The organism is Pseudomonas sp. TH04 (assembly GCF_016651355.1).
GTDB classification, from domain to species: domain Bacteria; phylum Pseudomonadota; class Gammaproteobacteria; order Pseudomonadales; family Pseudomonadaceae; genus Aquipseudomonas; species Aquipseudomonas fluorescens.
Window position 1 is genome coordinate 5,831,420 of record NZ_JAEKEA010000001.1, and the last position, 56,744, is coordinate 5,888,163.

General features: G+C 61.9%; 51 protein-coding genes (2 of these 51 running past the window's edge). 24 read left to right on the top strand and 27 right to left on the bottom strand.

Going from position 1 to position 56,744, the window contains the following annotated elements; genetic code table 11:
* The 4 genes from JFT85_RS26330 to JFT85_RS26345 form a co-directional block, all read left to right on the top strand.
* Nucleotides 1-665 carry the 3' portion of an ABC transporter ATP-binding protein gene (locus JFT85_RS26330; RefSeq protein WP_053257014.1) on the top strand. It extends 4 nt beyond the left edge of the window, so the window shows 665 of its 669 coding nt (coding positions 5-669); the start codon falls outside the window, past its left edge; it ends in the stop codon at nt 663-665.
* A gap of 1 nt (nt 666) precedes the next feature.
* Nucleotides 667-3,129 carry an FtsX-like permease family protein gene (locus tag JFT85_RS26335; protein WP_201230698.1) on the top strand — a complete coding sequence of 821 codons (2,463 nt, stop codon included), beginning with the start codon at nt 667-669 and terminating at the stop codon, nt 3,127-3,129.
* Nucleotides 3,119-4,183, top strand: a complete 1,065-nt coding sequence (locus JFT85_RS26340) for a lipocalin-like domain-containing protein (protein WP_201230699.1) — start codon at nt 3,119-3,121, stop codon at nt 4,181-4,183. Before JFT85_RS26335 ends, JFT85_RS26340 begins: the two co-directional genes overlap by 11 nt.
* Before the next feature lie 149 nt (nt 4,184-4,332).
* Nucleotides 4,333-5,775 (top strand): hypothetical protein, encoded by a 1,443-nt coding sequence (locus tag JFT85_RS26345; RefSeq protein WP_201230700.1) that lies wholly within the window; start codon nt 4,333-4,335, stop codon nt 5,773-5,775.
* 51 nt (nt 5,776-5,826) lie between these two features.
* Here the strand turns inward: JFT85_RS26345 and JFT85_RS26350 are convergent, their stop codons facing one another.
* Nucleotides 5,827-6,927 carry an SMP-30/gluconolactonase/LRE family protein gene (locus JFT85_RS26350; RefSeq protein WP_078826909.1) on the bottom strand — a complete coding sequence of 367 codons (1,101 nt, stop codon included), beginning with the start codon at nt 6,925-6,927 and terminating at the stop codon, nt 5,827-5,829.
* Nucleotides 6,924-7,601: a sterol desaturase family protein gene (locus JFT85_RS26355; RefSeq protein WP_053258005.1), complete on the bottom strand. Its 678-nt coding sequence runs from the start codon at nt 7,599-7,601 to the stop codon at nt 6,924-6,926. The genes JFT85_RS26350 and JFT85_RS26355 overlap by 4 nt, the downstream gene beginning before the upstream one ends.
* 317 nt (nt 7,602-7,918) lie before the next feature.
* Here JFT85_RS26355 and JFT85_RS26360 point away from each other — a divergent pair, with 317 nt between their 5' ends.
* From JFT85_RS26360 to JFT85_RS26385, 6 genes are all read left to right on the top strand, one after another.
* Complete coding sequence (locus JFT85_RS26360; protein WP_078826908.1) at nt 7,919-8,842, top strand: substrate-binding domain-containing protein; 924 nt, start codon at nt 7,919-7,921, stop codon at nt 8,840-8,842.
* A 64-nt stretch (nt 8,843-8,906) separates the two neighbouring features.
* Entirely contained in the window at nt 8,907-10,415 is a 1,509-nt protein-coding gene (locus JFT85_RS26365) for a sugar ABC transporter ATP-binding protein (protein ID WP_187601337.1), read from the top strand.
* A complete protein-coding gene (locus JFT85_RS26370; protein WP_053257008.1) occupies nt 10,381-11,373 on the top strand; it encodes an ABC transporter permease in 993 nt (330 codons plus the stop codon). The genes JFT85_RS26365 and JFT85_RS26370 overlap by 35 nt, the downstream gene beginning before the upstream one ends.
* 27 nt (nt 11,374-11,400) lie before the next feature.
* Nucleotides 11,401-12,480, top strand: a complete 1,080-nt coding sequence (locus JFT85_RS26375) for an alcohol dehydrogenase catalytic domain-containing protein (protein ID WP_069551271.1) — start codon at nt 11,401-11,403, stop codon at nt 12,478-12,480.
* Nucleotide 12,481: 1 nt separating this feature from the next.
* The gene (locus JFT85_RS26380; RefSeq protein WP_069551270.1) at nt 12,482-14,014 is read left to right on the top strand and encodes an FGGY-family carbohydrate kinase; all 1,533 of its coding nucleotides are present in this window, start codon (nt 12,482-12,484) and stop codon (nt 14,012-14,014) included.
* A gap of 136 nt (nt 14,015-14,150) precedes the next feature.
* On the top strand, nt 14,151-14,876 hold the full coding sequence (locus tag JFT85_RS26385) for an SDR family oxidoreductase (protein WP_053257005.1): 726 nt from the start codon (nt 14,151-14,153) through the stop codon (nt 14,874-14,876).
* On the opposite strand, the gene JFT85_RS26390 is transcribed toward JFT85_RS26385, so the two are convergent.
* The 15 genes from JFT85_RS26390 to JFT85_RS26460 all read right to left on the bottom strand — a co-directional run bounded on the left by JFT85_RS26390 (nt 14,873) and on the right by JFT85_RS26460 (nt 30,997).
* The gene (locus JFT85_RS26390; RefSeq protein WP_053257004.1) at nt 14,873-15,877 is read right to left on the bottom strand and encodes a LacI family DNA-binding transcriptional regulator; all 1,005 of its coding nucleotides are present in this window, start codon (nt 15,875-15,877) and stop codon (nt 14,873-14,875) included. The genes JFT85_RS26385 and JFT85_RS26390 overlap by 4 nt on opposite strands.
* A 58-nt stretch (nt 15,878-15,935) precedes the next feature.
* Nucleotides 15,936-16,799, bottom strand: coding sequence for a LysR family transcriptional regulator (locus JFT85_RS26395; protein WP_053257003.1), 864 nt, complete (start codon nt 16,797-16,799; stop codon nt 15,936-15,938).
* 112 nt (nt 16,800-16,911) lie between these two features.
* Entirely contained in the window at nt 16,912-17,187 is a 276-nt protein-coding gene (locus JFT85_RS26400) for a hypothetical protein (protein WP_069551269.1), read from the bottom strand.
* A 91-nt stretch (nt 17,188-17,278) separates the two neighbouring features.
* The gene (locus JFT85_RS26405) at nt 17,279-18,679 is read right to left on the bottom strand and encodes an amidase (protein ID WP_201230701.1); all 1,401 of its coding nucleotides are present in this window, start codon (nt 18,677-18,679) and stop codon (nt 17,279-17,281) included.
* Complete coding sequence (locus tag JFT85_RS26410; protein ID WP_069551268.1) at nt 18,676-19,944, bottom strand: Zn-dependent hydrolase; 1,269 nt, start codon at nt 19,942-19,944, stop codon at nt 18,676-18,678. Before JFT85_RS26410 ends, JFT85_RS26405 begins: the two co-directional genes overlap by 4 nt.
* Nucleotides 19,945-19,957: 13 nt before the next feature.
* On the bottom strand, nt 19,958-20,653 hold the full coding sequence (locus JFT85_RS26415; RefSeq protein ID WP_053257000.1) for an ABC transporter ATP-binding protein: 696 nt from the start codon (nt 20,651-20,653) through the stop codon (nt 19,958-19,960).
* Entirely contained in the window at nt 20,653-21,402 is a 750-nt protein-coding gene (locus JFT85_RS26420) for an ABC transporter ATP-binding protein (RefSeq protein ID WP_073637841.1), read from the bottom strand. Before JFT85_RS26420 ends, JFT85_RS26415 begins: the two co-directional genes overlap by 1 nt.
* A complete protein-coding gene (locus tag JFT85_RS26425) occupies nt 21,399-22,409 on the bottom strand; it encodes a branched-chain amino acid ABC transporter permease (RefSeq protein WP_053256998.1) in 1,011 nt (336 codons plus the stop codon). Before JFT85_RS26425 ends, JFT85_RS26420 begins: the two co-directional genes overlap by 4 nt.
* Nucleotide 22,410: 1 nt before the next feature.
* Nucleotides 22,411-23,271, bottom strand: a complete 861-nt coding sequence (locus JFT85_RS26430) for a branched-chain amino acid ABC transporter permease (protein ID WP_078826904.1) — start codon at nt 23,269-23,271, stop codon at nt 22,411-22,413.
* 68 nt (nt 23,272-23,339) lie between these two features.
* Nucleotides 23,340-24,542: an ABC transporter substrate-binding protein gene (locus JFT85_RS26435; RefSeq protein WP_053256997.1), complete on the bottom strand. Its 1,203-nt coding sequence runs from the start codon at nt 24,540-24,542 to the stop codon at nt 23,340-23,342.
* A 160-nt stretch (nt 24,543-24,702) separates the two neighbouring features.
* Nucleotides 24,703-25,473 (bottom strand): FadR/GntR family transcriptional regulator, encoded by a 771-nt coding sequence (locus JFT85_RS26440; RefSeq protein WP_053256996.1) that lies wholly within the window; start codon nt 25,471-25,473, stop codon nt 24,703-24,705.
* A 109-nt stretch (nt 25,474-25,582) separates the two neighbouring features.
* On the bottom strand, nt 25,583-26,338 hold the full coding sequence (locus JFT85_RS26445) for an alpha/beta fold hydrolase (RefSeq protein ID WP_078826903.1): 756 nt from the start codon (nt 26,336-26,338) through the stop codon (nt 25,583-25,585).
* Between the two features lie 103 nt (nt 26,339-26,441).
* A complete protein-coding gene (locus JFT85_RS26450) occupies nt 26,442-27,857 on the bottom strand; it encodes an efflux transporter outer membrane subunit (RefSeq protein ID WP_201230702.1) in 1,416 nt (471 codons plus the stop codon).
* Nucleotides 27,850-29,823: a MacB family efflux pump subunit gene (locus tag JFT85_RS26455; RefSeq protein WP_201230938.1), complete on the bottom strand. Its 1,974-nt coding sequence runs from the start codon at nt 29,821-29,823 to the stop codon at nt 27,850-27,852. Before JFT85_RS26455 ends, JFT85_RS26450 begins: the two co-directional genes overlap by 8 nt.
* 1 nt (nt 29,824) lies before the next feature.
* Nucleotides 29,825-30,997: an efflux RND transporter periplasmic adaptor subunit gene (locus tag JFT85_RS26460; RefSeq protein WP_201230704.1), complete on the bottom strand. Its 1,173-nt coding sequence runs from the start codon at nt 30,995-30,997 to the stop codon at nt 29,825-29,827.
* 256 nt (nt 30,998-31,253) lie between these two features.
* Here JFT85_RS26460 and JFT85_RS26465 point away from each other — a divergent pair, with 256 nt between their 5' ends.
* The 5 genes from JFT85_RS26465 (at nt 31,254) to JFT85_RS26485 (ending at nt 36,246) form a co-directional block, all read left to right on the top strand.
* The gene (locus JFT85_RS26465; protein ID WP_053256992.1) at nt 31,254-31,736 is read left to right on the top strand and encodes a sigma-70 family RNA polymerase sigma factor; all 483 of its coding nucleotides are present in this window, start codon (nt 31,254-31,256) and stop codon (nt 31,734-31,736) included.
* 119 nt (nt 31,737-31,855) lie between these two features.
* Nucleotides 31,856-33,193, top strand: coding sequence for a lysine N(6)-hydroxylase/L-ornithine N(5)-oxygenase family protein (locus tag JFT85_RS26470; RefSeq protein ID WP_053256991.1), 1,338 nt, complete (start codon nt 31,856-31,858; stop codon nt 33,191-33,193).
* Between the two features lie 66 nt (nt 33,194-33,259).
* Nucleotides 33,260-34,480 (top strand): putative DNA modification/repair radical SAM protein, encoded by a 1,221-nt coding sequence (locus tag JFT85_RS26475; protein WP_053256990.1) that lies wholly within the window; start codon nt 33,260-33,262, stop codon nt 34,478-34,480.
* On the top strand, nt 34,477-35,310 hold the full coding sequence (locus JFT85_RS26480) for a TIGR03915 family putative DNA repair protein (protein ID WP_053256989.1): 834 nt from the start codon (nt 34,477-34,479) through the stop codon (nt 35,308-35,310). Before JFT85_RS26475 ends, JFT85_RS26480 begins: the two co-directional genes overlap by 4 nt.
* Before the next feature lie 42 nt (nt 35,311-35,352).
* A complete protein-coding gene (locus JFT85_RS26485) occupies nt 35,353-36,246 on the top strand; it encodes a GNAT family acetyltransferase (protein ID WP_083272159.1) in 894 nt (297 codons plus the stop codon).
* A gap of 127 nt (nt 36,247-36,373) precedes the next feature.
* Here the strand turns inward: JFT85_RS26485 and JFT85_RS26490 are convergent, their stop codons facing one another.
* The 5 genes from JFT85_RS26490 to JFT85_RS26510 all read right to left on the bottom strand — a co-directional run bounded on the left by JFT85_RS26490 (nt 36,374) and on the right by JFT85_RS26510 (nt 42,556).
* Nucleotides 36,374-37,393, bottom strand: coding sequence for a branched-chain amino acid aminotransferase (locus JFT85_RS26490; protein ID WP_201230706.1), 1,020 nt, complete (start codon nt 37,391-37,393; stop codon nt 36,374-36,376).
* Nucleotides 37,394-37,617: 224 nt separating this feature from the next.
* Entirely contained in the window at nt 37,618-38,997 is a 1,380-nt protein-coding gene (lpdA, locus tag JFT85_RS26495) for a dihydrolipoyl dehydrogenase (protein ID WP_053256987.1), read from the bottom strand.
* A gap of 3 nt (nt 38,998-39,000) precedes the next feature.
* Nucleotides 39,001-40,260 (bottom strand): dihydrolipoamide acetyltransferase family protein, encoded by a 1,260-nt coding sequence (locus JFT85_RS26500; protein ID WP_069551260.1) that lies wholly within the window; start codon nt 40,258-40,260, stop codon nt 39,001-39,003.
* On the bottom strand, nt 40,261-41,319 hold the full coding sequence (locus JFT85_RS26505; RefSeq protein ID WP_053256985.1) for an alpha-ketoacid dehydrogenase subunit beta: 1,059 nt from the start codon (nt 41,317-41,319) through the stop codon (nt 40,261-40,263).
* Between the two features lies 1 nt (nt 41,320).
* Nucleotides 41,321-42,556: a 3-methyl-2-oxobutanoate dehydrogenase (2-methylpropanoyl-transferring) subunit alpha gene (locus JFT85_RS26510; RefSeq protein WP_053256984.1), complete on the bottom strand. Its 1,236-nt coding sequence runs from the start codon at nt 42,554-42,556 to the stop codon at nt 41,321-41,323.
* A gap of 194 nt (nt 42,557-42,750) precedes the next feature.
* Between JFT85_RS26510 and JFT85_RS26515 the strand changes: the two genes are divergently transcribed.
* The 4 genes from JFT85_RS26515 (at nt 42,751) to JFT85_RS26530 (ending at nt 46,673) form a co-directional block, all read left to right on the top strand.
* Nucleotides 42,751-43,233 carry an Lrp/AsnC family transcriptional regulator gene (locus tag JFT85_RS26515; RefSeq protein WP_053256983.1) on the top strand — a complete coding sequence of 161 codons (483 nt, stop codon included), beginning with the start codon at nt 42,751-42,753 and terminating at the stop codon, nt 43,231-43,233.
* Between the two features lie 162 nt (nt 43,234-43,395).
* A complete protein-coding gene (locus JFT85_RS26520) occupies nt 43,396-43,623 on the top strand; it encodes a hypothetical protein (RefSeq protein WP_084375795.1) in 228 nt (75 codons plus the stop codon).
* Between the two features lie 184 nt (nt 43,624-43,807).
* Nucleotides 43,808-45,433 carry a methyl-accepting chemotaxis protein gene (locus tag JFT85_RS26525; RefSeq protein WP_201230708.1) on the top strand — a complete coding sequence of 542 codons (1,626 nt, stop codon included), beginning with the start codon at nt 43,808-43,810 and terminating at the stop codon, nt 45,431-45,433.
* Nucleotides 45,434-45,458: 25 nt separating this feature from the next.
* Nucleotides 45,459-46,673, top strand: coding sequence for an HD-GYP domain-containing protein (locus JFT85_RS26530; RefSeq protein WP_053256980.1), 1,215 nt, complete (start codon nt 45,459-45,461; stop codon nt 46,671-46,673).
* Nucleotides 46,674-46,677: 4 nt separating this feature from the next.
* Here JFT85_RS26530 and JFT85_RS26535 read toward each other — a convergent pair whose 3' ends face one another.
* The gene (locus JFT85_RS26535) at nt 46,678-47,541 is read right to left on the bottom strand and encodes an MBL fold metallo-hydrolase (protein WP_053256979.1); all 864 of its coding nucleotides are present in this window, start codon (nt 47,539-47,541) and stop codon (nt 46,678-46,680) included.
* Nucleotides 47,542-47,648: 107 nt separating this feature from the next.
* On the opposite strand from JFT85_RS26535, the gene JFT85_RS26540 reads away from it, so the two are divergent.
* From JFT85_RS26540 to JFT85_RS26560, 5 genes are all read left to right on the top strand, one after another.
* Nucleotides 47,649-47,984, top strand: a complete 336-nt coding sequence (locus JFT85_RS26540; RefSeq protein WP_053256978.1) for an ArsR/SmtB family transcription factor — start codon at nt 47,649-47,651, stop codon at nt 47,982-47,984.
* A gap of 51 nt (nt 47,985-48,035) precedes the next feature.
* Entirely contained in the window at nt 48,036-49,280 is a 1,245-nt protein-coding gene (locus JFT85_RS26545; RefSeq protein ID WP_053256977.1) for an NAD(P)/FAD-dependent oxidoreductase, read from the top strand.
* Nucleotides 49,281-50,093 carry a sulfite exporter TauE/SafE family protein gene (locus tag JFT85_RS26550; protein WP_053256976.1) on the top strand — a complete coding sequence of 271 codons (813 nt, stop codon included), beginning with the start codon at nt 49,281-49,283 and terminating at the stop codon, nt 50,091-50,093. It begins immediately after the preceding gene.
* Nucleotides 50,094-50,219: 126 nt separating this feature from the next.
* Complete coding sequence (locus tag JFT85_RS26555) at nt 50,220-51,866, top strand: MFS transporter (protein ID WP_053256975.1); 1,647 nt, start codon at nt 50,220-50,222, stop codon at nt 51,864-51,866.
* Nucleotides 51,863-53,017, top strand: a complete 1,155-nt coding sequence (locus JFT85_RS26560; RefSeq protein WP_053256974.1) for an HlyD family secretion protein — start codon at nt 51,863-51,865, stop codon at nt 53,015-53,017. Before JFT85_RS26555 ends, JFT85_RS26560 begins: the two co-directional genes overlap by 4 nt.
* A 57-nt stretch (nt 53,018-53,074) precedes the next feature.
* On the opposite strand, the gene JFT85_RS26565 is transcribed toward JFT85_RS26560, so the two are convergent.
* The 4 genes from JFT85_RS26565 to JFT85_RS26580 form a co-directional block, all read right to left on the bottom strand.
* A complete protein-coding gene (locus tag JFT85_RS26565) occupies nt 53,075-53,971 on the bottom strand; it encodes an aldose 1-epimerase (protein WP_201230710.1) in 897 nt (298 codons plus the stop codon).
* A 14-nt stretch (nt 53,972-53,985) separates the two neighbouring features.
* On the bottom strand, nt 53,986-54,861 hold the full coding sequence (locus JFT85_RS26570) for an SMP-30/gluconolactonase/LRE family protein (protein ID WP_201230711.1): 876 nt from the start codon (nt 54,859-54,861) through the stop codon (nt 53,986-53,988).
* A 30-nt stretch (nt 54,862-54,891) separates the two neighbouring features.
* Entirely contained in the window at nt 54,892-55,716 is an 825-nt protein-coding gene (locus JFT85_RS26575) for an NAD-dependent epimerase/dehydratase family protein (RefSeq protein ID WP_201230713.1), read from the bottom strand.
* 194 nt (nt 55,717-55,910) lie between these two features.
* Nucleotides 55,911-56,744, bottom strand: the 3' portion of a protein-coding gene (locus tag JFT85_RS26580; protein WP_201230715.1) for an OprD family porin. It continues 429 nt past the right edge of the window; 834 of the gene's 1,263 nt are visible here — the last part of the coding sequence; the start codon falls outside the window, past its right edge; the stop codon is at nt 55,911-55,913.

Genomic DNA, 56,744 nt, shown 5'->3' on the forward strand with positions numbered 1-56,744 from the left:
TGCAGGTGCAAGGTGTGCTGAAAAGCTACGTCACCCCGCAAGGCCCATTGCCAGTGCTGGCGGGCGTCGACTTGTACCTGAGCGAGCGTAGCAGCCTGGCGCTGATGGGCGAGTCGGGCAGCGGAAAAAGTACCTTGCTGCACTTGGTGGCCGGGCTTGATCGGGTCGACGGCGGCCGTATTCAGGTGGGCGAGCAACGTCTGGATCAACTGAGCGAGGCGCAACTGGCGCGCTGGCGTCGTACCGAAATCGGCCTGGTATTCCAGCAGTTCAACCTGATCGGCAGTTTGCGCGTCGAGGACAACCTGGCGTTCCAGGCACGCTTGGCAGGGCGCTTTGATCCGCGGTGGCAGGCGCAGTTGGTTGAGCGCCTGGGCCTGGGGGACTTGCTCAAGCGTTATCCCGAACAGCTGTCCGGCGGCCAGCAGCAGCGGGTCGCGGTAGGGCGCGCGTTGGCGTCGCGCCCGGGTTTACTGCTGGCCGATGAACCCACCGGCAATCTCGACGAAGCCACCAGTGATGATGTGCTGCAACTGTTGCTTGACCTGCTGCGCGACAGCCCCACCAGCCTGTTGATGGTCACCCACAGCCCGCGCATCGCTGCGCGCCTGGACCGGCAGGTGGTGTTGCACCGTGGGCGTGTCGTGCCTGCGGACGCGTGTTGAGATGGCGGTGTTTTATTGGGCGTTGCGCGCGCTGCTGAGCCATTGGCGGCGGCACCCGGTGCAGTTTTTCAGCGTGCTGACCGGGCTGTGGCTGGCCACTGCGCTATTGACCGGGGTGCAGGCGCTCAACAGTCAGGCGCGAGACAGCTACGCGCGTGCCAGCCAACTGATTGGCGGTGAGCCCCAGGCCAGTCTCACTGCGCCGGACGGTGCGAGCTTCCCCCAAGCACTGTTTGCCGAGCTGCGCCGCGCCGGGTGGCCGGTGTCGCCGGTGGTGCAGGGGCGTTTGCTGCTCAAGGGGCATGAGGCGCAACGCCTGCAATTGATGGGTATCGACCCGTTGTCGTTGCCTGGCGGTGGGGCGGTGGCGGGACAGCGCTTGAGCCAGGCCCAGAGGGTTGCGTTTTTCACGCCGCCGGGGCGCACGTGGATCGCCCCGCAAACCCTGTTGGCCCTGGGCTTGCGCGAAGGTGAGCAAGCGCTGACCAGCAGCGGGCAAGCCTTGCCGCCGTTTCAGGTGCAGCAGGACATGGCCCCCGGCGTGTTGTTGACCGATATCGGCTATGCCCAGCCCTTGCTGGAGATGCCTGGGCGACTGTCACGCTTACTGCTGGACAAGGCGTTTGCCGCCCGCCTTCCCACACCGCCGGCCGCGCTGCAACTTAAGCAGGCTGAGGAAAATAACCTGGCGCGCCTCACCGAAAGTTTTCACCTGAACCTCGACGCCCTGGGCTTTTTGTCCTTTGTGGTGGGGTTGTTTATCGTCCACGCGGCGATCGGCCTGGCGTTGGAGCAACGCCGTGGGCTGTTGCGCACCTTACGCGCTTGTGGGGTCAGTGCCCGGATACTGATCCTCAGCCTGGGTGTCGAACTCGGCGTATTGTCGCTGCTGGGCGGCGTGCTCGGTGTCGCGAGCGGTTACCTGTTGGCCAGCCTGTTGCTGCCGGATGTGGCCGCCAGCCTGCGCGGTCTGTACGGCGCCGAGGTACCCGGCCAATTAAGCCTGAGCCCAGGGTGGTGGCTCGCAGGATTGGGTTTGAGCCTGTTCGGCGCGTTGCTCGCGGGCGGCAGTAGCCTGTGGCGCGCGACGCGTTTGCCGTTGCTGGCGCTGGCCAATGCCCAGGCCTGGCATGAGGCTCATGGGCGCTGGTTGCGGCGTCAGGGGTGGGTGGCGGGGACCGCGCTGGTGATCGCCCTGCTGGCGCTGTGGTTGGGTGACAGCCTGGCCGCCGGGTTCGTGCTGATGGCCACGCTGTTGCTGGGGGCGGCGCTCGGCCTGCCGGTGCTGCTCAATGGGGTGTTGACGGTGGGGCTCGGGCGCAGTCGTGCGGTGCTCGGCCAGTGGTTTCTCGCCGACTGCCGCCAGCAACTGCCTGCCTTGAGCCTGGCACTGATGGCATTGCTGTTGGCGCTGGCGGCGAATATTGGTGCGGGGTCGATGACCTCGGGCTTCCGCCAGACGTTCAACCATTGGCTGGAACAACGCCTGACCGCCGAGTTGTACCTCAACCCACAAAACCCGGCCCAGGCCGACCAGCTGACGACCTGGTTGGCGCAGCAACCGTTGGTACAGGCGGTGCTGCCTACGTGGCAAGTCGCGGTGCAATTGCAGGGCTGGCCGGCGGATGTATTTGGCGTGGTCGACGACCCGACCTATCGCCAGCACTGGCCATTGCTGGAGGCTACGAGCACGCCGTGGGACCGCTTACTGCAAGGCGACACCGTGATGCTCAGTGAGCAATTGGCGCGCCGCTTGAACGTGCGTCTGGGGGACGCGATTGCTATCCCCACGCCTGCGGGGCGGTGGTCACCCAACGTGGTAGGGATATACGCTGACTACGGCAACCCCAAGGGCCATCTGCTGGTCAATTCGCAGCACCTGTTGGCGCATTGGCCGACGCTGACACCGGCACGTTTCAACCTGCGGGTGCTGCCGCAAAACGTGCCGCCGCTGGTGCGTGAAATACAGCGCGTATTTGCCCTGGAGGACAGCCGCATCATCGATCAACAGCAACTCAAAGGGTGGTCGAGCCAAGTGTTCGAGCGCACCTTCGCCGCCACCGCCGCCTTGAACAGCCTCACCCTCGGCGTGGCCGGTGTGGCGTTGTTTATCAGCTTGCTGACCCAGAGCCAGAGCCGTCTGGGCCAACTCGCGCCGCTGTGGGCGCTGGGCGTGACGCGGCGGCAGTTGATGCTGCTCAACCTTGGCCAGACCTGGCTGCTGGCCGTGTTGACCCTGGTGCTGGCTTTGCCGTTGGGCCTGCTGCTGGCATGGTGCCTGGACGCAGTGATCAATGTGCAGGCGTTCGGCTGGCGTCTGCCGTTGCAGGTATTCCCGTGGCAGCTTGCCCAACTGTTGGGGTTGGCGATGCTTGCCACCTTGTTGGCGTCGGCCTGGCCGCTGTGGCAGTTGTACCGCAGCCGCCCGGCGGATTTGCTGAGGACCTTTGCCAATGAAGATTAAAGCGCTGTTGTGGGCAACGCTCGTGCTGTTGAGCGCGTGCGACAAAGTGCCGGCGCCGGAAGAAAGCTTCGCGGGCCTTGGCAGCGATGCGGCGGACTTCGCCCAAGTGGTGCCCGGTAAGGTCTTCAGCTTTCCCGAAGACCATGGCCCACATGATGGCTTTCGCATCGAATGGTGGTACGTCACTGCCAATCTCAAGGATGCGCAAGGCAACCTGTTTGGCGTGCAATGGACATTGTTTCGCAATGCCTTGAAGGCCGGGCCTACACAGCCGGGCTGGCACGACTCGACGGTTTGGCTGGGCCATGCCGCCGTCACCTCTGCGACCCGCCACTATGCCGCCGAGCGCTACGCCCGTGGCGGCATTGGCCAAGCGGGCGCTCAGGCGGTGCCGTTCAACGCCTGGATCGACGACTGGAATTTCGTCACCCGCCCAGACGCCGCAAGCCCGTTGGCGGATATGCAACTCACGGCCCGCGGACCGCAGTTCGCCTACGACTTGCACCTGACGTCGAACCGACCACTGGTGCTGCAGGGCGACAAGGGCTACAGCCGCAAATCTGATCAAGGGCAGGCGTCTTACTACTACAGCCAGCCGTTTTTTGCGGCGGCCGGCAGCATCACCCTCGACGGTAAAACGTACCCGGTCAGCGGCCCCGCCTGGCTCGACCGCGAATGGAGCAGCCAACCCCTGGCAGCCAGCCAGACCGGTTGGGACTGGTTCTCGCTGCACCTGGACCGTGGCGAGCAGTTGATGCTGTTTCGCGTGCGGCAAAAGGACGGCGCGGGTTACCTGACTGGCACCTGGATCGACCAGCAGGGCCACACCCAGACCCTGCACAATGCCGATATCCAGCTCACACCACTGGCCACCACCGACATAGACGGGCGCAGTATTCCCACGCGCTGGTCGCTGAAAATTCCCGCCAAACAACTGGATATCACCCCCCTGGCCGTTAACCCGAACGCGTGGATGAACCTGAGTATTCCGTATTGGGAAGGGCCGGTGCAGTTTGACGGTGGCGTCGGGTATTTAGAGATGACGGGGTACTGACTGCGCGTGGTCTTTTTCCTGTAGGCGCGAGTTCACATCCGCCTAAAAAATACTGTACATGCATACAGTCATGTTCTACAGTCCATCCCAGGTGACCGGATGTCACCGGTCACCCGAGCTTCAATTTTTTAACTATGGATGGATAAAAAATGAAACCCACAAAAGCCCTGATGCTGGGCGCGGCCATGATGGCCTCCTGCTTGATTTCGGCCTCTGCCTTGGCCGAGCAAACCCTTCCCCAACTCACCCCCGGAACGGTCAATCAAGGTGTGATTGACGCGCTGAAACCTGGCGGCACTCTGACTGCGGTGCCGATCTCGGACGAGCTGCGGCAAAAGTTTTTGGACGCCAAAAATGGCAAGGCCAAAGCCCCTTCCAAAGCGGCCAAGTCGGCGCCGTTCAACACGGCTGTCAGCGCGTTGAAAAAACCGAGCCAGGCCTCCCTTAAAAGTGCGGCTGTCGCCGCCTTTGAACCGCTGTTTCCCACCCTGGAGATCAACACGCTGTACACCATCACCGAGGTGCAAACCGGCCAGGAATTTCCTTACCACTTCAACCTGCCGCAAAACGCCCGGGTGCTGGTGCAGTTGATCGATCAGAGTGCTGGCGCCGATATGTCGCTGACCCTGTTCCGTGATGACGGCCAGGGTAATCCGCAGCTGATCGACACCTCCGACAACCCGGGCAATGCCGATGAATACCTGGGCGGCGTGCTGCCTGCGGGGGACTACTACTGGTACATGGTGGCCAAGACCGCGAACAACGCGCAGTTCAGTTTCGGCGTGGCGGTGGATACCAACATCGATGCCTTTGAGCCGAATGACAGCGCGCAAACTGCCTTTGTACTGCCGGACTCGATGAACAAGGTGACCGGTAATCTCGACAACGCTAACGACGTCGATTACTTCGACTTCAAGGCCGTACGGGGTCAAAGTGTGAGCATGTACCTGGCAGGCGATGAGAGTGGTAGCCGCAACCAGTGGATCTTCGACCGCTTCGATGGCACCAATTGGGTCACGGTGCCGGCCGGTTCCACCTCGACGTACCCGAGCGTAACGCCGGGCACGACCGTCAAGGTGCGTGTGCGTGCCAATCCTGCGGTGACGCAGGACCCGACCAAGCAGTACGCATTGAGCCTGGGCTCTACGCCACGGCTGAACACGTCGGATGTGAAGGGCGACAACATCGTGCGGGTGCCGGCATCGATCTTCTGGATGGCGACCCAGGCCGGACGCACGTTGAACTGGAGCACCAACTGGTCCGACTCCACTGGCGCACCTCTGTTGGGCGTCACGCCGATCCTGCGCGTCGACAAGCGCTTTGAGGGGACCGAGTTCCACTGGACCGACTTCAAGGCCAGCACCAACAGTGCGGGCACATCCCAGGCGAGTGCCGCGCTCGGTGAATGCTTCGGCGAATACCGCGTGCAATACCCGGACAGCAGCACCGGTGTGAAGTACAACTGGGACACCACCTTCAACTTCGGCGGCTGGCGTATCGAGTTGGACGAGTTCCCAGGCGTGGGTGTCGGCGGTGACAATGTGTCTTATGTGACCTTTGGGCACATCTGCACTCAGAACATCATCCATTGATCCGCTGATGCAGTGGAAAAGGGGCAGCCTGATCAGGCTGCCCCTTTTTTGTCAGTCACGCGCCAGCGCCAGCTTCAGCGGCAAGCGCGCCATGCTCTTACTGTTCAACGAGCCCAGGTACAACCAGTCGCCGTATTCCCGCGCGCTGGTGATCGGCGAGTAATTGCCTGTGCTGCCATCCTGCAAGTTGGCGATGACCTTGCCGTCGGTGTCCAACCCGAGCACGAAAGCTTTGTGCTCGATGGGGTTGGGCAGCACCATCAATGCCCGCACCATCACCTTGCGCAACAAGGGGTAGCCGGCGAAACCATCGAGCAATGGATTGCGTGGCGTGTACAGGGCGACCCAGAAACGCTCGTGCCCGTTGAAGCTGAGGTTGTCCGGCAAGCCTGGTAAGTTCTCGGCAAACAGATCGTGGCTGCCGGCTCGCTCGCCTTTGAGCCAATAGCGGCTGATGCGATAGGCGCCGGTTTCATTGACCAGCACATAGTTTTCATCCGGTCCCAAGGCTACGCCGTTGGCGAATTGCAGATGATCGAGCAACACCTGCGTGGTGCCGTTACTGAAGTCATACCGCAACAGGCGGCCATCGCCGCCATGCTCGATCACCGCTTCAGCGTCCTGGCCATAGCCCCAGCGGCGTGATGCATCGCTGAAATACCCATAGCGCCCACTGGCGTCGATGCTCACGTCATTGGTAAAGCCAAACGGTACGCCATTCGCGGCGCTGCTTAACGGCGTGAGTTGGCGGTTGGCATCGAGTGCAAGCAAGCCCTTGACCCCGTCAGCCACGATCAAACGCCCATCCGGGTGAAAGGCCAGACCGAGGGGGCGGCCGCCGGTGTTGGCCAGCACCTCCAGGGTATGGCTGTCGGGCGCGGTGCGGATGATGCGACCGTCATGCAAGCCACTGATCAGAAAACCCTGCGCATCCAGCACCAGAGCCTCAGGGCCTTGAATGTCTTGTGCGCCAATCTTTTGTACGGCCTTAAGCCGCTGGTTCTCGGCGTAGGTGCCTTCCTTCATCGACGGCGCCGTGGGCGGGGACCAATTCACCGGTTGCACTTGGGTCGGCATCAGCAGCAGAAAGGTAATCACCGCAAGCGCAAGCACGAACAGTAAATGACGCGGGTTTTTGCGGCGGTGGCTCATGGCTTTTCCTGGTTGTCGTGGGCGCTCGGTTCCCAGTGCAAGGTGCCGAACAGGTAATCCATCAACGGTAGAACGATATTGAAGTTGCGCCCTTGCATAAGCTCGCGACGGTGATGCAACGCGTGCAGTTGATGCATCTGGCGAATCCACGGCAGGCGTGCCACCGGGTGGTGAGCGGGCAGGTGTTCGCAGGCATGGAACACTTCATAGAGCAGGTAGCCGAGGATCATGCAGCCGGCAAACAGCCCGGCCACATTCGGGCTCAACTGCTTGAGCAGCCACCACGCGGGGAGGCTGATGATCAGGCTGTGCAGCACGATCAACCAGGCGGGAAACAGAATTACGCGCCAGTCCTTGGGGCTGTCGTAGGTCATGTGGCCGGGGGTGAAGAAGCTGTGATGATCACCGGTGTGGCGTGCGTAGAACAGCCGGGCGAAGGTATGTTTGCGGTGGCCGAGGTGGCGGTGGACGAGGTAAATGCACAGGTTGAAAAACACCAGGGTCAGCGGCACTGCCAGCCACTGGAGGGGAGTGATGTGCTCGGTAGAGGACCAGGCCAGGGTGATGCAGACGATGCCGTAGCCGAGCACAAAACCTGCATGCAGCCATGGGTTGTAATGGCGGTTCACTTCGCTGCGGTAGCGGCTGCGAAACGTTTCGGTGGGGTGTGCCATGGCGGGAAGCTCAGGATGTTTTTGTTGGAGGCTGAGCTTAGTTGGCGCGCGCGATTGTGCGAGTTTTTGCGCAGTGCACACCGCCTCTGTGGGCGCTGGCTTGCTGGCGATGGCCTCCACTTGGAATGCCTGATGCACCGAGGTGTCTGCCTCGCCGGCCAGCCAGTTGCCCCATTTGACCGGGTTCAATCTGCAGTGCCATTGAACCCCGAGTGACCAATGGCCTCTTGCACAGCACCCATTTACTTGCTAGCTTCTCGAAAAATGTTAACGATAACATTTGCTCTAAAAATAAAAACAAAACAGAGATCCACGCCATGAAAATGCTCCCGAAAACCCTGTGTTTACTGGCTGTCAGCATCACCCTCGGCAACGCGGCCCCCGCTTTTGCCGACGCCGCCAAGCCCATTCGCATCGGCGCCTCCTTCCAGGAGATCAACAACCCCTATTTCGTCACCATGAAAAACGCCCTTGAAGAGGCGGGCGCAACCATCGGCGCGAAACTGATCATCACCGACGCCCGCCACGACGTGTCCAAGCAAGTCAGCGACGTCGAAGACATGCTGCAAAAAGGCATCGATATCCTGCTGATCAACCCGACCGATTCGGTCGGCGTGCAGTCTGCAGTCAAATCCGCCCACGCTGCCGGTGTCGTGGTGGTGGCCGTGGATGCCCAGGCCGACGGCCCGCTGGACTCTTTTGTTGGCTCGAAGAACTTCGACGCCGGCTTCCAGGCGTGTGAGTACCTGGCTAAAAACATTGGCGACAAAGGCAATATCGCGATCCTCGACGGCATCGCCGTGGTGCCGATCCTCGAACGTGTACGCGGTTGCAAAGAGGCCGTGGCCAAGCACCCCGACATCAAGATCGTCAGCGTCCAGAACGGCAAGCAGGAACGTGACCAGGCGCTGACCGTCACCGAAAACATGCTGCAGGCCCAGCCCACGCTCAAGGGTATTTTCAGTGTGAATGACAACGGCTCCCTCGGTGCACTCTCGGCCATCGAAGCCAGTGGGCTGGACGTGAAGCTGGTCAGCGTCGACGGCGCACCCGAAGCGATCAAGGCGATCCAGAAACCCGGCAGCAAATTCATCGCCACCTCGGCGCAATACCCCCGCGACCAGATCCGCCTTGCCCTGGGCATCGCCCTGGCCAAGAAGTGGGGCTCGCAAGTGCCCGCCACGCTCCCGGTGGACATCACCTTGATCGACCAGGCCAAGGCCAAGGACTTCAGCTGGTAATTCGCCCAGGCCCCACGCCAACCCGTGGGGCTTAAGGTCACCTACTGAATACGAGGTCGGCGGTATGAGCAGTCTTCTGAAGCTGGAAAATATCTGTAAGCGTTACCCGGGCGTACAGGCCCTCAAGGCCATCAACCTGCAAGTGGAGCGCGGCGAAATCCATGCCCTGCTCGGCGAAAATGGCGCGGGCAAATCGACCCTGATGAAGATCCTCGGCGGCGTCGAGCATCAGGACGAGGGGCAAATCCTGATCAACGGCCAGGTGCAGCAGTTCGCGACCTACCGTGATGCGATTGCCGCCGGTATCGGCATCGTATTCCAGGAATTCAGCCTGATTCCCTACCTCACGGCGGTGGAAAACATCTTCCTCGGCCACGAGCTGAGCAACCGCTTTGGCCTGTTGCGCAAGCGCGAGATGGTCGAAGCATCGGAGGCGTTGTTCAAGCGTCTGGGCGTGACGATCGACCTGCAATGTGCGGTCGAGCACCTGAGTGTGGCCGAGCAGCAGTTTGTCGAAATCGCCAAGGCGCTGGCCCTGGATGCGCGTTTGCTGGTGCTTGATGAGCCGACGGCAACCCTCACGCCCAGTGAAGCCGAGCTGCTGTTCGAGATCATGCGCGAACTCAAGCGCCAGGGCGTGGCGGTGATTTTTATCTCGCACCACCTGGAGGAGATTTTCCAGGTCTGCGACCGCATCAGCGTGCTGCGTGACGGCGGCAATGTGGGCGTGACCGATGTGGCCGACAGCGATATCGACCGCCTGGTCGAGATGATGGTCGGCCGCCGCCTGGAATGCAGCTTTCCAGCCAAGCCGACTGCCGAGCGCGGCCCGCTGTTGCTGGAGGTCAAGGACATCCAGCTGGTGCGCAACGGCCCCCACAACAGCTTCCAGCTGCACAAAGGCGAGATCCTCGGCTTCGCCGGGCTGGTGGGCTCAGGCCGCACCGAACTGGCGCTGGGCATGATGGGCGCGCTGCCGTCGGTGAGCAAAGACGTATGGCTGCGCGGCGAAAAAATCACCCTCGACGACCCGGGCCAGGCCCTGGCCCATGGCATCGGCCTGCTCCCGGAAAGCCGCAAGAGTGAAGGGCTGATCACCGACTTCAGCATTCGCGAAAACATCACCCTGAACAACCTGCGCAAATACCAGAACACTGGCGGCTTGATCGATAAGGGCCGCGAATGCGCCAGCGTCGACAGCCTGATGAAGCAGCTGTCGATCAAAGCCCCCAGCGGTGAGAGCCGGGTGTTCAACCTCAGCGGCGGCAATCAGCAAAAGGTGGTGATTGCGCGCTGGATCAATCACCACTGCGACGTGCTGGTGTTCGATGAGCCCACCCGTGGCATTGATGTTGGCGCCAAGGCGCAGATCTACGCACTCATGCGCAGCCTTACCGAACAGGGCTACGCAATCATCATGATTTCCTCCGAACTGCCGGAAGTCATCGGCATGTGCGACCGCGTCGCCGTGTTCCACAAGGGCGCCATCGTCAAGGTACTCGAAGCGTCCGCCGTCAATCCTCAAGAGGTCATGCGCCATGCAACAGGGGGCTCAAGTGAATACGTCCATTAACACCGGCGACACCGGCCGACTGCGCCTGAACCTGGCGCGGCTGCTGCGTTCGCCGGCGTTTTATCCCTTTGTCGGGCTGGTGGTGGTGACCCTGGTGATGATTCTTGCCAGCGACACCTTCCTCACCGCCAGCAACCTGTCGAACATCGCCCGCCAAGTGTCGATCAACGCGATTATTGCGGTGGGCATGACCTGCGTGATTCTCACCGGCGGCATCGACCTGTCGGTGGGGCCGGTGATGGCGCTGTCCGGCACCCTGACCGCCGGCCTGATGGTCGCGGGGCTGCCGCCGGGCCTGGCGATTGGCGCCGGGATGTTGATCGGCGTGGCCTTTGGCATCGGCAACGGGCTGTTCGTCGCCTACCTGCATATGCCGCCGATCATCGTCACCCTGGCGACCATGGGCATCGCCCGTGGCCTGGGCCTGATGTACACCGACGGTTACCCGATCTCCGGGCTGCCGGAGTGGTTCGGCTTTTTCGGCCGCCAGAGCCTGTTCGGCATCGAAGTGCCGATCCTGATCATGCTGATCACCTACTTTGCCGCCTACGTGTTGCTGCAACACACGCGCATCGGCCGCTACATCTACGCCATCGGCGGCAATGAAGAAGCGGTGCGTTTGTCCGGGGTGCGCGCGGCGCGATTCAAGTTGCTGGTGTACGGCATCAGCGGCCTGACGGCGGCGATTGCCGGGCTGGTGCTGACTTCACGCCTGATGAGCGGCCAGCCGAATGCCGGCGTGTCATTCGAGCTGGATGCGATTGCGGCCGTGGTGCTCGGCGGCGCCTCGATTGCCGGCGGGCGCGGCGTGATCGTCGGCACGTTGCTCGGCGCGATGTTGCTCGGCGTATTGAACAACGGCCTGAACATGCTCGGCGTCTCGCCCTACGTCCAGAGTGTGATCAAGGGCGCAATCATCTTGCTGGCGATCTTTATCAGCCGTCAGCGCCATAAATAAACTCCTCTCAAGACAGGATCGAACACCATGGACAAGCACACCGAAATGCAAGCCGTCGTCTGCCACGGCCCGAAGGACTACCGCCTGCAACGCATCAGCAAACCTCAGGCACGCCCCAATGAACTGGTGATCCGCATCGCCGCCTGCGGCATCTGCGCCAGCGACTGCAAATGCCACTCGGGGGCGGCGATGTTCTGGGGCGGCGACAACCCGTGGGTCAAGGCGCCCGTGGTGCCGGGCCACGAATTTTTTGGCTACGTGGTGGAAGTCGGCGAGGGCGCTGAAGAGCACTTTGAAGTGGCGGTCGGCGACAAGGTCATCGCCGAACAGATCGTGCCGTGCGGCAAGTGCCGCTTCTGCAAGTCGGGTAAATACTGGATGTGCGAGGTGCACAACATCTTTGGCTTCCAGCGTGAAGTGGCCGAAGGCGGCATGGCCCAGTACATGCGCATTCCCAAGACCGCCATCGTGCACAAGATTCCGGAGTCGGTCTCGCTGGAAGATTCGGCGCTGGTGGAGCCGATGGCCTGCTCGATTCATACCGTCAACCGTGGCGAAATCCAGCTGGATGACGTGGTGGTGATCGCCGGTGCGGGCACCCTCGGGCTGTGCATGGTCCAGGTGGCCGCGTTGAAGACCCCGAAAAAACTGGTGGTGATCGACATGGTCGATGAGCGCCTCGAACTGGCCAAGCAATTCGGCGCCGACGTGGTGATCAACCCATCCCGCGACAACGCCCGTGAGATCATCAACGGCCTCACCGACAGCTACGGCTGCGACGTGTACATCGAAACCACCGGCGTACCGGCCGGCGTGACCCAGGGCCTGGACCTGATCCGCAAACTCGGGCGTTTTGTCGAGTTCAGCGTATTCGGTGCCGAAACCAGTGTCGACTGGTCGATCATCGGCGACCGCAAAGAGCTCGACGTACGCGGCGCGCACCTGGGCCCGTATTGCTACCCGATTGCCATCGACCTGTTCGAGCGCGGCCTGGTCACCTCCAAAGGCATCGTCACTCACGACTTCCCGCTGGATCACTTTGCCGAAGCGTTCGAGTTGGCCAACTCGACGAAGTCGATCAAGGTGCTGTTGAAACCGGTGCTTTGAGATGAACTATGTCATGGGTGTCGACATTGGAACCCAGAGCACCAAGGCGCTGCTGGTGGATGCTCAAGGCACGATCATCGCCCAGCACAGCCAGGGGTATCGCGTCGATACCCCGAAAGTGCGCTGGGCCGAGCAATGGCCGCAGGTCTGGCTCGACGCGGTCGAGGCCTGCGTGGCGCAGTGCATGGCCAAGGCCGGGGTGGCAGCAGAGCAGGTCAAGGCGCTGTGCATCAGCAGCCTGTACGGCGGCTCGGGGATTGCCGTGGATGCGCAGATCACGCCGCTGCACCCGTGCCTGATCTGGATGGACCGCCGTGCCGGCGAGCAGGTGGCCTGGGTGCGCGAGCATGTTGACCTTGAACGCTTGTTCGCGGTCACCGGCAACTCGGTGGACAGCTACTACGGCTTCACCAAGATGCTCTGGCTCAAGCAGCATCAGCCGCAAGTATGGGCCAACACGCGTTACCTGCTGCCGCCCAACAGCTATATCAACTGGTGCCTTACCGGTGAACTGGCAGTGGACCACAGCAGCGCCGGCAATATCGGCGGCGTCTATGACGTGGCGCAGCGCGGCTGGTCCGAAGACATGCTCGCAGCACTGCAGATACCGCTGGCAATGATGCCTGAGCGGTTGGTGTATTCCGGCGAGGTGGTGGGTGGGCTGCTGGAGACCTGGGCCGCGCGCCTGGGCCTGCAGGCAGGCACACCGATTCTCGCCGGTGGCGTGGACGCGGCGATGGCGACCCTGGCCGCAGGCGTTACGCAGCCGGGCAACCATGTGGCAATGATCGGCACCAGCATGTGCTGGGGCTATCTGAACCAGCACGTCGACGCACGCCACGGCCTGGTGAGCATGCCCCACGTCTATAACGGCCATCGGGACCTGTACATCTTCGGCGGTGCAATCACCGCCGGGGCATCGGTCAGCTGGTTTCGCGAGCAGTTCTGCCAGGCCGAAGAGCAACAGGCCAAGGCTACTGGCCAGGACAGTTTGGCGTTGCTGGAACAGCGCGCGATGAAGATCCCGGCAGGCAGCGAAGGCTTGTTGTTCCTGCCGTACTTGATGGGCGAACGCAGCCCGGTGTGGGATGACCGTGCCAGCGGCAGTTTTGTCGGGCTGAACCTGTATCACAGCCGCATTCACCTGTACCGCGCGGTGCTCGAGGGGGTGAGTTTTGCCCTGCGGCACAATATCGAAGCCGGCACCCAGGGCGCGCAATCACTGGACCCGCGGCTGATTGTGGTCGGTGGCGCGAGTCATTCGGATTTGTGGATGCAGATTATTGCGGACATCACGCGGTACCCGGTTTACACCATCGTGCAAGAAGTTGAGGCGGCAATGGGCGCGGCGTTGCTGGCTGCGCATACGCTGGGGTTGGTGAGCGATGCGCAGATGGACAAGGGCTGGGTGCAATTGGAACTGCGCGCGCAGCCCAAGCGCGAGAATGTCGTGACCTATGACCGCGCGTTTGGCGAGTATTTGAAGCTGTATCCCGCGTTGAAACCGATCATGCACAGCTTGCAATCCGATTGATTCAACACGGTCCGAATGTGGGAGCTGGCTTGCCTGCGATAGCGGTGTATCAGTGGCAAATGGGCTAACTGGCCCACCGTAATCGCAGGCAAGCCAGCTCCCACAGTGGACCTTTATTGTCTATGGAAGAGTGACCATGACCACCACCTTCAACTTCACCCACCGGCGCATTCTCGTCACCGGTGCCACCAGCGGCATCGGCCATGAGATTGCCCTTCAGCTCATCAACAGCGGCGCCGAAGTCTTCGCCCTCGGCCGCGACGCCGAGGCCTTGGCCAGGTTGGGCTGCCACGCGGTGTGCGTGGACATCGCCGACAGCGCCGCCCTCGACAACGCCCTGCATGACCTGCCGCCACTGCACGGCCTGGTCAACTGCGCCGGTATTTCCCGGCTTGAACCCGCCGCCGCGATCAGCGCCGCCGCCTTCGATCAGGTGATGCACGTAAACGCCCGTGCCGCCGCCCAGGTCGCCAGCCGGGTCGCGGCAAAAATGATCGAGGCGAAGCTCGCCGGCAGCATCGTCAACGTCTCCAGCCAGGCTTCGTTGGTCGCCCTCGACGATCACCTCAGCTACTGCGCCTCCAAAGCTGCCCTGGACGCCATCACCCGCGTGCAATGCGCCGAGTGGGGCCGCTTCGGCATTCGCGTCAACAGCGTCAACCCCACGGTCACCCTCACGCCGATGGCCGCCATGGCCTGGTCCGACCCAGCCAAGCGCGATCCGGCGTTGGCGGCCATTCCCTTGGGGCGTTTTGCTCAGACGCTGGACGTGGCGCTACCGGTGCTGTTCCTGCTCAGCGATGCCGCCGGCATGATCAGCGGCGTGAGCCTGCCGATCGATGGCGGCTACACCAGTCGCTAGCCGTTTTCCAACTGGCCGGCGATGACCACCTTGTCCCGTGGCTTGTACGGGTCTTCCAGGCGGTCAAGCAGCAGGCGTACCGCGCTGCTGCCGGCCAGGGAGGCGTCGTGGGCCACGCAGGCGATTGGCACGCCAAAGATATCGGCGAAGGGCAGGCGGTCGATGCCGCAGATGGTCAGGCTGTCATGGGGGATGTTGTGCATGCGCAACGCGCGCAGGGCACCGAGGGTGATCAACTGGTTAAAACCCATGATCGCGTCCGGCGCCGAGTGTTCGGCGAGGTAGTCGAGGGTATGCAGGTAAGACGGCATCAGCGTGTAGTCGCCAGCCTGCACTTCGACCTGTACGTGCGGATGCTCAGCGAGCACTTCGCGCAGGCCCTTGAGGCGCTCCACGGTGATCCGTGAATGCTCGGGGCCGGTCAGCACCAGCAGGCGCTTGAGGTCGGGCGTCTGGCGCAACAGGTAGTGCGCGGCCTGAATGCCGCTGTGGTAATTGTCGAGCACCACGCGGCTGAACGGGCTGTCGTGGATCGTACGGTCGAGCAGCACCACCGGGGTCTTGCCGTTGCCCAGCCGCTCCAGGTAATCGGGCTGGTAGCTCGGCTCATCAGAGACCGGCGACAGGATGATCCCGGCCACGCGGTAGCCCAGCAACGTGTCGACGGCTTTGCTTTCCAGCTCCGCCAGCTCGTCGGTGTCCACCAGCATGATGGTGTAGCCGTGCTGCTTCGCCTCGCGGGAAATCGCCTTGATCATTTCGCTGTAGAACGGGTTGTCCACCGACGCGGTGATCACGCCAATGATCAGGCTTTCACTGCGTTTAAGCCCACGGGCGAAGGCGTTGGGCACATAGTCCAACTCCCGCGCGACGTCGAGGATGCGCGCCAGCGTGGCGGGTTTGACCTGGTCAGGTTTGTTCAGCGCTCGCGAGACCGTGATAGTGGTCATGCCGACCCGTTTGGCGATGTCGCTGATGGTGACGGACTTTTTCTTGTTCATCGATAAGGCTGCGAAAGGAAACACCCGCAGGCTAGCACGCGCCGTGGTGTACGGTGATTCAAATCAGCGGGTCCCAGCGTTGTGACCAGTCACTTTCGGCTTTGACCACCTCGCGCAGCAGCGCCAGCGCCTGCTGCAACACGGCACTGTCGCGCGCCCGTGAGTACACCAGGTAGGTCGGGAAACTGAATTCCGGCGCCTTCGGCACCCGCTGCATCACGCCGCTGTCCAGGTAGCTCTGCACCACGCGCGTGCGGAAATACCCGGCGCCGCCATTCTCCAGGATGTACTGCAACGCCAGCGGCCCGAGGTTGAAGCTCAGCGCTGCACGGGCTTTGTCGGGCAGCGCGGCATCATGCTGCTGGCGAAAGCCCGGGCCCCAGTCAATGTAGATATACGGCGCCGGCTTGCTCACCCGTTGCACCAGGATCAGTTTTTCTTCCAGCACCTGTTCCACCTGCAACCCCGGCCAGTACTGCGGTTGGAACACTAATGCGGCATCCAGCACACCCAGTTCCAACTGGCGCAGCAGGTACTCGCCTTCGCGTATTTCGGTGCGCAGCGCGTGCCCTGGGATATGTTCGCGCAGGGCCTGCGCCCAGCCGAGCATCAGCGGGTTGCACAGGCTGACCTCGCCGCCGATATGCAGCACGTTGCGGTAGCCATCCGGCAGCGGCAGGTCACGCTTGGCGGCTTCCCAGGTTTGCAGCAATTGGTTGGCGTACACCACAAAGGCTTCGCCATCGGCGGTCAACCGCGCACCGGCGCGGTTGCGCACAAACAGCGTGCTGCCCAACTGGCTCTCGAGGTTTTTTACGCGTGCGGTGATGGCGGTCTGGGTGACGTGCAGTTTCTCGGCCGTCGCAGCCAGGCTGCCGCAGCGGGTGATTTCGAGAAACGTGCGTGCCAGTTCGATGTCCATAAGCGTCCCGGGTGAAGAAGAGGGACAGTGTAATGGAATGTGCTTGTAACGGTGGGCGCCGGCGTGCCGGCGCCCACCGTTGATTGCCTTTCAGCTCAAGCTCGGCTGAGCGTTATTGAAGACCGATGGACCAGCTGTGTGTGGTCTGGTCGTCGTGGCGCTGTTCAAGGTCATCTTCATACTGGCAGCGCGGGCCTTTGCAGGCGTACTCGAATGTCACCGGCGGCTTGGTCTTGACCGGGAATAACGAGGTGGCGGTCGCGGGGGCGTCGTGTGGCGCTGCCTCGGTGACAGGTGCTTCGTACGTCAAGTCCAGCGCGCTGGCGTGGGCCATGGCCGGCAGGAGGGCGAGTACGGCACTCGCCAGAACGGTCCTGGTGAATCGCATTGGAAACAATCCGCGCAAAAAAAAGAGGCGCGAATTATAAGCCAAACGCGACCGGAGGTGCACAGGGCCGTCCCCGGTCGAAAGCTGCGGTTCAGAGTAGGCGCGGTGCGGCAAGGTGTTCGGTGGGGAATGCCTTGGCATACACCTGGCAAACCCGCAGCACCTGCTCATCGGCAAATCGCGCGCCCACCACATGCAAGCCCACCGGCAAGCCATTCGGGGTCAACCCGCACGGCACTGACGCCGTCGGTTGCTGCGTGAGGTTGAAGGGATAGGTAAACGGCGTCCACTCCATCCATTCCTGCATGCCCGAACCCGGTGGCACGTTATGCCCGGCCTCAAATGCAGTGATCGGCATCACCGGCGAGACCAGCACGTCGTAGTGCTGATGGAACGCCGCCATCCTGGCGACCAGTGCCGCGCGGGCTTCGAGGGCCGCGCTGTAGTCGCTGAGGCTGAGCTGTTCGCCGCGTTGCGCAATGCGCCGCAAACCCGGGTCCAGCAAGTGTTTTTGCGCCTCGCTCATCGGCCCGGTCAGGCGTGCGGCGCCGGCGGCCCACAAGGTGCTGAACACCTCCAGTGGGTCGCTGAAGCCCGGGTCGATCTGCTCGACATGCGCGCCCAACTGCACCAGGCCCTCAACCGCTTGGGCGACCACCTTGGCGACGTGCGGATCAACATCCACGTAGCCGAAGGTCGGGCTGTAGGCGACTCGCAGGCCTTTGAGGTGCGTACCTGGCGTGAGCCACGGGGTGGTGCGCGGTGCGCCGATCAGGCCATCGCGTGCATCCGGTTGAGCGACGGTTTGCAGCATCAGCACACTGTCTTCGACGGTGCGTGTCATCGGCCCCAGGTGCGACAGGATCGTCATGGAGCTGGCCGGCCATTGCGGTACGTAACCAAAAGTTGGCTTGATACCGAAGGTGCCGGTGAAGGCGCACGGAATTCGGATCGAGCCACCGGCATCGCTGCCTTGGTGTAGCACGCCAAGGTTCAGCGCTGCCGCCGCACCGGCGCCACCGGACGAGCCGCCCGCCGTGGTGCGGGTGTCCCATGGGTTGCGGGTGATGCCGTACAACGGGTTATCGGTGACGCCTTTCCAGCCGAATTCAGGCGTGGTGGTCTTGCCCAGCAGTACCGCGCCGGCTCTGCGCATCAAGGCCGAGAAGGGCGCGTCCACGTCCCATGGGCCTTCGGGTGAGGAGGTGCGTGAACCCTTGCGGGTGGGCATGCCAATCGTCAATGTGAGGTCTTTGATGGAGGCAGGCACCCCATCGAGTGCGCCGCACGGTTGGCCCTTGAGCCAGCGTTGCTCCGACGCCCGCGCAGCCTGCAATGCCCCTTCGGGGTCGACATGGCAGTAGGCATTCACCACCGGGTTGTAGCGTTCGATACGCAGCAAGGCGTCCTCGGTGACGTCCACCGGCGACAGGGTTTTGTCCCGAAAGTGCTCCAGCAGTTGCACTGCCGTCAGTTGGCCAATCTCACTCATGCCAGATCCCCCTGGGCTGCGTTGACCATGGCGCGCAGCAACACCGCACAGCCCGCCGCGAGGTCATCCGGCGCAGCATTTTCGATTTCGTTGTGGCTGATGCCGCCTTCGCACGGCACAAAGATCATCCCGGCCGGGCCGAGTTCGGCGACGAAAATGGCGTCATGCCCGGCGCCGCTGACGATGTCCATATGGCTCAAGCCCAGGGTCATCGCGGCGTCACGCACGGCGTTGACGCAGGCCGGGGCGAAGTCCAGTGGCGGGAAGTCGGCGGTGGGTGTCAGTTCAACACTCAGGCCGTGGCGTTGGGCCGTGGCTTCGATCACGCCGCGCACCTCATCCACCATGGCCTGCAAGGTGTCGGCATGCAGGTGGCGCAGGTCGATGGTCATGTGCACCTGGCCAGGAATCACGTTGCGCGACCCTGGGTGCAGGTTCAGGCAGCCGACGGTGCCACAGGCGTGAGGCTGTTGCTGATGGGCGATACGGTTGACCGCGCTGACCACCTCGGCGGCCCCTACCAGGGCGTCCTTGCGCAGGTGCATCGGCGTGGGGCCGGCGTGGGCTTCAACGCCGGTGAGGGTCAGGTCGAACCACTTCTGGCCGAGGCAGCCCATGACCACGCCAATCGTGGTGGCCTGGTCTTCCAACACTGGCCCCTGCTCGATATGCGCCTCGAAATACGCCCCCACCGGGTGGCCGAGCACCGCACGCGAACCGGCATAGCCGATGCGCTGCAGTTCGGCGCCCACCGACAGGCCCTGGTCGTCGAGTTTGGCGAGGGTGTCCTGCACGTCGAACTTACCGGCAAACACCCCGGAGCCCATCATGCACGGCGGGAAACGCGAGCCCTCTTCGTTGGTCCACACCACCACTTCGATCGGCGCTTGCGTCTCCAACTGCAAGTCATTGAGTGTGCGGATCACTTCCAGCCCGGCCATCACCCCGTAGCAGCCGTCGAACTTGCCGCCGGTAGGTTGGGTGTCGATATGGCTGCCGGTCATGACCGGGGGCAGGGCGGGGTTACGCCCGGCGCGGCGTGCAAAGATATTCCCGATGGCGTCGACACTGACGCTGCACCCGGCCGCCTCGCACCATTGCACGAACAGGTCGCGGGCCTGGCGGTCGAGGTCGGTGAGCGCCAGGCGGCACACGCCGCCTTTGACGGTGGCGCCGAGCTGGGCGAGGTCCATCAACGATTGCCACAGGCGGTCGCGGTTGATCAGCGGGGCGTTGCTCTTGAGGGGGTGCGCAAAACTGTTCATGTGCAATCTCCGGTCAGGCACTCAGGGCCAGGTAGCGGTTCTTGATCGTCGGGTCGGCACGGAAGGCGGCGGCGCTGCCTTCGTACACCACGCGGCCCTGTTCGAGCACGTAATGGCGGTCGGCGAGCTTGTCGCAGACCATCAGGTTCTGTTCCACCAGCAGCACCGGCAGGCCGTCGTCCTTGACCTTGCGCAGGATCTTCACCAGTTCGTCGACGATCACCGGGGCCAGGCCTTCGGTGGGTTCGTCGAGGATCAGCAACTTGGGGTCGTTGAGCAGGGCGCGGGCGATGGCGAGCATCTGTTGTTCGCCACCGGACAGAGCGTGGCCGGCGTTCTTACGGCGCTCCTTGAGGCGCGGGAACATGCCGTACACGTCCTCCATCTGCCAGCGGCTGGTCTTGCGCACCGCGATGCGCAGGTTTTCCTCGACGGTCAGCAGGCGGAAGATCCCGCGGTTCTCCGGGACCAATGCCAGGCCCTGACGAGCGATTTCAAAGATTTTTTGCCCGACCAGCGCCTGGCCGTTGAAGTGAATCTGGCCCTGACGCGGGCAGATAATCCCCAGGATGCTGCGCAAGGTGGTGGTCTTGCCGGCGCCATTGCGCCCCAGCAGCGTGACCAATTCGCCGGGGTTGACGGTCAACGACACGCCTTCGAGTACGTGGCTTTTGTCGTAGTAGGAATGGATATTCTCGACGATCAGCATCAGGCGGCCTCTCCCAGGTAAGCAGTGCGCACGCGTTCATCGGCGCGCACGAATTCCGGCGTGCCTTCCACCAGGATTTGCCCGTGGCTCATCACCGTGATGCGTTGGCTGATGGACATTACGATGCTCATGTTGTGTTCGATCAGCAGCACCGTGTGGTCGCGGCCGAGGTCGCTGATCAGTTGGGTCATGATCGGGATGTCATCGATGCCCATGCCCGAGGTGGGCTCGTCAAGCATCAACAGCTTTGGTTTGGAGCAGATCGACATACCCACCTCCAGCACGCGCTGCTGGCCGTGGGACAACTCGCCGGCCAGGGTGCCGGCGCGGGCCGTGAGTTGCAGGCGTTCGAGCACCTGGTCTGCCATCTCCAGGTGTTCGCGCTTGCTGTCCACCCGGCGCCAGAAATTCAGTGCCTTGGCACCGTCGCGGCCTTGTGCAGCCAGGCGCAGGTTCTCGCGCACGCTGAGGTTCTGGAACAGGCTGGTGAGCTGGAACGAGCGCGCCATGCCCAGGCCGACACGGGCGTGAGCGGGCTTGCGCATCAGGTTCTTGCCGTCGAAATGAATCGCCCCGGCGGTGGCCTGGCGTTCGCCGGTCAGGCAGTGGAACAGGCTGGTCTTGCCCGCGCCATTAGGGCCGATGATGGTGTGGATGGTGCCGGCTTCGACCTTGAGGTTAACGCCGTTCACCGCGTGGAACGCGCCATAGGCCAGTTCCAGGTCTTTGGTTTCCAGCAGGATGCTCATAGCCCTTCCTCCTTGACGACGGCGGCGGTTTTGCGGCTGCCGCGTACGCGTTCGAACAGCGCCGACAAACCGCCCCACAAGCCACCACGCATGAAGATCACCACCAGGATCAGAATCACCCCGAGCAGCATCAGCCAGCGCGGCCACAGGTCGGAGAGGAAGTCCCCCAGCAGTACGATGGAACCTGCGCCCAGCAACGAGCCAAACAGCGAGCCGGTGCCGCCGACGATGGTCATGATCAGGATGTTCTCGGACATCGCCAGGTCGATATTCGACAGCGGCACAAAGTGCAGCAGCATGGCGTACAGCGCGCCCGCAATCCCGGTGACCGCGCCGGACAGCACGAACACCAGGATCTTGAAATGGCGCGTGTCGTAGCCGATGGCCGAGGCGCGGGTTTCGTTTTCGCGGATCGCCATCAAGGTGCTGCCGAATGGCGACGCGATCACGCGGCGTGCGCCGATAAAGATCAACAGGAACAGCACGGCGACAAAGCCGTAGAACGCGCGGGCGTCGCTCAACGACAGCAGCACGCTGTCACCGAGGCGAATTTCCGGGCGCGGCACGCTGAGCAGGCCGTTGTCGCCGCCGGTCCAGTCGCTGAGGGTGTAGGCGACGAAGTAGGCCATCTGGCTGAACGCCAGCGTCAGCATCACGAAGTAAATACCGGTGCGTCGGATCGCCAGGGCACCTACCAACAGCGCCAGGAAACCACCGGCCACGGCGGCGCCGAGCAGGGCGGTGAACAGGCCCAGTTGCAGGTGGATCATCAGCAGCGCTGCGCAATAGGCGCCCGCTCCGAAGAAGATGCCTTGGCCAAACGACAACAGCCCGGTGTAGCCCAGCAACAGGTTGCAGGCCAGGGCGGCCATGGCAAAGATCAGGATTTCGCTGGCCAGGGTGGCCGACGGTAAAATCAGCGGCAGGCCGATCAGCACCGCCAGTACCCAGAGCAGCATGGCTTTGGACTGAGTCTTGGCAAACGGCAGGGGGTTTTTCTCGCTCATGTCAGGCTCTCCCGAACAGGCCGTAAGGACGCACCAGAATCACCACGGCCATCGCGCCGTAGATCATCAGGCTCGCGCCTTGGGGCCAGAGTGTGGTCATCAGGCTTTGCACCACGCCCACCAGCAAGCCGCCGACCAGTGCGCCGCTGAAGGAACCCATGCCGCCGATCACCACCACCACGAAGGCGACCCCGAGAATTTCCGGGCCGACGAAGGGTTGGGCGCCGCGCAGCGGCGCGAACAGCACGCCGGCCACGCCAGCCAGGGCCACGCCCAGGGCAAAGGTCATCGAAAACAAACGCAAGATATTGGTGCCCAGCAGCGATACGGTTTCAGTGCTTTCACTGCCCGCGCGCACCAGGGCGCCGAAGCGTGTGCGTTCCAGCAGCAGCCACAGGCCCAGGCCCACCAGCCCGGAAAACACGATCAGAAACAGGCGGTAGTAGGGGTAGACGAAATCACCCACCACCAGCACGCCGCGCAGCAGTTCCGGCACGGCGACGCTTTTGCCCACCGGGCCCCAGATCATCACGCTGGCTTCCTGGATGATCAGCGCAATCCCTAAGGTCACCAGGATCTGGAACATGTGCGGCAAGTGATAAATCCGCTGGATCAATAATCGCTCGATGACCCAGGCCAGCGCGGCCACCACCAGCGGCGCAATCAGCAGCGCCAGCCAGAAGTTGCCGGTGAGGCTCACGGCGGTGTAGCAGATGTAGGCGCCCAGCAGGAAAAACGCGCCGTGGGCGAAGTTGACGAAGTTGAGCAGACCGAAAATGATCGTCAGCCCGACCGCGATCAGAAAGTAGATCATCCCCAGCCCAAGGCCGTTGAGTATCTGGAACAGGTAAAGATTCAGCATGCAGAAACCCTCGGACAGCTGGCCGCGGGGGCGGCCCTGTCGTGTGCAACCGGTGATGGTTCAGCGGATCAGCCGAGCACGCAGCTCGTGGCGTCCACCGGCGGGAAGGACTGGCCGGCGCTGAGCACCTTGGCCAGGTCGTCCTTGTCGGCCATCTCGGCGCTGGCTTTGCCGATCATCAGGTAGTAGTCCTTGATCACCTGGTGGTCACCGGCGCGGATTTGCTCCTTGCCGGTCGGGCCTTCGAAGCTCAGGCCTTGCAGGGCCTTGGCGACGGTCGGGCCGTCGAAGCTGCCGGTGGCGATAATGGTGTCGAGCATTACTTTGGTGCTGATGTAGTCGGCAGCCAACGGGTAGGTGGGGTTGATGCCGTATTTGGCCTGGGTCAGCTTGACCAGTTCACGGTTGAGCGGGCTGTCGACCTGATGCCAATACTGCGCACCGAGGTACACGCCTTCGAGCACATCGCTGCCCAGTTCCTGGAACTGATCAAGGCCGGCGGACCACACTAGCAGCACTTTCATGCGCTCCTTGATACCGAAGTTCACCGCCTGGCGCAGGGTGTTGGATGACTGGCTGCCGAAGTTGAGCAGGACCAGCACATCGGGCTTGGCCGCGATGGCATTGGTCAGGTAGCCGGAGAACTCTTGCTCCTGCAAAGAGTGATAGCTGTTGCCGACGTGTTCCAGACCGTGGTCCTTGAGCACGGTTTTCGCGCCTTCGAGCAAGGCTTCGCCGAATACATATTGCGGGGTGATCGTGTACCAGCGCTTGGCGTCCGGCAGCAGCTTGATCAACGGCACAATGGTTTCGCGGATCGCGCCGTAGGTCGGCACCGACCAGCGGAAGGTGGCCTTGTTGCAGTCCTTGCCGGTGACTTCATCGGCGCCCACCGGGGTCATGAAGACGCCGCCGACCTTGTCGACTTCCTTGGCCACCGCCAATGCCGATGACGACAGCGTGCAGCCCTGGAAGAACCGTGCGCCATCCTGCTGGATCGCCTCCTGGACCTTGCGCACCGCCTTGCCGGCGTTGCCTTCGGTGTCGATGACTTTGTAGTTCAGTGGGCGGCCGAGGATCTCGGGGTGCTGCTCTACCGCCAGGCGCGAACCCATGTCGGCAAACTTGCCATAGCTGGCAAAGGCGCCGGACATGGACTTGAGGCCGTAAAAGGTAAACGGCTCGGCGGCGAATGCAGAGCGCACACTCAACGGAAGGCTGAGCGCGGCGGCGGCGGTAAGGCTGGCTTTCAACAACGTACGACGCTGCATGGGGTGACTCCCTGGTTTAGTTATTGGCAGGAGCGGCAATGGCGATACGGTGGAGCAGGGCCTGTGGGCAGGCCTGTTATTGAGTTGGGTGAAACGGTCCGACGGTTGAAGCTCGGTCAAGTGTGGGCGCTGGGTTTGCACAGGGTGATTGCTGGTGTTCTCAGTGGTTGTGATCAAACTCCAGCAAAAAGTGCGGGCTGACCTCGCCTTCAAGGGCGGTCATATGGTGTTCGGCATCGCACATGTGCTCGTGCATCAAGCTGCGCACCGCGCGTTCGTCCTCGGCGCGGAAGGCGAGCAGCAACTGCTTGTGGTAGTCGAGGTTGGCCGCGTCGAACTGCTTGCGCTTGGGTTTGTAGGCTTTTTTCAGCACCACCAGATCGCGCAGCAGGTCGTTAAGAAATTGCGCCATAAAGCTTAACAACGGGTTGGGGCACGCCTTGGCCAGCAGGTTGTGGAACTCGAGTTCGGCCAGACGCTGTTCACGTTGGCCGGCTTCGCTGTCTTCCGGTGCACTGCAAAAATCGACGTTGTCTTGCAGGGCCTGATAGTCGTCTTCGCTCAAACGCCCGAGCACTGACACGGCCAGTTCCACCTCGATAACCTTGCGCAGTTGGTACACCTGCTCGCCATCCAGGTGCTGGAAGTGCAGGTAGTTGCGCAAGGCGCGGCTTGCCGGTTCGGTACCGGCCTGATTCAAGTAAGCGCCGCCACTGGGCCCGGTGCGCGTGCTCACCAGGCCTTCCACTTCGAGTGCCTTGAGCGCTTCACGCGCCGAGCCTTTGGAGCACTGGAAGCTTTCCATCAGCTCGCGTTCGGTGGGCAGGCGGTCGCCTGGCTTCAGGGCATCGGTGACGATGGAGCGCTTGACCGACTCGACAATCACGTCGGAGAGCTTCTGGCGTTTGCGTCGTAGCGGACGGCTGAGCATGGCGGTCTATTGATCCTATTAATGCGGATTAATAGCACTTAATAACGATTGAGCGAGAGCGTCAACGCAGTGTGTCGTTTTCGGCGCGAACAGGTCGTAAACACGGTGGCTATTCCCAGTTACCCAAGTCGAGGCAGCGCGTCGAAGGCGGCGGCTGTGTGCCGGACACCAGAAAATCACCCACCCACCGTTTGACGCACCCGGCGGCGACGGCGCGAGCCGACTCCTTGAGCAACAGTTGCTCGACACCGGACGCGGCCGGTTCACGGTCCTCGACGTTAACCAGCACCATGCGTGCAACGCGTTCCGGAAACAGCGCGGCATATCGCCCACCGACCCGGGTGCCTTCAGCATTGCCCAGGTAGTTGAGCTGTGTGTCGCCCAATTGCGCGCGCACAAACTCCATATCACGTGCGGCCTGCTCGACCCCGTTGGGTTGGCTGAGGTCGCGGGCGCTCAATTCGATGACGTCATAACGGTTGACCAGTGTGCGATAGGCCTGGGTGGCGTAGGACTCCCAGCGGCTGACCAAATGGACGGCGAAGGTCGTGCCTTGACCCTTTTGCGGTTCACCCGATTGGATGAACACCATGCCCTCACGGCTCAGCGGCTGCCGTGCGCCGACACGGGTCAGCGATAGGAGCACATTGCCACGCTGGGGGGCGGCATAGTCGCGAGGCACGTTTACCCTGCCGCATTGAGTTCGGTCCAGAACCTCGGGGTCCGGCCGTTCGAAGGCGGGGAAGGGGCAGTCCAGCAGCCAGTCAATTGCGCTGGGCGCAATCAGTGGCGCGGTAAGCGCCCGGCTTGCTATCAGCCAGAGGCAGACGCACACCAGGCTTCTTACAAGAACGCTGGGTTTCATCAAGAGGTTCCGGGCAGCCGTTTGAAGGCGGCTTTTTTACCAAGGACCTTGGGTCAAAGAATGTAGGTTGGATAAACGCTTTGTGTAGGAATGTGGAGTTTTGTTATTGGGACTTGGCCTCCCAGCCGCCGCCCAGGGCTTTGTACAGCGCAATGCTGGCTTGCAGCCGTGACAGTCGCAGTTGCACATTCGCGTCCTGGGCCGCGTACAGCGTGCGTTGGGTTTCGAGCACAGTCAGCAGGTCTTCCGCGCCGGCCTGGTAGCGGCTTTCGGCGATCCTGAAGGCAGTCTGGGCCTGTTGCAATTCCTCGGTCTGCCATTCGCGCTGCTGGTCCAGGTGGGTGATGCTGCTGAGGGATTTCTCCACATCGGCAAAGCCGTTGATGATCGCGCCGCGATAGGTTTGCAGCAGTTCGTCCTGCCGCGCACGCGCCTTGTCGCGTTCAGCGCTTAAACGGCCATTATTGAAGATCGGCGCCACCAGGCCCGAGGTCAGGTTGTAGAACGGGCTGCGCAGCAGATCGGCGGCCTTGTAGGAACCCGAACCGAGCGTGGCGCCCAGGGTCACGGTGGGCAGCATCGCCGCACGGGCCACTCTTACATCGGCACTTGCCGCAGCCAGCTGTGCCTCGGCCTGGGCCAGGTCGGGGCGGCGGCTAAGCAGTTGGCTGGGCACGCCCGGGCCAATCACCGGCCAGGTCAGCGCCTGGAACGACTCGGTGCCCAGGTCCAGGGCCTGGACCGGCTGGCCAAGAAGGGCTGCAAGGGTGATCAACGATTCTTCGGCCACTTGTTGAATCAGCGGCAACTGGCGTTGCTGGCTGGCCACCAGACTCTTTTGTTGCGCCAGTTCCAGTGCGGTGGCGGAGCCCGCATCGTAGCGGGTTTGCACGAGGTCGAGCACATGGCGGGCATTCGCCAGGTTCAGCTCGGCGATCTGTTGGCGTTGGCGAGCAGCAAGCGTTTGCGCATAGCGGTCGGCGACGTTGCTGAGCAGGGTCAGCTCGACCGTGGCCTGGTCGAACTCACTCGCTCGCAGGCTTTGCAGCGCACTGTCGCGAGCGGCGGCGCGCCCGCCCCAGAAGTCCACTTCATAACTGGCGGTGAGGTTGGTGCCAAAGCTGTCGACGGTTTTGTTGCTTGCTGTGGCATCCAGCGATGCGTTGCCGCTGCCGTGCAGGAGTTTTTCGCGGCTGGCGGTGAGGTTGAAGTTCACTTCGGGTAACAACGGTGCCCCGGCAATGACCGCACTCGCCTGGGCCTGGCGCACCCGTGCCATGGCGGCGGCCACGTCATAACTGTCACGGCGAGCCTGGTCGACCAAGCGGTTGAGTGGCGGGCTGCCGAAGTGTGTCCACCAGCGCTGGTTGGTCGCCTGCGTTGCCTCCCGCTCGGCATATTGCCACGCCCGCGGCGGCGCTATGCTGCTGTCGACGCCGTGAGGAGTGCCTGCGCAGGCGTTGAGCAACAGGCACAGGCCAAGGACCGACAGGTGCGGTGTGATGAGTCGTTTATTCACTGGTCAAGGCCTTAACCGGATCGAGCCGGGCAGCTTTACGGGCCGGCATGAAGCCGAATGCGACACCGGTGACCAGTGCACAGCCAAATGCGCCGAGTACTGCCACCAGGGAAAACTGCACGGCGACTTCTGCCAGCATCAGCACGCCGCCCACCAGCAATGCCAGGGCAATGCCGAACAGGCCGCCGACGACCGAGAGCATCACCGCCTCGGTAAGGAACTGGCGCAGGATGTCACGCTGGCGCGCACCGGTGGCCATGCGGATGCCTATTTCGCGAGTACGCTCGCGCACGGTCATCAGCATGATATTCATCACACCAATCCCGCCCACCAACAGGGAAATCGCGGCAATCGAACCGAGCATCAGCGACAGCGTATTTTGCGTGCGTGCCTCGGCCTGGATCATCGCCGCGTCATTGGTCAGGTGGTAGTCGCGCTTGTTGTTGTGCAGTGTTTGCATCAGTTGATCGATGGCCAGTTCCGCCTCGTGCACCTTGCGTGCATCCGCAGCGGCAATCACCACGTATTCGGGGTTATAGCTGCCCAACAGGCGCACGCTGGCGGCGGTGTAGGGGATGGCAACACGGTCGTCGCTGTCTTGCAAACCGGAGCTGGAGCCTTTTTCCGCCAGCACGCCAATCACCTGGAATGGCACGTTTTCTATCAGAATGTATTGGCCGATGGGGTTGATGACGCCCTTGAACAGCTTTTCGCGTACACGGTGACCGATCACGGCCACCGTTGCCCCGGAGCGCTCGTCGGCCTCGGTGAAGTAGCTGCCCTCGACCACCGGCCAGTTGAAGATCTCGGGAAAGTTGGTGTCATTGCCACCGACATAAGCCATGTAGTCGACATTGCCAAAACGCACACCGGCATAGTTGCCGTTGACGGGCATGATGCGCTTGACCTGCGGCAGCGTCGCCAGGGCCGCCACATCGTTGAGGGTCACAATCCCCATCGGGGTGCGCGGGTTGGGCGAAGAGCCACTGAGGTAGATGATGTTGGAGCCGAACGCGCCCATCTGTGCCATCACCTGGCGTTTGCTGCCTTCGCCCACCGCCAGCATCACCACCACCGACGCCACGCCGATGATGATCCCCAGCAGCGTCAGCGCAGTACGGAACCGGTTGATCCACATGACCCGCCAGGCCGCCAGCACGGCGTCGATCAGTTCGGCTTTCCAGGCGCCGTTATGTTCGGCGCCGTCGGCGAGGCGCTGGCGCAGGTCTACGGCTTGCAGCGCGTCGCGGTTGGCCGTGACGGGCACATGGGTTTCACTCAGCGCCGAATCGCGGATGATCAGGCCGTCGCGAATTTCGATGATGCGGTTGGCCCGCGCCGCGACTTCGCGGTCGTGGGTAATCAGGATGACCACGTGGCCCTGGCTCGCCAGCTCGTCGAGCAGGGCCATTACTTCGGCGCCACTGTGGCTGTCGAGCGCGCCGGTGGGTTCATCGGCGAGGATGATATGCCCGCCGTTCATTAACGCGCGGGCAATCGACACGCGTTGTTGCTGGCCGCCGGAGAGTTGGTGCGGGCAGTTGGCGGTGTGATCGGCCAGGCCCAGGCGGGTGAGCAGGGCCTTGGCGCGGGCGTGGCGTTCGGCGGCACTGATACCGGCATAGATCGCCGGCATCTCGACGTTTTCCTGGGCCGAGCCCGAAGGGATCAAGTGGTAACCCTGGAACACAAACCCAAAGGCTTCTCGGCGAAGCCAGGCCAGTTCGTCGCTGCCCAGGTGTGCGACGTTTTCCCCGGCGAACCGGTATTCGCCTTCCGTGGGGCGGTCGAGGCAGCCGAGGATATTCATCAAGGTGGATTTGCCGGAGCCGGAAGCGCCGACGATGGCGACGAATTCCCCGGCATGGATCGACAGGTCGATCCCGCGCAATACATCGACCTGCGGGCTGTCGCCGCCGCCATAGGATTTACGGATGTTCTTGAGTTCGATCAGCGGCGTGGTCAAATCAACCCCCACTGCCGTTGGCCGGGCCGATCAACACATGATCGTCTTCCTTCAGGCCTTCCAGCACTTCAACCCGCAAACGGTCGCTGATACCCAGGCGTACTGCGCGTTTCTCGATGGAGCCGTTTTTGGCCACGACCCGAGCGATCGGCTGGTCGGTGCCGGGACTGCCGAGCAGGGCCGCAACCGGTAGGGTGAGGACGTCCTTGACCTGGCTGGCGACGAAGAACACTTGAGTGGTCATTTCGGCCATCAGCGCGTTATCGGTGTTGTCCACATCCAGCAGCACGGTGTACAGCACCACACGGCCACTGCCGGTTTTGCTCGTACTGTTCGGGCTGCCATTGCCCTGGCTGGTTTCATTCAGCGGCTTGGGCGGTATCGGCAAAATCTGGCGCACGGTGCTGGTCCAGCGCCGGCTGCCGCCGCTGAGGGTGGTGAAGTAGGCGGTCATGCCGGGTTTGACGTGGCCAATGTCGGCTTCGGAGACCTCGGCCCACACGGTCATCGGCGACAGCCTGGCGATGCGCAGGATCAGCGGCGTCTGTTGCTGAGCATTGAGCGTCTGGCCAACCCGTGCGTCCACCGCGACGACGGTGCCGGCCATTGGCGCGAAGATGCGCGTGTAGCCCAGCTCGGCCTCGTCGCTGCGCAGGCTGGCCTGGGCCTGGCGGATCTGCGCCTGGAACATCCCGACGCGCGCCTGGGTGGCGTCCAGCTCGGCCCTGGCGGTTTGCACGTCTTCCTCGCGGGTGGCGTTACCGGCGGCCAGGCGTTGCTGGCGTTGGTATTTCTGGCGCGCCAGCGCGTGCTGAGCCTGCTGCTCCTGCAACTGGGCCTTGAGGTTTTCTATGGCGTAGCGGCTGGCGTCGAGTTTGGCCTGCTGCGTGGCGGGGTCGATTTCCACCAGCAATTGGCCTTCCGAGACCTGATCCCCGGCTTCGACATGGATCTTGCGGATCTGCCCGGACGCCTGGGCGCCCACATCGACGTACCGGCGCGGTTGCAGGGTGCCGAGTGCCGTGACGCTGTTTTCAATGTTACCGCGCGTTACGGTGACCGTGGTCAGGGTGTCGCGGCCCGACGGCAACACCTGCCAGGCGGCCAGCGCAATGAGGGGAATCAGGCACGCGACAGCGAGCAGAGCGCGTCGGACGGGGCGAGGGCGTTTCATGCGTTGGTTCCAGCCAGGAAGTTTGGACCGCAGTTGCGGGGAGCTGACTGTTATACGAGAAAATCGCCCGAATATTTAGGTGCTTACATATGCCGTAACAGCTCCGTCGAATAAAAAAAACCGCCGTTGATGCAAGACTTCTTTAAAAGTAGATGAGAATTACTATAAATTGCACGCACTCAAACTGCCACTATCCGCTGGCTGTCGTCTTTAGCATTCAAGGATCTGATGCCGTCTTCCCAGACGGTCGGGAGTCATGTTGGAAAACTACTATCGCGAGCTGGTGTGTTTCCTCAACGCCAAGCTGGGCAACCGACAGGTGGCCGAGGATGTGGTGCATGACGCTTATGTCCGAGTGCTGGAGCGCGCCAGTGACACGCCGATTGAACAACCGCGGGCGTTTTTATACCGCACTGCGCTGAACCTGGTGATCGACGGCCATCGGCGCAACGCCTTGCGCCAGTCCGAACCCCTGGAAGTGCTGGACAGCGAAGAACGCTTCGCCACCAGTTCGCCCCACGCCAGCCACGATCAAGCGCGCCGCCTGGATATGCTCGAACGTGCCCTGGCCGAGCTGCCGGCGGCCTGTCGCGAGAGCTTCCTGCTGCGCAAGCTTGAGGGCCTGTCCCACCCGCAAATCGCCGAGCACCTGAGCATTTCCCGCAGCCTGGTGGAAAAGCACATCGTCAACGCCATGAAGCATTGCCGGGTGCGCATGCGCGAGTGGGATGCGCACTGACCAATGATTAGTTAAATTTTATTTCACTGTCCTCGTTTCCTATCAACACACGGCCTGTTGTTCAGGCCTTGCAGGTATTCCCGCCCCACCGCCAAGGGGCTTATCCAGAGGACACTGGAATGACACAGGCAATTGCTTCGCCCGCGGTTCACGACCTGATCGGGATCGGTTTCGGCCCCTCGAACCTTGCGCTGGCCATCGCCCTGCAGGAGCGTGAAAAAGCCCAGGGCAAACTGGATGCACTGTTTCTCGATAAGCAGGCCGACTACCGCTGGCACGGCAATACCCTGGTGACCCAGAGTGAACTGCAGATTTCGTTCCTCAAGGACCTGGTGACCTTGCGCAACCCCACCAGCCCTTACTCCTTCGTCAACTACCTCAAGGCCCACGACCGCCTGGTGGACTTCATCAACCTGGGCACCTTTTACCCGTGCCGCATGGAGTACAACGACTACCTGCGCTGGGTTGCCGGGCAGTTCCAGGCCCAGGCGCGCTATGGCGAGGAAGTGCTGGCCATTGAGCCAATCCTGCATCAGCACCACGTCGAAGCGTTGCGTGTGATCTCCCGCGATGCGCTGGGCGAGCAGCATGTGCGCACCACCCGCTCGGTGGTGGTCAGCGCCGGTGGTACACCGCGTGTGCCGCCCGCGTTCAAGGCACTCAAGGATGACGGCCGGGTGTTCCACCATTCCCAATACCTGGCGCGCATGGCCCAGCAGCCATGCGTGGAAGGTAAGGCGATGCGTATTGCGATCATCGGTGGTGGCCAGAGCGCGGCGGAAGCCTTTATCGACCTCAATGATAGTTTTGCCTCGGTGCAGGTCGATATGATCCTGCGCGGTTCGGCGCTCAAACCGGCCGATGACAGCCCGTTCGTCAACGAAGTGTTTTCACCGGCGTTTACCGACCTGGTGTTCCAGCAAGTCGGCGCCGAGCGTGAGCGCCTGGTCGCCGAATACCAGAACACCAACTACTCAGTGGTGGACCTGGACCTGATTGAACGGATCTACGGTATTTTTTACCGCCAGAAAGTCTCCGGCGTTGCCCGCCAGGCTTTCCGCACCATGACCGTGGTCGAAAAAGCCAGCGCCGGGCCGCTGGGCATCGAGTTGACGCTGCGCAACAACGCCAGTGGCGAAACCAGCCTCAGCCATTACGACGCAGTGATCCTGGCCACCGGCTACGAGCGCCAGATGCACCGCGAACTGCTGGCGCCGCTGCAAGCCTACATGGGCGACTTCGAGGTGGCCCGCGACTATCGCATCGTCACGGACGAGCGCTGCAAGGCGGGGATCTATATTCAGGGTTTCAGTCAGGCCAGCCATGGTTTGAGTGACACGCTGCTTTCGGTATTGCCGATTCGTGCCGACGAGATTGCCGCGTCGCTGTACGAAAACGATCGCAGCCGGGGCAAGGGGCGTTCGGTGCAGGATTTGCTGCTGGCAACTGCCAGCTGACAGGCTGCACTTGTGACAGGCAGGGCCGCCTGATACTGTACAAAAAACCAGTATCGGTAGCCCTCCATGCAGTTGATCGAAAAACTCAGCATCCTTGCCGACGCCGCCAAGTACGACGCTTCCTGCGCCAGCAGCGGCGCGCCCAAGCGCAGCTCCGAGGGCAAGGCGGGCCTGGGCTCCACTGATGGCATGGGGATCTGCCACAGTTACACTCCGGACGGGCGCTGTGTGTCGTTGCTCAAGGTGTTGCTGACCAACTTCTGTCTCTACGATTGCCAATACTGCGTCAACCGCCGCTCCAGCGATGTGCCCCGCGCGCGTTTCAGCCCGGAGGAGGTGGTCACCCTGACCCTGGATTTCTACCGGCGTAATTGCGTCAGCGGGCTGTTTCTCAGTTCCGGCATCATTCGTTCGGCTGACTACACCATGGAGCAACTGGTGCGGGTCGCCAGGCTCTTGCGCGAAGAGCATGACTTTCGCGGCTATATTCACCTCAAGACCATTCCCGAAGCCGACCCGGCGTTGATCGCCGAGGCCGGGCGTTATGCCGACCGGTTGAGTGTGAATATTGAACTGCCCACCGATGCCAGCCTGCAAACCCTGGCGCCGGAGAAGCAGATTGTGTCGATCAAGCAAGCGATGCAGACCATCTACACCGGCGAACAGACCGTCCTCAACGAGCCGCGCGCACCGCGTTTCGCTCCGGCTGGGCAGAGCACGCAGATGATCGTCGGCGCCGATGACACCGACGACAGCACCATCCTGCATGGCGCCGAGGCGTTGTACGGCAACTTCAAGTTGCGCCGTGTGTATTACTCGGCGTTCAGCCCTATTCCCAACAGCCCGAAAAGCGTGCCCCTGGCGGCACCGCCACTGATGCGCGAGCACCGTTTGTATCAGGCGGACTTCCTGCTGCGCAGCTACGGTTTCAGCGCTAATGAATTGTTTGAAGGCCCCGGGCACCTGGCGCTGGATATCGACCCCAAACTCGCCTGGGCCCTGGAGCACCGCGAGGTGTTTCCGTTGGACCTGAATCGCGCCGAACCGACCTTGATTGCGCGTATTCCCGGCATCGGTCTGCGCACCACCCAGCGTTTGGTGGACCTGCGCCGCGAACGCAAGATCCGTTTCGAAGACCTGGCGCGCATGCGCTGCGTACTGGCCAAGGCCAAGCCGTTTTTCATCACCAGCGATTACCACCCGCAACAGGCTGAAAGCACCAGCGTGCTTTTGCGCGAGCAATTGCGCGACCGCCCGCAGCCACAGCAAATGGGCTTGTGGGGATGATCAGCCTGGAATGCGACAATCTCTTCAGTACCTGGCGCGAACAGGCGCGTTGGTTGCTCAGCCATCAGGTCGACCCCAGCCAGGTGAGCTGGGGCGAAGCGCAAGGGGCGGACCTGTTTGCTACCGATGAGCCGATACCGGAAGGGCTCGGCCCGTTCCAGGCGCGGATTCCCAAGGCGCTTTTGGAGCTGCTTGAGTCGGCCGCCTGTTATCACGGTGACCAGCGTTGGAGCTTGCTGTACGAGGTGCTGTGGCGGGTCAGCCATGGCGACCGCACCGCGATGCTGGCGGGTGACAAGCTGGGCAGCGAGTTGCAACGGCGGATCAAGCAGGTCAGCCGCGAAGCGCATCACTTGCATGCGTTCGTGCGGTTTATCGCATTGCCGGCGCAGGCGGGCGCAGCGTTACCGGAATACGTGGCCTGGCACGAGCCGGCCCATGACATTCTCAAATCCGCCAGCCAGCACTTTATCGGGCGCATGGGCCGCCATCGCTGGATGATCGCCACGCCCCTGGACGGGGTGTATTACGACGGTGAGCAGTTGATTCATCAACGGGAATGCCCTGAGGCGTGGCGGCAACTGGCACAGAATGTCGACGACCCTCACAGCGCGATGTGGCTGACGTACTACAGCCACATTTTCAACCCGGCACGGTTGAACCCCAAGGTGATGGAGGGGCATTTGCCGAGTCGTTTCTGGAAGAATTTGCCGGAGGGTAAGTTGATTCCAGGGTTGATCAGTGAAGCGCGGACGGGGAAGCAGCGCGATGGGCAGGCGAAGATGATTGGCGTGAAACCCGGCAAGCGCATTGGGAATCCGGTTAAATAGGTATCCTGATGTTTGTTATTGCGGTGTCCGCCAGGAGGAATCATGTCTACCGCCGTTCGTCTCGCCCAGGCAGTCGATGCCGAGGGGATCAGCCAGGTCATCCTGGCAGCCTTGCACAGCAGCAATGCGCGGGATTACCCGGCGGATGTGATCGCGCGGGTCGCCAGTCACTTCACCCCCGACGCCGTGCGGGTCTTGCTCCAGCGGCGGGTTGTGCTGGTGGCCATCCAGGACGTGGAGATCGTCGCCACCGCGGCGCTTGATGGCCACGTGGTGCGCTCGGTGTTCGTCAACCCGGCACTGCAGGGGCAGGGCATTGGCCGCCTGCTGATGATCGAAATCGAACTGCGCGCCCGTGACGCCGGGGTCACGGTATTGAGTGTGCCGTCCTCGCTGACCGCTGAGCCGTTCTATACCAAGCTGGGTTTTCAGACGGTGCGCAATGTTTATCACGGTAACGAGCGCACCCTGGTCATGGAGAAGGCGTTGTTATCTCGCCATCCCATTGGGCCGTATCGCGACCGTCAGCACCGTGCGCAAGTGGTGGCCTTGTGGCAGGAGGCTTTCGGCTATGACACCGCCCACAACCTGCCCACCCTGGCCATCGATAAGAAGCTGGCGGTCAACGATGGACTGTTCTTCGTGGCGACGGATAAAAAAGCCGTGATCGGCACTGTCCTCGCAGGTTACGACGGGCATCGAGGTTGGCTGTATTCGGTGGCGGTGCACAGTGAATATCGTCGGCAAGGCCTGGGCGCTTCGTTGGTGCGGCATGCCGAGCAGGCGTTGACTGCCTTGGGGTGTATGAAGATCAACCTGCAGATTACGCGGGGCAATGACGCGGTGGTGGGGTTCTACGAGGCGTTAGGGTATGGGGAGGAGCCGAGGATCAGTATGGGGAAGAAGATTACCGCGAATATCCCGGCTCAATCCTGAAAACACTGTAGATCAAATGTGGGAGCGGGCTTGCTCGCGAATGCGCAGTGTCAGTCACCTGATTCAGTGCTGACAGACCGCATTCGCGAGCAAGCCCGCTCCCACATTGGGTTATGCGTGTGGGCTGTTAGACCTTGACGATCCAGCCTTCCGGCGCTTCAACGTCACCGGTCTGCACACCGGTCAGCTCTTTGTAGAGCTTCTGGGTGATCGGGCCCACTTCCGTTTCGCTGTGGAACACGTGCAGTTTGCCGTTGTACTGGATACCGCCGATCGGCGAAATCACCGCCGCAGTGCCGCAGGCACCGGCTTCCTTGAACTGGTCCAGTTTGTCGATGAAGACTTCGCCCTCGACCACTTTCAAGCCCAGGCGCGACTGGGCCAGTTCGATCAGCGACAGGCGGGTGATACCTGGCAGCACCGAAGGCGACTTCGGCGTGATGAACTGGTTGTCGTGGGTAATCCCGAAGAAGTTGGCCGAGCCGACTTCTTCGATTTTCGAATGGGTCATCGGGTCCAGGTAGATCGCATCAGCGAAACCGGATTTCTTCGCTTCGGCACCCGGCATCAGGCTGGCCGCGTAGTTGCCGCCGACTTTGGCGGCACCGGTGCCCTGTGGCGCGGCGCGGTCGAAGGTGGAAATCTGGAAGTTGTGTGGCACCAAACCGCCCTTGAAGTAGGCGCCGACCGGAATGGCGAAGACCGAGAAGATGAACTCCGGCGCGGTACGCACGCCGATGTTGTCACCGGTGCCGATGACGAACGGGCGCAGGTACAGCGCGCCGCCGCTGCCGTACGGCGGGATGAACCGCTCGTTGGCCTTGACCACTTGTTTGCAGGCGTCGATGAACGCGTCGGTTGGCACGTGCGGCATCAGCAGGCGGGCACAGCTGCGCTGCATGCGCGCGGCATTCTGGTCAGGACGGAACAGGTTGATCGAGCCGTCCTTGCAGCGGTAGGCCTTGAGGCCTTCAAAGCACTGCTGGCCATAGTGCAGGGCCGTCGAGCCCTCGCTGATGTGCAGCACGTTGTCGTCGGTCAGGGTGCCTGTTTGCCATTCGCCGTTTTTCCAGACTTGGAGAAACCGCTTGTCGGTCTTGATGTAGTCAAAACCCAATTTGTCCCAATTGATGCTTTCGTTACCCATGACACCCTCTATCTCTGGTCAACCGCCTGGTCGAAGGCAGGCTTGTCGGTTTTTTTCTGGATGGGCGCAACAATACTTCATTCTTGGCCGGTGTGGGAGCGGGTGGGCAGGCCATTCAGCCGGTGTGTTGGCTGATCCGCCACTATCGCAAGCGAACCAGCTCCCACCCTGGAATGCATTTCCCTGTGGGCGTCGGGCTTGCCCGCGATGGCCTCTGCGCGTTTTTACAGGTGCAGCGCGTGACCCAAGGCCCGTAACGCAGCTTCCTGCACGGCCTCGCCGAGGGTCGGGTGGGCGTGGATGGTGCCCGCCACATCTTCCAGGCGCGCTCCCATTTCCAGGCTCAGGCCAAAGGCCGTGGACAGTTCGGATACCCCCACGCCCACGGCCTGCCAGCCGACAATCAGGTGGTTGTCACGCCGCGCGACCACGCGCACGAAGCCGGCTTTGGACTCCAGCGTCATTGCCCGGCCATTGGCCGCAAACGGGAAGCTCGACACAATACAGTCCAGGCCCGCCGCCTTGGCTTCGTCCGGGGTCTTGCCCACCACCACCAGTTCCGGGTCGGTAAAGCACACCGCCGGGATCGCCGCCGGGTTGAATTCCCGCGATTTACCACTGATCAGTTCGGCAACCATCTCACCCTGGGCCATGGCCCGGTGCGCCAGCATCGGCTCGCCGCTCAGGTCGCCGATCGCGTACACATTGCGCATGCTGGTCTGGCAACGGCTGTCGATCTTGATCGCCGCACCGTTCATGTCCAGGTTCAGCGCTTCGAGGTTCCAGCCCTGGGTGTTGGGTTTGCGACCCACGGCCACCAGCACCTGATCCGTCTCCAGCGACAGGGTGTCGCCATTCGGGTCACGCACTTGCAGGCTGTTGTGCTCAAAACCGGTCACGCTGTGCTTGAGGTACAGCTTGACCCCCAACTGTTTGAGGGATTCAGCCACGGGCAGTGTCAGCTCGCCGTCGTAAGCGGGCAGGATACGTTCTTGCGCCTCGACCACACTGACCTCGGCGCCGAGCTTGCGGTAGGCAATGCCCAGCTCCAGGCCGATATAGCCGCCACCCACCACAACCAGGCGCTTGGGCACGCGGGTAGGCGCCAGCGCTTCGGTGGAGGAGATGATCGGCCCGCCAATCGGCAGCATCGGCAGGTTGACGCTTTTCGAGCCGGTGGCCAGCAGCAGGTGTTCGCACTGGATACGCTGGTCGCCGACGTCGACGGTTTTGCCGTCGACTACCTTGGCCCAGCCGTGAATCACGTGCACTTTGTGCTTTTTCAACAGCGCGGCAACGCCGGTGGTCAAGCGGTCGACGATGCCATCTTTCCATTCCACGCTTTTGCGGATGTCCAGGGTCGGCACATCCACTTCGATGCCCAGCTGTGAGCCCTGGCTATGGTGCACGGTTTGCTGGAACTGCTCGGCCACATGGATCAACGCCTTGGACGGAATGCAGCCGATGTTCAGGCACGTGCCGCCCAGCGCCTGGCCTTCTACCAAAATAGTCGGAATACCCAGCTGGCCCGCCCGAATCGCGGCCACATAACCACCAGGGCCGCCGCCGATAATCAGCAGCGTCGTGTTCAATGTCTGAGACATGCCTTACTCCAAAAACAGGCTGGCGGGTTGTTCGAGCAGGCCGCGAATGGCCTGGATGAATTGCGCCGCATCCATGCCGTCGACCACGCGGTGATCGAAGGAGCTGGAGAGGTTCATCATCTTGCGCACCACGATCTGGCCTTTGATGACCATTGGCCGCTCGACAATCCGGTTGACGCCGACAATCGCCACTTCCGGCAGGTTCAGCACCGGCGTGCTGACGATGCCACCGAGCGCGCCCAGGCTGGTCAAGGTAATGGTGGAGCCGGACAGCTCATCCCGGCTGGCCTTGCCATTGCGTGCAGCGGTGGCCAAACGTGCGATTTCCTCGGCATTGCCCCACAGGCTGCGTGCTTCGGCGTGGCGCACCACCGGCACCATCAAGCCCACGTCGCTCTGGGTGGCGACACCCACATGCACCGCGCCGAGGCGGGTGATCACCTGGTTTTCGTCGTCGTAACGCGCGTTGATCTGCGGGAAGTCGCGCAGCGCCACAACCATGGCGCGCACGATGAAAGGCAGCAGGGTCAGTTTGCCGCGTGTCGCGCCATGTTTCTCATTGAGGTGCACGCGCAGCTCGTCGAGGGCGGTGACGTCGATTTCTTCCACGTAGCTGAAATGCGCGGCGCGACGGGTGGCGTCCTGCATACGCTGGGCGATCTTGCGGCGCATGCCGATCACCGGGATCTGTTCTTCGCTGTTGCGTTCGGCGTAAGGGTTGCCCGCCGCAGAGGGTGTTGCCGGACCCTGAAGCAAATACGCCTCGAGGTCTTCGTGCAAAATGCGCCCCGCCGGGCCAGTGCCCTGGACCAGACGCAGCTGAATCCCGGCATCCAGCGCATGCTTGCGCACGGCAGGGGAGGCCAGTGGGCGTTCGTCGGCTTCACGGGCCACAGGTGCCTGAGTGGCCACGACCGGCGCGGGTTTGCTGGCGGCTGGCGCAGGCTTGGCTTCCACCACCGGCGCCGGCACTGCTTTTACCGGCTCAGCCACCGCCGGCGCCTCTTTGGCATTGCCTGCGCCTTCCACTTCGATACTGATCAAAATACTGCCCACGGCCATGACTTCACCCGGCTCGCCGCCGAGGGAAATCACTTTGCCGTGCACCGGCGAGGGAATGTCCACCATCGCCTTGTCGGTCATCACATCCGCCAGCACCTGGTCTTCAACCACCAGGTCGCCCACCTTCACGTGCCATACCGACAGTTCAACTTCTGCGATGCCTTCGCCGATGTCCGGCATCTTGATAACGTGCGTGCCCATTCAGACCTCCATAACCCGTTTCAACGCCGCGCCCACTCGGGACGGCCCTGGGAAATACGCCCACTCTTGCGCGTGCGGGTAGGGCGTGTCCCAACCAGTGACGCGTTCGATCGGCGCTTCCAAGTGGTGGAAGCAATGCTCTTGCACCAGCGCTACCAGTTCGGCACCAAAGCCGCAGGTGCGGGTGGCTTCATGCACCACCACGCAACGGCCGGTCTTTTTCACCGACTTGACGATGGTTTCCAGGTCGAGCGGCCAGAGGCTGCGCAGGTCGATGACTTCGGCGTCGATGCCGGTTTCTTCGGCGGCCACTTGCGACACATACACCGTGGTGCCGTAGGTCAGCACGGTGACGGCCGAGCCGGGGCGCACGATGGCGGCCACGTCCAGCGGCACGGTGTAGTAACCGTCCGGCACTTGCGCTTGCGGGTGTTTCGACCACGGCGTGACCGGGCGATCGTGGTGGCCATCGAACGGGCCGTTGTACAGGCGCTTAGGCTCGAGGAAGATCACCGGGTCATCGTTTTCGATGGAGGCGATCAGCAGGCCCTTGGCATCATACGGGTTGGACGGCATTACCGTGCGCAGGCCGCAGACCTGGGTGAACACCGCTTCGATACTCTGGCTGTGGGTCTGGCCGCCATAAATGCCGCCGCCACAAGGCATGCGCATGGTCAGCGGCGCCGTGAACTGGCCGGCCGAGCGGTAACGCAGGCGCGCCGCTTCCGAGATGATCTGGTCGGTGGCGGGGTACACGTAATCGGCGAACTGGATTTCCGCGACCGGGCGCAGGCCATAGGCACCCATGCCCACGGCCACGCCGACGATGCCGCTTTCCGAGATCGGCGCGTCGAAGACCCGCGAGCTGCCGTACTTGTTCTGCAAGCCTTCAGTGCAACGGAACACGCCGCCGAAGTAACCGACGTCCTGGCCGAATACCACCACATTGTCGTCACGCTCAAGCATCACATCCATGGCCGAGCGCAGGGCCTGGATCATGGTCATGGTGGTGGTGGTCATGGCAGTTTCCAGTTCAATACTGTTGTTGTGATCGTTCATGTCAGATCCCCAACGCTTGACGCTGGCGCTTCAAGTGCTCCGGCATCTCTTTATAGACGTCTTCGAACATGGTCGCGGCGCTTGGAATCTGGCCGCCGGCAAGGGTGCCGTACTGTTCGGCTTCTTTTTGTGCGGCAATGACTTCGGCTTCCAGTTCGGCACTGACCGCCGCATGTTCCTCTTCGGACCACTGGCCAATCTTGATCAGGTGCTGCTTGAGACGGGCAATCGGGTCGCCCAGCGGGAAGTGGCTCCAGTCGTCGGCGGGACGGTATTTGGACGGGTCATCGGAGGTGGAGTGCGGGCCGGCGCGGTAGGTGACCCACTCGATCAGGGTCGGCCCGAGGTTGCGGCGCGCACGCTCGGCGGCCCAGGCGGAGGCGGCGTACACCGCGATAAAGTCATTGCCGTCCACACGCAGGGAGGCAATCCCGCAACCGACGCCGCGTCCGGCGAAGGTGGTGGCTTCACCACCGGCGATGGCCTGGAAGGTCGAGATCGCCCACTGGTTGTTGACCACGTTGAGAATCACCGGCGCACGGTAGACGTGGGCGAAGGTGAGGGCGGTGTGAAAGTCGGATTCGGCGGTGGCGCCGTCGCCAATCCAGGCCGAGGCGATTTTGGTATCACCTTTGATCGCCGAGGCCATGCCCCAGCCCACACCCTGTACGAACTGGGTGGCAAGGTTGCCGGAAATCGTGAAGAAACCGGCGTCTTTGACCGAGTACATGATCGGCAACTGGCGGCCCTTGAGCGGGTCGCGCTCGTTGGACAGCAGTTGGCAGATCAGGTCGACGAGTGGCACTTCCCGGGCCATCAGGATGCTTTGCTGACGGTAGGTGGGGAAGCACATGTCGTCGATGTTCAAGGCCAGGGCCTGGGCGCTGCCGATGGCTTCTTCGCCAAGGCTTTGCATGTAGAACGACATTTTTTTCTGACGCTGGGCGACCACCATGCGGTTGTCGAAAATCCGCGTCTTGAGCATGGCGCGCATGCCCTTGCGCAGGATCTCGACCGGTACACCTTCGCCCCACGGGCCAAGGGCCTGGCCCTGGTCGTCCAGTACGCGAATCAGGCCTTTTGCAAGGTCGGCGGTGTCGGCGGGTTCTACATCGATGGCGGGTTTGCGCACCAGGCCGGCGTCGGTCAGACGCAGGTAGGTAAAGTCGGTCTTGCAGCCTGGGCGGCCCGAGGGTTCGGGAACGTGCAGGCGCAATGGTGCATATGGCTGATTCATGGCTTTCTACGCTCGATCTTGTGAATTCTTGTAGTGGGCGCGCTAGCTGACAGTCAGTCTCCGGGTAGGAGAAATCTTGTCCTACAAACATCATAGGCGTGGCGTAGAAGAATATTTATCTGTGTTTCGTTGCGCTCGCGGTCATTTGCGGATAAAAAAACTGCATAACCATAATAAACAGGTGATTTTGTCTCATGCGTAAACTGGACCGTACCGATATCGGCATTCTCAACGCCTTGCAGGAGAATGCCCGCATCACCAACGCCGACCTGGCCCGTTCGGTCAACCTTTCACCCACGCCGTGTTTCAACCGGGTCAAGGCGATGGAAGAATTGGGCCTGATCCGCGACCAGGTCACGCTGCTCGATGCGGATCTGCTCGGGCTGCATGTCAACGTGTTCATCCATGTCAGCCTGGAAAAGCAGAACGAACTGGCCTTGCAGCAGTTTGAAGGCGCGATCTCGAACCGCCCGGAAGTCATGGAGTGCTACCTGATGGCCGGCGACCCGGACTACCTGATCCGCGTGCTGGTGCCAACAATCCAGTCACTGGAACGCTTCATGATGGACTTTCTGACCAAGGTGCCGGGCGTGGCCAACATCCGCTCAAGCTTTGCGCTCAAACAAGTGCGCTATAAGACGGCGTTGCCGCTGCCGCCGGATGGTTTGATGGTCTGATTGAAGGTTGACGGCGGCGCTACCTTGTGCTGCCGAGTCATAGGTTGACTGTGTGCAGAGACGTTTCCATCTTTTTATTGAGGCTTATCAATATAACCTGAACTTTTATCTGAGCGTTCCAACGCACCTGCTAAGCTGAACTTTTAAATGGCGGGATACGTCATGGATAATCAGCAATTAATATGCCGTGCGCTCTACGACTTTAATCTAACTCAGCTTTCTATTGCCGCAGCGCTGGAAGATATGGCCGCGCTGATCGAAACGCTAAGTTGCCTGCCGCCGCCGATCAGTGCGTCATTGAAACGCCACCTGGAAACGGTCGGCCGAAACTGTGATCGCTCCTGTAATGCGATGTATTCGCTACTTAGTGAAGAGGCTGAAGTCGAGTGACCTAGCGGGTTGTACGCAAGGATTGGGCAACTTTGTTTGTTAGCTAAGTAACAGAAAAGTCTGAACGTTGTTTGCCGAAATAATAAATTTTTACGTGAGTGCTCACATATTTTTCACACATGACTACACACGATGGTAGCTATAGGCCACTTAACTAATAAGACCAGGCAAGAGGTGAGTAGATATGTCCATGAGATCCGTGAAGTTAAACCTCCGTGCCGCCCTTTGTTTTGGCGTCGTGTGCCTTCTGCTATTAATTCAGGGGGGCATGACGCTGGTAAAAGTCGATACCATTTATGCCTCGACGGTTGAAATTGAAACCAACTGGCTGCCGAGTGTTCGTCTGGCCGGGGAAATCGACTCGGCACTGTATAAGCTGCGCCTGGAGTTGCGCGGCTTTGCAATGGATGTGGTCATGAAAACTCAAGGCTCACCGGAGACAATCCAGAGCATCCGGGCCGACCTGACCAAGGTCACCGAGCGTTATGCGGCCATGGTGTCGAGTGCCGAGGAGCAGGCTAAATATGACGAGGTCCTCAGTGGTATTCGAAGTTACAACCAGCAGGTCGACGGCTTTCTTGCGCTCGCTGCCACTGGGGACGCTGCACGGCTCGCGGTCTACATGCATGACGTGCTGAGCCCCATCGCCGTAAAGGTACAGGGTTCGATCAGCGAATTGATCCAGTTCAACGAACGCGGCTCGCAGCAGGCCGTGCAGGTCGCCGCCAGCGAGCACACGGCGACGCGTCTGTTTACCTGGGGGCTGATGGCGGTTTCACTGCTGTTGGCCGTGGCAGTCGCCGGCCTGTTTACCCGCAGTATCATTAAACCGGTACGTGAATTGCTCGTATCGACCGCGAAGATCGCTGAAGGCGACCTACGCGTGGCGATTACCGTGGATGGCAAGGATGAGCTAACGGCGCTTCAGCAATCCACGGCGGCCATGCAGATGAACCTCAAGACCACCTTGCAGAACATCTCCGAAGCTTCCGGGCAATTGGCTTCGGCTGCCGAAGAGATGAGTTCGATTACCCGTGAGTCCAGCGCAGGTATTGAGCGCCAAAGCCAGGAAACCGATCAGGCCGCCACGGCGGTCAATCAGATGACGGCTGCCGTGGAGGAAGTGGCGCGCAATGCCGTTTCGGCCTCCCAATCGACCCAGGATTCCCAGCGCTCGGCGAAAATCGGCCAGGAGCGTGTCACGCAGACCATCGCTGCGATTGAAAAACTCAGCACCACGGTGCAGCAGACCGGTGTGGAAGTCGAAGGCCTGGCCAGGCAGGCGCAGGACATTGCGCGGGTGGTGGAAGTGATCCGTTCGATTGCCGAACAGACCAACCTGTTGGCGCTGAACGCCGCCATTGAAGCCGCACGCGCCGGTGAGCAGGGCCGCGGCTTTGCGGTAGTGGCCGATGAAGTGCGCGCATTGGCTCACCGGACGCAGACCTCGACGCAGGAAATCGAGCAGATGATCGCGAAGATCCAGACCTGCTCCAGCGACGCTGTCGCCTCCATGAATATGAACCGCAGTGAAGCGGTAGATTCATTGAAAATTGCGCACGAAGCCGGCCAGGCCATCATTCAGATCACCGAGGCCATTGCCGATATCAATGACCGAAACCTGTTGATCGCGACGGCCTCCGAGGAACAGGCGCAGGTGGCCCGCTCGGTGGATCAGAACCTGATCAGCATCCGTGACCTGTCGATCCAGAGTTCGTCGGCCGCCGGGCAGACCTCCATTGCCAGTCACGAGCTGTCGAAACTGGCGATGGATCTCAAGCACATCGTGGCCCGTTTTTCGATAGCCTGACGGTGCACGCAGTGAGGGCTGGCCTATGTTGAAACGCATTCCAGCGGCGCAAGCGATCTTGGGCATGTATATCCACAAACTCGAGGGTGCCTGGATCGAGCACGGTTTTTGGAAGAATCATTTTTTACTGGAGCGCACTGAGGACCTGCAACGCCTGCAGGCGTCGCAGGTTCAAGATGTATGGATTGACACGCTCAAGGGGTGCGACGTGGCCCCCGTTTTAGAGGCCACGGTGCAACCTGCACCCGCGCCGGCCAAGCCCCGGGAAGTGCTGACCCGCCACGAGATGAAGGCGGAAGTGGCCCGCGCGGTAAAGTTATGCGGGGTTGCCAAGCGTGCCGTTATCACCATGTTCGGGGAGTTGCGCATGGGCGGTGCGGTCGACCCTACGCAGGTGACCCAACTGGTGGACGACATCTCCCAGTCGTTGCTGCGACACCCCCATGCGTTGCTGAGCCTGGCCCGCCTGAAGACCGCGAATGAGTACACCTACATGCACTCGGTGGCCGTGTGTGGGTTGATGATCGCACTGGCGCGCCAGTTGGAAATGTCACCGGCCATGATCCAGGAAGCGGGTTTGGCCGGGTTGTTTCACGACGTTGGCAAAATGGTCGTTCCCGAGGCGATCCTGAGTAAACCTGGGGCGTTGACCGAGCTAGAGTTCGCCTCGGTGCGCGAGCACCCGGCGCAAGGCGCAGGCATGCTGCGCCAATGCCCACAGATCAGCGCACTGGTACTGGATGTGTGCTGGCATCACCATGAAAAATGCGATGGCAGCGGCTACCCGCACGGGCTGGTCCAGAACCAGATCAGCCTGTTCGCGCAAATGGGGGCTGTGTGTGACGTGTACGACGCCATCACCTCCGAGCGCCCCTACAAGCGCGGATGGGCACCCGCCGAGGCGATTCAGAAAATGGCCGAATGGAAAGGCCATTTTGACGAGAGGGTGTTTCAGGCGTTTGTGCGGTGCATGGGCATCTACCCGGTAGGCACCCTGGTGCGCCTGGAGAGCGGCCGTATCGGCGTGGTTATCGAACAAACCCCCACTTCACTGCTCACGCCGCTGGTAAAGGTGTTCTTTTCCGTACGCTCCCGTTTGCCTATTGCCCAGGTGGTGGTCAATCTGGCCAAGCAACCCGACAAGATTGTTGCGCGCGAGAGCGCGGAGGAGTGGGGCTTCAAGCACATCGACGAGTTGTGGTCGGGGCTCCCGCACCCCAAAGGGTCCTATTTCGATTAGCCGCTCACAGCTGATTCAACGGGATCTTCAGATAGACCACGCCATTCTCTTCCGCTGGCGGCATATGCCCCGCCCGCACATTCACCTGGATCGCCGGCAGCAACAGCGTCGGCATCCCCAATCCGGCATCGCGTTGGGTGCGCATCGCGACAAACGCCGACTCATCGACCCCATCATGCACATGAATATTCTCCGCCCGCTGTTGCGCCACGGTCGTCAGGCACTTGGCCTCACGGCCTTGCGGCGGATAGTCGTGGCACACATACAGTTCGGTTTCAGGCGGGAAGGCCAGCAGCTTGCGCATCGACGCATACAACTGGCGCGCATCGCCGCCGGGGAAATCGCAGCGGGCGGTGCCGACGTCGGGCATGAACAGGGTGTCGCCCACCAGGATCAAGCGGTCGTCGATCAAATACGCCATGTCGGCCGGGGTATGTCCGGGCACATGCAATGCCTGGGCTTTCAGGTGGCCGATATGAAAGATCTCATCCGGCGCAAACAAGTGGTCGAACTGCGAGCCATCGACGCGGAACTCCGGCTCCAGGTTGAACAGGTGCTTGAACACGCCCTGTACCTTGCTGATCGACTCGCCGATGGCGATTTTGCCACCCAGCGTACGCCGCAGGTAGGGCGCGGCGGACAGGTGGTCGGCATGGGCGTGGGTTTCCAGCAGCCATTGCACCTGCAAGCCATGCTCGCGCACAAAGGCGATGACTTTGTCGGCTTGGGCCGTATCCGTGCGCCCGGCCGCCGGGTCGTAGTTGAGCACCGAGTCGACGATGGCGCATGGGCCACCGTCGTTTTCATAGATGACGTAGGTGAAGGTCGACGATGCCTCGTCCAGAAAGGCTTGAATCAACGCTGGCATGGCGGCTGTCCCTGCTGAGGAAAAAATCATGAAGAAAATGTGGTTACAATCAGTTTACGATTACACATAATGTTTTGAGCTTAAGTGACGTAAAGGACCCAAGGCAAATGGAATCTACTCTGAGTGAGGGCGAAGTCGCCCAACTGCGCGCGTCGGCGTCCAAGGCCTGTTCCTTGCTCAAGGCGCTGGCCAATGAAGACCGCTTGTTGATCTTGTGCCAACTGACCCAAGGCGAGCGCAACGTCGGCGAGCTGGAAACCATGACCGGCGTTCGCCAGCCCACGCTGTCTCAACAGTTGGGCATTTTGCGTGACGAAGGGTTGGTCGCCACCCGTCGGGAAGGCAAATACATTTTCTACGGGCTGGCCAGCCACGAAGTGATTCAAGTGATGAAAACCTTGTCCGGGCTGTACTGCGGCGCGGTGATGAAAAGCTGGGCGTGACGCCATACGGCAGCGACCCTTGTGTGCACTGACTATAAAAGGCAAAAGACCATGACCGAGCAACACTGTGGCCCTACCATCAGTGGCGACATCGTAGTCATCGGCGGCGGCTCGGCAGGTATCGGCCTGCTGGCCAGCCTGCTCAAGCGCGACCCGCAGTTGAACATCCTCCTGATTGAACCGAGCGACCATCACAGCTACCAGCCGGCCTGGACCTTGGTGGGGGGCGGCGCGTATGACCTGAAAAAGACCCGACGCCCGCTGGCGGATGTGCTGCCCAATGGCGTCACCTGGGTGCAGGCCGCCGTTAGCGAATTGCTGCCCGACGAACACACCCTGGTGCTCGACAGTGGCCAGCGGGTCAGCTGGAACAACCTGATCGTGTGCCCCGGCCTGCGCCTGGCCTGGGAGAAAGTCGAAGGCCTGGCAGACACCCTCGGCCAGAACGGCGTCACCTCCAACTACAGCTATCAGCACGCTGCCTATACCTGGCAATTGGTACAGCAACTCAAGGGCGGCAAGGCGATCTTCACCCAGCCCGCCATGCCGATCAAATGCGCGGGTGCGCCGCAAAAAGCCATGTACCTGTCCTGCGATCACTGGCTCAAGCGCGGCCACCTGAACAACATCAACGTTGAATTCAACCTGGCGGGGGCGGCCCTGTTTGGCGTGGCCACCTTTGTGCCGCCGCTGATGAAATACGTCGAGAAATACCACGCGCACCTGGCGTTCAACTCCAACCTTGTCAAGGTTGATGGCCCCGCCCGCAAGGCCTGGTTCGAAGTCAAGAACGCCGAGGGCACTGTCACGGTTGAAGAGAAAACCTTTGACCTGCTGCACGTGGTTCCGCCGCAGGTTTCCCCGGACTTCATCCGCCAAAGCCCGCTGGCCGATGCTGCCGGCTGGTGCGAAGTGAACCCGCACAGCTTGCAGCACCTGCGCTACCCGCACATCTTCGGTCTGGGGGACGTGTGCTCTACCACCAATGCCAAAACGGCCGCCGCGGTGCGCAAGCAGATTGTGGTGGTCGCAGAAAACCTGCTGGCCCTGCGCAAGCAGGCGCCGCTGCCGCTCAAGTACGACGGCTATGGTTCCTGCCCGCTGACGGTGGAGAAGGGCAAGGTGGTACTGGCCGAGTTCGGCTACGGCGGCAAGCTGCTGCCGACCTTTCCATTGGACCCGACCCAGTCGCGCCGCTCGATGTGGTTCCTCAAGGCCACGTTGTTGCCGTGGTTCTACTGGAACGGCATGCTCAAGGGCCGCGAGTGGCTGACCCGCCTGAGCAAGGTGGATTAAATGCTGCTGGCGAGCATGTTGGGATTATTGATGGGCCTGGTCATGGGTCTGACTGGCGCGGGCGGTGGCATCCTCGCGGTGCCGGCGTTGGTACTGGGGCTGGGCTTGACCATGACCCAGGCGATGCCGGTGTCGTTGCTCGCCGTGGGGGCGGCGGCGGCGGTCGGGGCGATCCATGGGTTGCGTCACGGCCTGGTGCGCTACCGTGCCGCGTTGTTGATTGCGTTGCTCGGCGCGCTGTTTTCACCGCTGGGTGTGTTTGTCGCTCACCAGTTGCCGGAGCACCTGCTGATGGGGTTGTTCAGCGCGTTGATGGTGCTGGTGGCCTGGCGCATGTTGCGCCGTGAAAAGGTTGAAGCGGGCCCCAGTGACCACGGCGCGGCTTCGTGGGGCCAGAAGAACTGCATGCTGGATCAACAGACCGGGCGCCTGGCCTGGACCGCCAAGTGCACGGCCACTCTGGCTGCGCTCGGCGCGGTAACCGGCGCGGTGTCGGGCTTGCTCGGCGTGGGCGGTGGCTTCCTGATCGTGCCCGCGTTCAAGCAGCTCACCGATGTGCAGATGCGCGGTATCGTCGCCACTTCGTTGATGGTAATCAGCCTGATTTCGCTGATCGGTGTGGTCGGCGCGCTGCATGCCGGTGTCAGCATCGAACCCATGGGCTGGGTGTTTATCGGTGCGAGTATGGTCGGCATGGTGGCCGGCAGGCGCCTGTGTTCGATGATTCGTGCACGCACGTTGCAGGTGGGGTTTGCCAGCCTGTGTGGGGTGGTGGCGGTCGGGATGCTCATCAAGGCAACACTCTCACCCTGACTTGGAATACCGTCCAACTGTGGGCGCGTGTACACATGTGCCATGGCAAGATGAACGCCGCTCAGGTTTACTAGTCCCTGAGTAGTGGTTTACCGACCTTGCACGTCGGCTCATCAAGGTCACCGAATGGATAAATACACCCCCCACACCTGGCAGCCCCACGAGCGACCGAGCCTGCCCGGCTCGCCGTCGACGCCGCTGCACCCCACGCACAAGCGCTGGCTGTTTGCGCTGGTCGGCGTGCTGGTGGCGATTACCGGTGGGCTGGGCAATGCCCTGGTGATCGCCAACCTGCAATACCTGCAGGGTGCTCTCGGCGCGACCACCGCCGAGATGGCCTGGCTGCCCGCCGCGTATGTCATGACCAACGTGTGCATGAACCTGCTGCTGGTGAAGTTCCGCCAGCAGTTCGGTTTGCGTGCGTTTACCGAGGTGTTCCTGGTGCTGTATGCGCTGGTGACTTTCGGCCACTTGTTCGTCAACGACCTCAGTTCGGCCATTGCCGTGCGAGCGGCCCACGGCATGGTGGGGGCGGCGCTGAGTTCGTTGGGCTTGTACTACATGATCCAGGCGTTCCCGGCGAAGTGGCGCATGAAAGCCCTGGTGCTGGGGCTGGGCACCGCGCAGTTGGCGTTGCCGCTGGCGCGCCTGTTCTCCGAAGATTTGCTGCAAATCGCCGAGTGGCGCGGGCTGTACCTGTTTGAACTGGGCCTGGCGCTGATCTGCCTGGGCTGCGTATTTCTGCTCAAGTTGCCGCCCGGCGATCGCTTCAAGACCTTTGAAAAACTCGATTTCCTCACCTTCGGTATCCTCGCCAGCGGCGTGGCACTGCTCTGTGCGGTGCTGTCCCTGGGGCGTATCGACTGGTGGTTGGAAGCACCGTGGATCGGCGTGGCCTCGGCCTGTTCGCTGGTGCTGATCATGGCCGGCCTGGCCATCGAGCATAACCGCAAGAACCCGTTGCTGATGACCCGTTGGTTGGGCAGTGGCGTGATGATCCGCCTGGCGCTGGCGGTGGTGTTGATTCGCATGGTGCTGTCCGAGCAGTCCACCGGTGCCGTGGGGTTCATGCAGATATTGAACATGAGCTACCAGCAGATGCACACGTTGTATGTGGTGATGCTGGCCGGGGCGATTGCCGGGCTGGTGGTCAGTGCGCTGACGATCAACCCGGCCCACTTGCTGATGCCGTTGATCATCTCCCTCGCGCTGATGGCCACGGGCTCGGTGATGGACAGCTTCTCCAGCAACCTGACCCGCCCGCAAAACCTTTACATCAGCCAGTTCCTGCTAGGCTTTGGCGGCACCTTCTTTCTCGGGCCGACCATGGTGCTGGGCACGAAAAACGTGTTGACCAACCCGCGCAACCTGGTGAGTTTCTCGGTGATGTTCGGCATTTGCCAGAACCTGGGCGGCCTGATTGGCGCGGCCTTGCTGGGCACCTTCCAGATCGTGCGCGAGAAATACCACTCTAGCATGATCGTCGAGCACCTGACCCTGCTTGACCCGCGTGTAGCCGCACGGGTACAGAGCGGCGGCTCGGCCTATGGCGGCGTGATCGCCGACCCGGAACTGCGCAACCTGATGGGCATCCGCAGCCTGGCCACGGCGGCCACGCGTGAAGCGAACGTGATGGCCTACAACGATGTGTTCATGCTGATCGCGATCATCGCGATCCTCACCATGCTCTGGATCTTTATCCGCAGTCTGTGGCTGATAAGTACCACCAAGACCGCAGCCCCTCCCGTTCAACCCAGCGGCGTTACTTCATGACCGAACCGACCACCAGCACCACGACCACCACTAACGCCATCGCGTCCACCCCCGAAGGCAGCACGCCGCCGGGTGCATCGGTCACCGAGCCGCGCTCGTTGCGGGTACGCATCATCTCGTCGCTGGGCTTTGCCGCAATCGCCATCGTCGGTGTGTTGATCGTGCTGTATGCCTGGCAGTTGCCACCGTTCAGCAGCGCGGTGGAAACCACCGAGAACGCGTTGGTGCGCGGGCAGGTGACGATTATCGGCCCGCAACTGAGCGGCTATGTGTATGAAGTGCCGGTGCAGGACTTCCAGTTCGTCAAGGCCGGCGACCTGTTGGTACGCCTGGATGATCGCATCTACAAACAGCGTCTCGACCAGGCACTGGCGCAACTGGCCGTGCAGAAAGCTTCATTGGCCAACGTGGTGCAGCAACGCAACAGCGCCGAAGCGACGATCAAACTGCGCCAGGCCGCACTGGTGGACAGCCAGGCCCAAGCGCGCAAAAGCACTGCCGACCTGCGCCGCAATGAAGCGCTGATCAGCGACGGTTCGGTGTCCAGGCGTGAGCTGGACGTGGCCCGCGCCGCGAATGCGCAGACCGTCGCAGCGGTCGCCCAGGCACAGGCCAGCCTGGACATCGCCCGGCAGGACCTGCAAACAGTAATCGTCAATCGCGGTTCGTTGGAAGCTGCGGTGGCAAGTGCCGATGCGGCCGTGGAACTGGCGCGTATCGACCTGGCCAACACCCGCATCATCGCGCCGCGTGACGGGCAACTGGGGCAGATTGGCGTGCGCCTCGGCGCCTACGTCAACTCCGGCGCGCAGTTAATGGCCCTGGTGCCACCCCAGTTGTGGGTGATTGCCAATATGAAAGAAACCCAGATGGACAATGTGCAGGTTGGCCAGCCGGTGACCTTCACCGTGGATGCGCTGAACCATCGCAAGTTTCACGGCACGGTGCAGCATATTTCCCCGGCGACCGGGTCGGAGTTCAGCCTGTTGCAGGCGGACAATGCCACCGGCAACTTTGTGAAGATTGCCCAGCGGGTGCCGGTGAGGATTACGGTTGACCCCGGCCAGGCCGAGATCGAGCGACTGCGGCCAGGGTTGTCGGTGGTGGTGAGTATCGACACGGCAGGGCGCCTGAAAAACACCCCGCCCTGACACGCACGTGTGGCGGCGGGCTTGCTCGCGAAGGCGCTGTGTCAGTCGCTGGGTGTGTCAGCGATCCACGGCATTCGCGCGCGCACCCGCTTCCACCGTTGGATGGTAGTCGAGGCTGAAATCGAGTTGGATTGATTGGCCGTGTTCTAACAGTCTGAGGCCGGGCCGCCCCGGCAGATGATGGGCATTTACCGGGTGGCTCACCGGCTCAATGCAAAAGAACCCCAACCCCGGCGGGCAGTACAGCAGGAAGTAATCGGCGCCGGTCGCCCGGCATTCCAGCGTATACCCCAACTCCGGCTGCTCAATCCGGCAATGCCCGTCCCATTGGCAAAACCCATTGTCCACCAGGCCTGCGGGCAGCGTTTTTGAGCGCGTGAAGTCCCAATCCTGCGGTATCGGCGCCAGCCCGGTCGGCAGCTTCGACGCATCACTCAACCACACCTGCTTCGCCCTGGCCTGTAACCGTGTGCCTGGCTGACGCGGCAAGTAGGGATGCAAGCCCAAACCGTGCCACGCCGCATGCTCAGCCAGATGCGTGACGCGCAACGCGATGCTCAGCTCACCATTATTCAAGCGAAACCGCTGCTCGGCGCGGTAGGCGAACGGTGTGTCGCACACTGATTCGAGCACCACTTCATCCGCCGTCTGGCTGAGCACCTGCCACACCTGTTGCCAGGCTGAGCCATGGATCGGCAGCGGATCGGTAGGGCTGTTGGGCGTCAGGCCCAGCCAGCCGGTGGGGTTGTCAAAACCGCCTTGGGCGATTCGGTTGGACCAGGGCGCCAAGGGATAACAGCCCAGCTTGCCCGGCAAACCGCTGTTCAGCGCATGCTCATCCGTGTGTCGCAACAGCGGCTGCCCGGTGGCGCGCACACGCCAGTTGACGATGCTGCCGCCCACGGCCGGAGCCAGGGTGAGCTGGGTGAGGTTATCTTCGAGTTCAATCAGCATCGCAGTCCAACCCACTAGAGGGCAAAGGTCGGTTCGGGCAGGCCCTGCACGCCAGGGTTCAGGGCGAATACGCCACCGGCCAGCGACTGTTCACTCTGGTCGTCACGGATCGAGGTGACGAACAACGTGTCCAGGCGGCTGCCGCCAAAGGCGCACATGCTGGGTTTTTTCACCGGCACGCTCAGGGAACGGTCGAGGCGCCCTTCGGGGGTGAAGCGGTGAATCAGCCCGGCGTCATTGGCGCAGCTCCAATAGCAGCCGTCGGCATCCACCGCTGCGCCATCGGGGCGCCCGGGGTACTGCTGCATATCGACAAACACGCGGCGATTGGATGGCGTGCCGGTTTCGATGTCGTAATCGAAGGCCCAGACCTGCTGCACCAGCGGATGGGAGTCCGACGCGTACATCGTGCGGCCGTCAGGGCTGAAGGCCAGGCCATTAAGGGTGATAAAGCCGCTCAACTGAGCCTGCGGCGCCGCACCTGAGGCGTAGCGGTAAAGGCTGCCCTCGGCCGCGTTCAAGCCCATGTTGAGCACCATGCTGCCGGCCCAGAAACGGCCCTGGCGATCACAGCGGCCATCGTTGAGGCGCATGTCCGGGCGCGGGTGCTCGACACTCGCCAGCAGCGTGGTGTCGAGGCTGCCATCGTTGTGCGGGGTGAGTTGGAAAAAACCGCTTTCCATCCCGGCGAGCCAATTGCCCGCGGTGGTGCGGGCGATGCACGCAAGCATTTGCGGCGCTTTCCAGGCGGCGATGTGGCCGGTCGCGGCGTTCCAGCGTTGCAGGCCGCCGTTGGGGATATCCACCCAATACAGCGCGTTTTCCTGCGGCACCCACACCGGGCACTCGCCCACGGCATTGCGGGCGTCAACAATCAATTCAGCACTCATGGTCACTCATTCCCTTGGGTTGCTGTGCGGTCAGTCACCGAACGGTCCCGCCGCGCAGAATGCGCCGCCTTGATAGCGTTTCGCCGGGTCATCGGCAGCGACGGGTGGCAGCGTTTCGACCTGCGCCCGGAACACTTCGGAGGTGTCCTTGGGCGCATAACCCAGGTGCGCGGCGTAGCGGTTGTCCCACCAGGTGTCGAGGTTATCCGACATGCCATAGACCACGGTGTGGCCGACGTTCGGTGTGTACAGCGCGCGTTCGAGCAGTTGAGTCAGGTCATCGAAACTCAGCCAGGTGTGCATCATCCGGCGGTTTTGCGGCTCGGCGAATGAGGAGCCGATGCGGATGCTCACGGTCTCGATGCCATAGCGATCAAAGTAGAAACTCGCCATGTCTTCACCGTAGGACTTGGACAAACCGTAGTAGCTGTCCGGGCGGCGCGGCGAGTGTGCGTCGATGGTTTCGCCTTGCTTGTAGAAGCCGATCACATGGTTGGAACTGGCGAAGATCACGCGCTTCACACCCTGGCGGCGGGCGGCTTCATAGATATGGAAAATCCCGCAGATATTGGCGCCGAGCACGTCTTCGAACGAACGCTCTACCGAGACGCCGCCAAAATGCAGGATGGCGTCGACGCCTTCTACCAAATGGTGCACCGCTTGTTTATCGGCGAGGTCGCACGGCTGCACTTCTTCGCCGGCATCGATGGCCGGGGCCATGTCGGCGATGTCCGACAGGCGCAGCACCTTGGCGTAAGGGCGCAGGCGTTCGCGCAAGACTTTACCCAGGCCGCCGGCGGCACCGGTGAGCAGCAGGCGGTTGAAGGGAACGGGTACGTTTGTAGGGGGGGTCATGAGGGTTCCATTATTGTTGTAGGTTGTCGTATGACTTGGTGGAAGTATCGTTTTGCATTCCCTGCGTTGTCAACGTTCTTCCTGATGACAAGTGACTCATTGTGGGCGCTGGCTTGCGATGGTGGTCGGTCAGTTGATAGTGCGGTTACTGATACACCGCTATCGCAGGCAAGCCAGCTCCCCCATTGACCGAGTTACAACAAGGAAATCGGGTAGCTGATAAAGAGCCGATTCTCATCAAATTCATTGTTGCTGAAATCCCGACGCAGGGTCGAGTTCCTCCAGCGCACGTTCAGGTTCTTCAACGCACCGCTTTGCACGGTGTAGGCAAGTTCCGATTCGCGCCCCCATTCCTTGCCATCCGTGATCGCGCCGGTGTGTACGTTACTGCCGCTGATATAGCGGTTCATCATGGTCAGCCCGGGAATACCGAGCACCACGAAGTTGAAGTCATGGCGCACTTGCCAGGATTTTTCCCTGGCGTTGTCATAGCTGGAGTTGTAGCTGTCGTTGGCCAGGGTGCCGCCGCTGGTGCCATTAACCCTCATCCACAGGCTGTCACCGGTCAGTTTCTGCACGCCCACATAGAAGGTGTTGCCGTTGTATCGGGCCGAGAGCAAGGCGGAGAGGGTCTTGTTGTTCAGGTCACCGGCCAGGGCGCTGCCGTCTTCCTTGCCATTGAAGTAACCGAGGTTGGCGCCCAGGGTCCAGTCGCCTATGGGCTGGCTGTGCGTCAGGTTGAAAAACTGTTGCTGGTAGATATCGCTCAGTTCGGCGTACCACACGCCGACTTGGGTGCGTTTGTTGTTGAAGCTGTATTCGCCGCCGGCAAAATTGAAACGGTTGGAGGTGAACGCGGCTTTGCCGTTCATGAACATGTCTTCCATGCTCGCATCGTTACGCGGGCTGTTACCGCGAAACTGCCCGCCATAAAGGGTCATCCCGGCGATTTCATTGGAGGTAACCTGTCCCCCGCGAAAGGTCTGGGGCAGGGACCGGCCATCATCGGAGCGCAAGATCGGCAGCAC

Excerpts from the sequence above, each read along its gene's own strand:
- JFT85_RS26335 (WP_201230698.1), top strand. The coding sequence starts at position 667 with ATGGCGGTGTTTTATTGGGCGTTGCGCGCGCTGCTGAGCCATTGGCGG.
- JFT85_RS26340 (WP_201230699.1), top strand. The coding sequence starts at position 3,119 with ATGAAGATTAAAGCGCTGTTGTGGGCAACGCTCGTGCTGTTGAGCGCG.
- JFT85_RS26345 (WP_201230700.1), top strand. The coding sequence starts at position 4,333 with ATGAAACCCACAAAAGCCCTGATGCTGGGCGCGGCCATGATGGCCTCC.
- JFT85_RS26350 (WP_078826909.1), bottom strand. The coding sequence starts at position 6,927 with ATGAGCCACCGCCGCAAAAACCCGCGTCATTTACTGTTCGTGCTTGCG.
- JFT85_RS26355 (WP_053258005.1), bottom strand. The coding sequence starts at position 7,601 with ATGGCACACCCCACCGAAACGTTTCGCAGCCGCTACCGCAGCGAAGTG.
- JFT85_RS26360 (WP_078826908.1), top strand. The coding sequence starts at position 7,919 with ATGAAAATGCTCCCGAAAACCCTGTGTTTACTGGCTGTCAGCATCACC.
- JFT85_RS26365 (WP_187601337.1), top strand. The coding sequence starts at position 8,907 with ATGAGCAGTCTTCTGAAGCTGGAAAATATCTGTAAGCGTTACCCGGGC.
- JFT85_RS26370 (WP_053257008.1), top strand. The coding sequence starts at position 10,381 with ATGCAACAGGGGGCTCAAGTGAATACGTCCATTAACACCGGCGACACC.
- JFT85_RS26375 (WP_069551271.1), top strand. The coding sequence starts at position 11,401 with ATGGACAAGCACACCGAAATGCAAGCCGTCGTCTGCCACGGCCCGAAG.
- JFT85_RS26380 (WP_069551270.1), top strand. The coding sequence starts at position 12,482 with ATGAACTATGTCATGGGTGTCGACATTGGAACCCAGAGCACCAAGGCG.
- JFT85_RS26385 (WP_053257005.1), top strand. The coding sequence starts at position 14,151 with ATGACCACCACCTTCAACTTCACCCACCGGCGCATTCTCGTCACCGGT.
- JFT85_RS26390 (WP_053257004.1), bottom strand. The coding sequence starts at position 15,877 with ATGAACAAGAAAAAGTCCGTCACCATCAGCGACATCGCCAAACGGGTC.
- JFT85_RS26395 (WP_053257003.1), bottom strand. The coding sequence starts at position 16,799 with ATGGACATCGAACTGGCACGCACGTTTCTCGAAATCACCCGCTGCGGC.
- JFT85_RS26400 (WP_069551269.1), bottom strand. The coding sequence starts at position 17,187 with ATGCGATTCACCAGGACCGTTCTGGCGAGTGCCGTACTCGCCCTCCTG.
- JFT85_RS26405 (WP_201230701.1), bottom strand. The coding sequence starts at position 18,679 with ATGAGTGAGATTGGCCAACTGACGGCAGTGCAACTGCTGGAGCACTTT.
- JFT85_RS26410 (WP_069551268.1), bottom strand. The coding sequence starts at position 19,944 with ATGAACAGTTTTGCGCACCCCCTCAAGAGCAACGCCCCGCTGATCAAC.
- JFT85_RS26415 (WP_053257000.1), bottom strand. The coding sequence starts at position 20,653 with ATGCTGATCGTCGAGAATATCCATTCCTACTACGACAAAAGCCACGTA.
- JFT85_RS26420 (WP_073637841.1), bottom strand. The coding sequence starts at position 21,402 with ATGAGCATCCTGCTGGAAACCAAAGACCTGGAACTGGCCTATGGCGCG.
- JFT85_RS26425 (WP_053256998.1), bottom strand. The coding sequence starts at position 22,409 with ATGAGCGAGAAAAACCCCCTGCCGTTTGCCAAGACTCAGTCCAAAGCC.
- JFT85_RS26430 (WP_078826904.1), bottom strand. The coding sequence starts at position 23,271 with ATGCTGAATCTTTACCTGTTCCAGATACTCAACGGCCTTGGGCTGGGG.
- JFT85_RS26435 (WP_053256997.1), bottom strand. The coding sequence starts at position 24,542 with ATGCAGCGTCGTACGTTGTTGAAAGCCAGCCTTACCGCCGCCGCCGCG.
- JFT85_RS26440 (WP_053256996.1), bottom strand. The coding sequence starts at position 25,473 with ATGCTCAGCCGTCCGCTACGACGCAAACGCCAGAAGCTCTCCGACGTG.
- JFT85_RS26445 (WP_078826903.1), bottom strand. The coding sequence starts at position 26,338 with ATGAAACCCAGCGTTCTTGTAAGAAGCCTGGTGTGCGTCTGCCTCTGG.
- JFT85_RS26460 (WP_201230704.1), bottom strand. The coding sequence starts at position 30,997 with ATGAAACGCCCTCGCCCCGTCCGACGCGCTCTGCTCGCTGTCGCGTGC.
- JFT85_RS26465 (WP_053256992.1), top strand. The coding sequence starts at position 31,254 with ATGTTGGAAAACTACTATCGCGAGCTGGTGTGTTTCCTCAACGCCAAG.
- JFT85_RS26470 (WP_053256991.1), top strand. The coding sequence starts at position 31,856 with ATGACACAGGCAATTGCTTCGCCCGCGGTTCACGACCTGATCGGGATC.
- JFT85_RS26475 (WP_053256990.1), top strand. The coding sequence starts at position 33,260 with ATGCAGTTGATCGAAAAACTCAGCATCCTTGCCGACGCCGCCAAGTAC.
- JFT85_RS26480 (WP_053256989.1), top strand. The coding sequence starts at position 34,477 with ATGATCAGCCTGGAATGCGACAATCTCTTCAGTACCTGGCGCGAACAG.
- JFT85_RS26485 (WP_083272159.1), top strand. The coding sequence starts at position 35,353 with ATGTCTACCGCCGTTCGTCTCGCCCAGGCAGTCGATGCCGAGGGGATC.
- JFT85_RS26490 (WP_201230706.1), bottom strand. The coding sequence starts at position 37,393 with ATGGGTAACGAAAGCATCAATTGGGACAAATTGGGTTTTGACTACATC.
- lpdA (WP_053256987.1), bottom strand. The coding sequence starts at position 38,997 with ATGTCTCAGACATTGAACACGACGCTGCTGATTATCGGCGGCGGCCCT.
- JFT85_RS26500 (WP_069551260.1), bottom strand. The coding sequence starts at position 40,260 with ATGGGCACGCACGTTATCAAGATGCCGGACATCGGCGAAGGCATCGCA.
- JFT85_RS26505 (WP_053256985.1), bottom strand. The coding sequence starts at position 41,319 with ATGAACGATCACAACAACAGTATTGAACTGGAAACTGCCATGACCACC.
- JFT85_RS26510 (WP_053256984.1), bottom strand. The coding sequence starts at position 42,556 with ATGAATCAGCCATATGCACCATTGCGCCTGCACGTTCCCGAACCCTCG.
- JFT85_RS26515 (WP_053256983.1), top strand. The coding sequence starts at position 42,751 with ATGCGTAAACTGGACCGTACCGATATCGGCATTCTCAACGCCTTGCAG.
- JFT85_RS26520 (WP_084375795.1), top strand. The coding sequence starts at position 43,396 with ATGGATAATCAGCAATTAATATGCCGTGCGCTCTACGACTTTAATCTA.
- JFT85_RS26525 (WP_201230708.1), top strand. The coding sequence starts at position 43,808 with ATGTCCATGAGATCCGTGAAGTTAAACCTCCGTGCCGCCCTTTGTTTT.
- JFT85_RS26530 (WP_053256980.1), top strand. The coding sequence starts at position 45,459 with ATGTTGAAACGCATTCCAGCGGCGCAAGCGATCTTGGGCATGTATATC.
- JFT85_RS26535 (WP_053256979.1), bottom strand. The coding sequence starts at position 47,541 with ATGCCAGCGTTGATTCAAGCCTTTCTGGACGAGGCATCGTCGACCTTC.
- JFT85_RS26540 (WP_053256978.1), top strand. The coding sequence starts at position 47,649 with ATGGAATCTACTCTGAGTGAGGGCGAAGTCGCCCAACTGCGCGCGTCG.
- JFT85_RS26545 (WP_053256977.1), top strand. The coding sequence starts at position 48,036 with ATGACCGAGCAACACTGTGGCCCTACCATCAGTGGCGACATCGTAGTC.
- JFT85_RS26550 (WP_053256976.1), top strand. The coding sequence starts at position 49,281 with ATGCTGCTGGCGAGCATGTTGGGATTATTGATGGGCCTGGTCATGGGT.
- JFT85_RS26555 (WP_053256975.1), top strand. The coding sequence starts at position 50,220 with ATGGATAAATACACCCCCCACACCTGGCAGCCCCACGAGCGACCGAGC.
- JFT85_RS26560 (WP_053256974.1), top strand. The coding sequence starts at position 51,863 with ATGACCGAACCGACCACCAGCACCACGACCACCACTAACGCCATCGCG.
- JFT85_RS26565 (WP_201230710.1), bottom strand. The coding sequence starts at position 53,971 with ATGCTGATTGAACTCGAAGATAACCTCACCCAGCTCACCCTGGCTCCG.
- JFT85_RS26570 (WP_201230711.1), bottom strand. The coding sequence starts at position 54,861 with ATGAGTGCTGAATTGATTGTTGACGCCCGCAATGCCGTGGGCGAGTGC.
- JFT85_RS26575 (WP_201230713.1), bottom strand. The coding sequence starts at position 55,716 with ATGACCCCCCCTACAAACGTACCCGTTCCCTTCAACCGCCTGCTGCTC.